The sequence below is a fragment of the Ollibium composti genome, assembly GCF_004801285.1.
GTDB lineage: Bacteria > Pseudomonadota > Alphaproteobacteria > Rhizobiales > Rhizobiaceae > Mesorhizobium > Mesorhizobium composti.
The window spans coordinates 170,646-225,521 of the sequence record NZ_SSNY01000007.1 but is presented as its reverse complement, the minus strand read 5'-3'; the positions used below and the strand labels follow the sequence as shown (position 1 = coordinate 225,521).

The following is a 54,876-nucleotide window of genomic DNA, read 5'->3' as shown; positions in this document are numbered from 1 at the left end:
CAGGGTCGGCGACCGCCGCTACCTCCTGCTCCTGTGCGCCTTCGTCGGCCTCGTCGGCACCGTCTTCATGCCGCTGTTCGCGCAGAACTGGCACCTGATGGCGACGCTGCTGTTCGTCTGGGGCGGCGTCGTCGCGGCGATGTACACGGTGGGGCTCGCCCATCTAGGCTCGCAGCTTTCGGGCCACGAGCTCGCCTCGGCCAACGCCGCCTTCGTGCTGTGCTACGGGGTCGGCATGGTGCTCGGCCCGCAGGCCATCGGCATCGGCATGGACATCGCCGGGCCTTCCGGTTTCGGCTGGTCGCTGGCGCTGTTCTTCGGCGCCTATATGGTGCTGGCGATCGGGCGGCTGGCGCTGCGCAAGCGCAAGACTTGATCCGCAGGCTTGCGTTGCGGCCAAAATCCTGTATACGCAGCCGCAATCTGCCGGTCCCGACTGGGGGCTGAACGGAGGGCCGAGGGCCGTTTTCCCTGAAAACAAAGCTTTCGTCGTGGAGCCACAAGGCTTCCGCCTCCCGTGTCTCCGCTCTCGACCGTCTCGTCATGCTCCTTTCTTCTCCTGAGGCGGCCACAGGCCCTCGAAGGATCAGAGAAGTTGCAGAGGCTTTAGCCGCCGGGAACCGGGAGAGAAACGAAGAAAGGCAAAAGAACTATGGCTCTTTACGAACATGTGTTCCTTGCCCGGCAGGATCTGTCGCAGCAGCAGGTCGATGAGCTCGTTGAACGTTTCAAGGGCATCGTCACCGCTGGCGGCGGCTCGGTCGGCCGGGTCGAGAACTGGGGACTGAAGTCCCTCACCTACCGGATCAAGAAGAACCGGAAGGCCTACTACACGCTGATGGACCTGACCTGCCCGCCGGCGGCGCTTGCCGAGCTGGAGCGTCAGCAGGGCATCTCCGAAGACGTGCTGCGCTTCATGAGCATCAAGGTCGACAAGCACGAGGACGGCGTTTCGGCGATGATGCAGAAGCGCGAGGAGCGCTCGGATCGAGGCGACCGCGGTTTCGGCGATCGCGGTCCGCGCTCGTTCGGCGACCGTGACAGAGGCGACCGCGGGGGCGACCGTGGCGGTGATCGCGGCGACCGTGGTCCGCGTCCGGCGCGCAGCTTTGAAGGGAGCGCAGAATAATGGTCGACATCAACCAGATCCCGACCCGGCGTCCGTTCCATCGCCGCCGCAAGACCTGCCCGTTCTCCGGCGCCAACGCGCCGCGCATCGACTACAAGGACGTGCGTCTGCTGCAGCGCTACATTTCCGAACGCGGCAAGATCGTGCCCTCGCGCATCACCGCCGTCAGCCAGAAGAAGCAGCGTGAACTCGCCCAGGCGATCAAGCGCGCCCGCTTCCTCGGCCTGCTGCCCTACGTGGTTCGCTAAATAACGACGCGGGCGGTTCGCCGCCCGCTCTCCTTTCCGGGTTCGGCCCGGTCAGGCGCATGAAAATCCGAGTTGGGACGGTTTGCCGTCCCTAACTGCCCGAACGGGCAGGACAGCGACCCCGGCGAAACCGCCGCTTCAGCTTCCTGTCCTTGAGATTCTGATTCAACCGCTTGCGGTTCTGAAAGGACAAGATCATGGAAGTCATTCTTCTCGAACGCATTTCCCGCCTCGGCCAGATGGGTGAGACCGTCAAGGTCAAGGACGGCTTCGCCCGCAACTTCCTGCTGCCGAAGGGCAAGGCGCTGCGCGCCAACGAAGCCAACAAGAAGAAGTTCGAAGGCCAGCGCGCGCAGCTTGAGGCCCGCAACCTGGAGCGCAAGAGCGAGGCCCAGACTGTCGCCGACCAGCTCGACGGCAAGAGCTTCATCATCGTGCGCTCGGCCGGCGAGACCGGCCAGCTCTACGGTTCGGTTTCGACCCGCGACATCGCCGACATCCTGACCGCCGACGGCTTCAGCGTCGCCCGCAACCAGGTCGAGCTGAACCACCCGATCAAGACCATCGGCCTGACCAACGTGGCGATCGCGCTGCATCCGGAGGTCGAGGTGACGGTGACGCTCAACATCGCCCGTTCCGCCGACGAGGCCGAGCGCCAGGCGCAGGGCGAAACGCTGACCACCGCCGAAGCCATCTACGGCGACGACATCAACGACGCCGCCCGGCCGGAGAACTTCTTCGACCCGAACGCCGAGTTCGAGGGCGGCGAAGAGGAATAAGGCCGTAGGGGATAAGGGAATAGGGCGATAGGGGAATATGTATTCCCTATTCCCATACTCCCCTATTCCCCCATTCCCTTCTGTTCACATGTGAACATCTGGACCAAGAACCGGGCCTTCGTGCCCGGTTTTTTTGTGATCATGGAACTTTTCAAGCCCTGAGGTTTTGAGGCAGGATTGTGGCAGCGGGGCTGTCACATTGCCTTTTCTCGCGAGGGCGCGGTCATGAACCTGTTTTTGCAACGTATCGTCGAGCGCACCGTGCGCATCGGCAACCTTTCGATCACCGGCCCGAGCGGCACCACCCGGCACTTCGGCGACGGCGACGGTGAGAAGGTCCATCTCGTCATCCATACGCATCAGGCAGAGCGGGCGATCATGCTGCATCCCTCGCTGGCGCTGCCGGAGATGTACATGGAACAGCAGATCGATTTCGCCGAAGGCGACGTGCTGTCCTTCCTGCACCTGATCTATCGCAACATCGGCATTTCCTGGATCGATTCGGGCTGGGGGAAGCTGCTCAATACGATGCGCCTCAAGGCGCGGCCGCTGCAGCAGTGGAACACCGAACGGCGCTCGAAGCGCAATGTCGAGCGCCACTACGACCTGTCGGGCGAGCTCTACAAACTGTTCCTCGACGACGATATGCAGTACTCCTGCGCCTATTACGAGCGTCCCGACATGACGCTGGAAGAGGCGCAACTCGCCAAGAAGCGCCACATCGCCGCCAAGCTGAAGATCAAGCCGGGCCAGACGGTGCTCGATATCGGTTCCGGCTGGGGCGGGCTCGGGCTCTACATCGCCCGCACCTTCGAGACCGACGTGCTCGGCGTCACGCTGTCCACCGAACAGCACCAGGTTTCGACCGACCGCGCCCATGCTGAAGGTCTCGAAAGCAGCGTGCATTTCGAACTGCGCGATTATCGCGACCTGACCGAGCGTTTCGACCGCATCGTCTCGGTCGGCATGTTCGAGCATGTCGGCGTCAACCACTACAAGACCTACTTCGACAAGTGCGCCCAGTTGCTCAAGCCCGACGGCGTGATGCTGCTGCACACGATCGGCCGGGTCGGGCCGCCGACCACGACCAACGCCTTCATCCGCAAGCACATCTTCCCCGGCGGCTACATTCCCGCGCTGTCGGAAGTGATGCCGCATATCGAGCGCTCGGGCCTGATGGTGACGGACGTCGAGATACTCAGGCTCCACTATGCCGAGACGCTGAAGGCCTGGCGCGAGCGCTTCATGGCGAAGCGCGAGCAGGTGAAGGCGATCTACGACGAACGCTTCTGCCGCATGTGGGAGTTCTATCTCGCCGGCTCCGAGGCCTCGTTCCGCTGGCAGGACCTGGTGAATTTCCAGATCCAGCTCACCCGCCGCAACGACGTGCTGCCGATGACGCGCGACTATATCGGCAAGTGCGAGAAGGCCATCGCCCTGCACGAGATGGGCCACAGCACGGTCGAGCCCGCCGCGACACCGCCCGAAAAGGCGGCACCCGCGGCGAAGGCCGGCGCCAAGGCATCGGGAAAGCCCCGCCGCCGCAAGGTGACCGGCAAGGACTGAGGCCCGCGCTCGGCGCCGCAGCGGCGGCCCCGCATGGACACTTGCCTTTACCTGCCGGGAGACGAATAAGGGACCGTCATACCGGCAGGGTTTCATGGCCTATCTTCTCTACATCGCGGCGGCGGTTGCCGAAATCGCCGGCTGCTTCTCGTTCTGGGCATGGTGGCGGCTGGGCAAATCGGCCGCCTGGCTGGTGCCGGGAACGCTGTCGCTGCTGGCCTTCGCCTGGCTGCTGGCGCTGACGCCGGCGGACGCCGCCGGCCGCTCCTATGCGACCTATGGCGGCATCTACATCGCCGCCTCGCTGGCCTGGCTGTGGCTGGCCGAAGGCGTGCGGCCGGACCGCTGGGACGTGATCGGCGCCGCCGTCTGCATTGCCGGAGCCTCGATCATCCTTCTGGCGCCACGCGGAGCCTGACCCGTGGAACTGCCGGCACTGCTCAGGCAAGGCGTGGACGCGATGCTGGAGGGCACGCCGCTTACCGCGCTGAGGACTGCCGGCAAGGCGCTGTCGGACCGTTACCGCGCGGAAGTGCGCGACGGACGCCTGCACATGGCGGACGACCTCGCCGTGAAAGCCTATCTGGCGCAACGGTTGCCGGCGACCTACGCCGCCGTGCGCGCGGCGATCGAGGCGCTGGAAACCGCCCGCCCGGATTTTTCGCCACAAACCCTGCTCGATGTCGGCGCCGGTCCCGGAACCATGCTATGGGCCGCCGCCGATGCGTGGCCGGCGCTCGGCCATGCCGTGCTACTGGAAGCCAGCGCCCCGGTGCGGACGGCAGGCCAATCGCTTGCCGCCGCCCTGCCCGTCCGCTGCGACTGGCTTTCCGGCGACGCGACGCTTTTTCCGACCGGCATCCAGCCGGCGGACCTCGTCGCAATCGCCTATGTGCTCGACGAACTGCCGCCGCCCGCCCTGCCGAAACTGGTCGAGCGGTTGTGGGCGCTGACCGCCGACACGCTGCTCATCGTCGAACCCGGCACGCCGGCCGGCTGGCGGCGCATGCTGGAATCGCGCGCGCAGCTGATCGCCGCCGGCGCGCATATCCTGGCGCCCTGCCCTCACCACGAGCCCTGCCCGCTCGCCGCACCCGACTGGTGCCATTTCTCGCGTCGCGTGGCGCGCTCGCGCCTGCATCGGCTCGCCAAGGACGCGGACGTTCCGTGGGAGGACGAGAAGTTCATCTATCTCGCCGCATCGCGCCAACCCGCCCCTGAGCACGGTTCGCGCGTGCTGGCACCGCCGAAAACCGGCTCCGGCAAGGTGACGCTGAAACTGTGCCAACCGGACGGCAACGCCACCGAGCGGCTGTTCACCAAGCGCGACGGCGCTGCCTTTAAGACGGCCCGGCGCGCCGATTGGGGCGACGCGCTGTAGAACAGCGACGCCGCTCCACGATCAATGGCGGCGGGTGTATTCGTAGCGCACGAACAGCCAGCTCTTGCCCGTTCCGTCGGCCATCAGGACATGCTGTTCCTTCAGCGCGTGGTCCGCGTCCGGGCTGGAGATCGCCATGTCGGAAACCATGAAACGGCCTTCGACCTCCGGCCCGAAGCCGACAAAACCCTGCGGGGTGAAGTGGACGTCGATCCTGCCGTGCTCAGCAGGACCGAAACTCGCTGCCGGCATGATGCTGACCGGAAAGCGGGTATCCATCGACACGTATTTCCAGCGGCCCTCGACGCGGTCGAAATCGAGATAATCCAGCCGCGTGAAGGCCGGCGTCTGCGAGCCCGGCCCCGGATGCATCGTCTCCTGCAGGATGGAGCCGATCATCTTGCGCTCGGCGACGATGCCGCGGCTGACGATCGGCTGGGCGCCCGGCGCCGGCCAGATGCTGGCGACCACGTCCCAGGTGCCCGTCTGTTTCTCCAACGATTGCCGTTCTGGCCCCGCTTCCGACATGCGTTGCGCGGCGGTCGGCTCGGCGGCCCGGACGGGCACCAAGCCGAACGCGGCGAGCATAGCGATAGAGACAAAGGCGGCGATGCTATTCCTGTTCATATGAGGGCTCCCGGTTGAAGCCCCGCCCGACCGTAACTTGGAAGCCGCGATCCGGGTGGTCAACCCACCGCATATGTTCTTGATATGTTCCTTAAAATCGCTAGGATTGCCAAAAATTCGAGTCAACAGGAATCCGGCTACGGGAATTCAGTCCTGTGGACGGCGCGGGCATCCTGTGGATCACGGGAAAGTTCGTCGGTTGAATCGGCGGTGATGCACCCAGGTCAGCGCGCAACGGCCATTGTTCTGATACCGACAGGCGGGATCGAATCGGGGATATCATGGCGGAAGCGGCAAGAAAGTTCGGCACGGTGGCGGCGGAGACGCCGCTCTATCGCGAGGCGCCGAACAACATCGAGGCCGAGCAGGCGCTGCTCGGCGCTATGCTGGTCAACAACGACGCCTTCTACCGCGTCTCTGACTTCCTCAAGGCGAGCCATTTCTACGAGCCGCTGCACAGAAAAATCTTCGAGGTTTCGGCCGAGCTGATCCGCATGGGCAAGATGGCCAATCCGGTGACGATCAAGACCTTCCTGCCGGCCGACGAGAAGGTCGGCGACATGACGGTGGCGCAGTATCTCGCCCGCCTTGCCGCCGAGGCCGTCACCGTCATCAACGCCGCCGACTACGGCCGCGCCATCTACGACCTCGCCACGCGGCGCGCGCTGATCACCGTCGGCGAGGACATGGTCAACATCGCCTACGACGCGCCGGTCGATATGGCGCCGCGCGAGCAGATCGAGGACGCCGAGCGGCGGCTGTTCGAACTGGCCGAGACAGGCCGCTACGACGGCGGCTTCGAGAGCTTCACCGATGCCGTCAAGACCGCCGTCGACATGGCCAACGCCGCCTATATGCGCGACGGCCACCTGTCGGGCATCGCCACCGGCCTGCGCGACCTCGACGCGCGCATGGGCGGCCTGCAGCCGTCCGACCTGATCGTGCTCGCCGGCCGTCCAGGCATGGGCAAGACCTCGCTCGCCACCAACATCGCCTTCAACATCGCCGAGGCCTATGTGCCCGCCCAGCAGGCGGACGGCACCTTCAAGGCGGCGAACGGCGGCGTCGTCGGCTTCTTCTCGCTGGAAATGTCGTCGGAGCAGCTTGCCACCCGCATCATCTCCGAACAGACGGAAATCCCCTCCTCCAAGATCAGGCGCGGCGAGATCTCCGAGCACGACTTCGAGAAGCTGGTGGCCTGCTCGCAGACCATGCAGAAGCTGCCGCTCTACATCGACCAGACCGGCGGCATCTCGATCGCCCAGCTGGCGGCGCGCGCCCGGCGACTGAAGCGCCAGCGCGGGCTCGACGTCATCGTCATCGACTATATCCAGCTGATGACCGGCTCGTCCAAGCGCGCGAGCGAGAATCGCGTGCAGGAAATCACCGAGATCACCACCGGCCTGAAGGCGCTGGCCAAGGAGCTGTCGACGCCGATCATAGCGTTGTCGCAGCTGTCGCGTCAGGTGGAAAGCCGCGACGACAAGCGCCCGCAGCTCTCGGACCTGCGCGAATCGGGCTCCATCGAGCAGGACGCCGATGTGGTGATCTTCGTCTACCGCGAGGAATATTACCTGAAGAACAAGGAGCCCAAGCTCGGCACCGAAGAGCACATCAAGTGGGAAACCGACATGAACGAGGCGCGCGGCAAGGCCGAGGTCATCGTCGCCAAGCAGCGTCACGGCCCGACGGGCACGGTCGGCCTCGCTTTCCAAGGCGAGTTCACCCGCTTCTCCGATCTCGCCGACGACAGCCACCTGCCGGAGCGGTTCGAGTAGTCCGTTGGCCAAGTCCCGTACCCAGTTCATCTGCCAGGCCTGCGGCAACGTCTCCTCGCGCTGGGCAGGCAAGTGCGAGGCCTGCGGCGAGTGGAACACGCTGGTCGAGGAAGGCACGGCCGGCGGCATAGGCTCCGGTCCGGGGGCGCTGAAAAGTTCGCGCAAGGCCCGCGCCGTGGCACTCACCTCGCTCGACGGCGACATCGAGGACGCGCCGCGCATCGCGTCGGGCATCGGCGAGCTCGACCGGGCCACCGGCGGCGGTTTCGTGCGCGGTTCGGCGCTGCTGGTCGGCGGCGACCCTGGCATCGGCAAATCGACCCTGCTCACCCAGGCGGCGGCGGCGCTGGCCCGTCAGGGCCACCGCATCGTCTACGTTTCGGGCGAAGAGGCCGTCGCCCAGATCAGGCTGCGCGCGCAGAGATTGGGCGCTGCCGCGTCTCCGGTCGAACTGGCGGCCGAGACCAATGTCGAGGACATATTGGCCACTATCGGCGAGGGCCGGCGCCCGGACCTCGTCATCCTCGATTCGATCCAGACGCTGTGGACCGACCTCGCCGATTCGGCGCCGGGCACCGTCACGCAGGTGCGCGCCGCGGCCCAGGCGATGATCCGCTATGCCAAATCGACAGGTGCTGCCGTCGTTCTGGTCGGGCACGTCACCAAGGAAGGCCAGATCGCCGGCCCGCGCGTGGTCGAGCACATGGTCGACGGCGTGCTCTATTTCGAGGGCGAAGGCGGCCACCACTACCGCATCCTGCGCACAGTGAAGAACCGATTCGGGCCGACCGACGAGATCGGCGTCTTCGAGATGTCCGACAAGGGCCTGCGCGAGGTGGCCAATCCCTCGGAACTGTTCCTCGGCGAGCGCCACGCCAAGGCGCCCGGTGCGGCCGTCTTCGCCGGCATGGAAGGCACGCGGCCGGTGCTGGTGGAAATACAGGCGCTCGTCGCCCCCTCCCCGCTCGGCACGCCGCGCCGGGCCGTGGTCGGCTGGGACAGCGCGCGGCTGGCGATGATCCTCGCCGTGCTGGAGGCCCATTGCGGCGTGCGGTTTTCCCAGCACGACGTCTACCTGAACGTCGCCGGCGGCTACCGCATCTCCGAGCCGGCGGCGGACCTGGCAGTAGCGGCGGCGCTGGTGTCGTCGCTCACCGGGCTTGCCCTGCCCGCCGATTGCGTCTATTTCGGCGAAATCAGCCTTTCGGGCGCCGTGAGGCCGGTTGCGCATGCGCAGCAGAGGCTCAAGGAGGCCGAAAAGCTGGGTTTTGGAAGCGCGGTCCTGCCCGTGGGAAGTGCCAAGGGCGGCGAGGAAATAGCCGGGGGAATAGGGGCCGGCGCTTTTCGACCGACCGAGCTTGCCGATCTTGTGGCGCGCATCGCCGGCTCCCGCCGCAGCCGCGACACCGGTGACGACTGACGGCTCATGGAGTTGGGAACACATGCCGATTACGCTGCTTGACGGAATCCTCGTCGGCTTCACCCTTGTCTCGGCGATGCTTGCGATGGTGCGCGGCCTGTCGCGCGAGGTCCTTTCCATCGCCTCGTGGGCGGCGGCCGCTGCGGCGGCGTTCTTCTTCTACAAGCCCGTCATCCCCTATGTGCAGCCCTATATCGACAACGAGAAGATCGCGATGGCGGCGGCTGCCGGCATCGTCTTCGTCATCGCGCTGATCGTGGTGACCGTCATCACCATGAAGATCGCCGACTGGATCATCGATTCCAGGGTCGGCGCGCTCGACCGCACGCTGGGCTTCCTCTACGGCGCGGCGCGCGGCATCCTGGTCGTCGCCGTGGCGCTGATGTTCTTCAACTGGCTGGCCGGCGACAAGGTGCCCGGCTGGATCGCCAACGCCAAATCCCGGCCGCTGCTGGAATCCATCGGCAACCGGATCGAGGCCCTGCTGCCGGAAGACCCGGAAAACGCTATCCTGAAGAAGCTGCGCCCCAACGAACCCGCCACGCCGGGCGCCGATACGGCCAGCCCGCCCGCGGCAGCACCTGCCGACCAGGGCAACGCCCCGGCCGACGGACCGGACGACAGCGCACCCGCCGACGCACCGCCGGCAAACAATTGATCCGTCCGGTCGTGCGGTGTAGCATGCGTTGCTTTCCGGCCGTCATGAGCCTATATCGCGGCTTTAGCGGATGAGAGGCTTCCGGCCCATGGCAGACGCAGGCGACGTGCCTTCCGACGACGGACTTTCGGCCGAGGCGGACGATCACTTCCACGACGAATGCGGCGTGTTCGGCATCTTCGGTCGGCAGGACGCGGCGGCCATCGTCACGCTGGGCCTGCACGCCCTCCAACATCGTGGCCAGGAAGCGGCAGGCATCGTCTCCTATGACGGCGCGCAATTCCACGTCGAGCGGCATGTCGGCCTGATCGGCGACACCTTCACCAAGCAGTCGGTGCTCGACCGGCTGCCCGGCAACCGCGCCATCGGTCATACGCGCTACGCCACCACCGGCGGCGCCGGCCTGCGCAACATCCAGCCCTTCTTCGCCGAGCTCGCCGACGGCGGCTTCGCCGTCGCCCATAACGGCAACCTCACCAACGCCATGACCGTGCAGCGCACGCTGCAGAAGCAGGGCGCGATCTTCTCCTCCACCTCCGACACCGAGACGCTCCTGCATCTCGTCGCCATGTCGAAGGAGCGCGACCTCAACGCCCGCTTCATCGACGCGGTGCGGCAGGTCGAGGGCGCCTTCTCGCTGGTGGCGTTGTCGTCGAAGAAGATGATCGGCTGCCGCGACCCGCTGGGCATCCGGCCGCTGGTGCTGGGCGACCTCGACGGCGCCTGGATCCTCGCCTCCGAAACCTGCGCGCTCGACATCATCGGCGCCCGCTTCGTGCGCGACATCAAGCCGGGCGAGATGGTCGTCATCACCTCGAAGGGCATCGAAAGCCTGTTCCCGTTCGAGCCGCAGAAGACGCGCTTCTGCATCTTCGAATATGTCTATTTCGCCCGGCCGGATTCCAGCGTGGAGGGCCGCAACGTCTATGACGTGAGGAAGCGTATCGGGGCGGAGCTGGCACGGGAGAATCCCGTCGAGGCCGATGTCGTCGTGCCGGTGCCGGATTCCGGCACGCCGGCGGCAATAGGCTTTTCGCAGGAAGCGGGCTTGCCCTTTGAGCTCGGCATCATCCGCAACCATTATGTCGGGCGCACCTTCATTTCGCCCGGCGATTCCATCCGCCATATGGGCGTGAAGCTGAAGCACAACGCCAACCGCAGGATGATCGAGGGCAAGCGCGTGGTGCTGGTGGATGATTCCATCGTGCGCGGCACGACCAGCCAGAAGATCGTGCAGATGGTGCGCGATGCCGGTGCGAAGGAAGTGCACATGCGCATCGCCTCGCCGCCGACCCGCGCATCCTGCTTCTACGGCGTCGACACGCCGGAGAAATCCAAGCTCCTGGCCTCCCGCATGTCGGTCGAGGAGATGGCGGAATTCATCCGCGTCGATTCGCTGGGCTTCCTCACCATCGACGGGCTATACCGCGCCGTCGGCGAGGCCGCCCGCAACGATGAAGTCCCGCAATTCTGCGATGCCTGCTTCACCGGCCAATATCCCACGCGCCTCGCCGATTTCGAGCATTCCGACAATGTGCGCACGCTGTCGCTGCTGGCGGTGGGTGGATCGTGACTCCGGTGCGTCCTTCGAGGCTCGCGGAGCCTGTCCTTAGGCTTGCCGAAGGCAAGACCCGGGGGCTCGCACCTCAGGATGAGGGAGGTTGTGCCACGCCCCTCCCCAAAAGAGGTTAGCGCCAAACGTTCCTCATCCTGAGGTGCGAGCGAAGCGAGCCTCGAAGGACGCACCCCACATCAAAACAGCGTTTGCGGATATCATGCCCGACCCAATCCCCGATCTCACCGGCCGTCTCGCCGTCGTCACCGGCGCCTCGCGCGGCATCGGCTACTTCATCGCCAGGCACATGGCGGCGGCCGGCGCGCATGTGATCGCGGTGGCGCGCACCGTCGGCGGGCTCGAGGAACTGGACGACGAGATCAAGGCCGAGCATGCCCGCACCGGCAAGGGCGAAGCGACGCTGGTGCCGCTCGACCTTGCCGATATGGAGGGCATCGACCGGCTGGGCGGCGCCATCCACGAGCGCTGGGGCAAGCTCGACATCCTCGTGGCGAATGCCGGCGTGCTCGGCACCATCTCGCCGCTCGGCCATATCGAGGCGAAGACCTTCGAGAAGGTGATGGCGATCAACGTCACCTCGACATGGCGGCTGATCCGCTCGGTCGACCCGCTGTTGCGCCTGTCCGATGCCGGGCGCGCCATCATCCTGTCGTCCAACGCCGCGCATTCGGCGCGCGCCTTCTGGGGTCCCTACGCGGCCTCCAAGGCAGCGGTGGAGACGATGATGCGCTCCTGGGCGGACGAGACGAAAAATTACCCGCTGCGCGTCAACGCCGCCGATCCGGGCGCCACCCGCACCGCCATGCGGGCGCAGGCGGTGCCCGGCGAAGATCCCGAGACGCTGCCGCACCCCTCCGAGATCGCCGCCCGCATCGTGCCGATGGCGAGCCCGGAACTGACGCGCACCGGCCAGACCTATCAGGCCAAGCACGATCGCTGGGTGTCGTACCAGCAGCCGGCCTGACATCGGGCCGTCAAACCTCCGTACTATCCAACGGCGATCGGGAATAATTCCGGTCCGTGCCGCGTTTCCGTTAAGCGGTCATCCAACCAGCGGAGGAAATCCATGCGCAGATTGCTTGTCGCCACCACCCTCATCCTCGCCGCGACCGGCGGCGCCGCCGTTGCGCAGGACGCGACGATGAGTTTCTTCGTCACCAGCGCAGGCTCCGGCAAGGGCGCCGACCTCGGCGGCCTGCAAGGCGCGGACGCCCATTGCGCCTCGCTGGCCGAAGCCGCCGGCGTCAAGGGCAAGACGTGGCACGCCTATCTTTCCACCAGCGACACCGACGCGAAGGACCGCATCGGCAAGGGGCCGTGGTTCAACGCCAAGGGCGAGAAGATCGCCGACGACGTCGCTTCGCTGCATTCGGACGCCAACAAGCTGACCAAGCAGACGGCGCTCAACGAAAAGGGCGAGGTCATCAACGGTCGCGGCGACACGCCGAACCGCCACGATATCCTGACCGGCTCCAAGCCCGACGGCACCCGCATCGCCGACCAGACCTGCGGCGACTGGACCATGAGCGGCGCCGAAGGGGCAGCGATGATGGGCCATTCGGATCGCACCGGCCTGGACGATTCGGCGGCCGCGAAATCGTGGAACTCGTCGCACGCCTCGCGCGGCGGCTGCAGCCAGGAGGCGCTGAAAGGCACCGGCGGCGACGGCCTGTTCTACTGTTTCGCGGCGGAGTGAGCACAGGCCCGGCCGGGACCTTCCAATGCCCTTTATTCAAGGCGATGGCGTGCCGAGCCCTCGCCTTGAGGGAGGCGTCCTGCGCGGTCGCTTCCAGGCGGGTCGGCACCGCTGCCCAATGCCGCGCTTCCGCCGCCTCGCGAGAATTGCTAGAGTCCGCGCGACTCTCCCATCCAACCGTGAGGAATCCCCATGTCATCCACCATTGCGCTGGTCTGGTACCTGGTCGTTGCCGGCCCACAGGGCGGCATGGTCGTGCTGCCCTCGACCTTCGACACGCGCGACCAGTGCACCTCGGCAATCACCGAATACCAGAAGCAGCCGGTGCCCGCCGGCTGGTCGGTGTCCTGCATTCCGAGCGCCTCGCCCTATGCCGACGACATGAGCGAAGACGGCGGCGCGCAGGTCACGCCGCAGGAATAAGGTCGCCTTGTCTGAGCCGAGCTTCACCGTCGCGCGGCGACGGAAAGCTCCGGCCTGGAGGCGAGCGTCTGGAAAACGACGCAGTATCGCTCGGTCAACTTGAGGAGCGTATCGACGCGCTCCTGCGTTTCGTCCGTGTCAAGGTGAAAGACCAGGCGAATGGACCGGAAGCCGACGGGCGCGTCCTTCGCCACGCCCAGCGTGCCGCGAAAGTCGAGATCACCTTCGGCCTCCACCTCGGCTGAACCGAGGCGAAATTCCAGCGCCGTCGCCACTGCCTTCAGCGTCACGCCCGCACAGGCCACCAACGCCTCCAGCAGCATGTCGCCGGAGCAGAGCTCCAGGCCCGTACCGCCGGTCGCCGGATGCAGTCCGGCGACAGCGAGCGCCCTGCCCGTTTCCACCTTGCAAGAGATAGACTTGTCGTCGATCGATCCTTTCGCCCGCAGCGTGATCAGCGCGCGGGAAGCGTCCTCGCGATAGGCGTCTTTCAAAGGCGCCTGCATCGCTTTCAAGCCAGCGACATCCATGTTTGCGGCTCCCGTTTCGGCCGCTTCATTGTACTCGCCCGCCACGGCAGTCGGCAACGGGCCGACATCACGCATTTTCCTGGAGCGCTGCGCCGCTCCTGTCACCAGGCTGGCAAGAGCCGTCCGATATGGTCGAAGAAGACGGAGGCGGTGATGGTGGATGACCTGAATGCAGAGGCTGGACGCGCGCTGGGCATCATGCTGGTCAGCGCGTCGGCGGCCGTCTTCGGCCTTGCCGGCGTCCTGACGAAATCAATCCATGCCGATCCGCTGGTCATCACCTGCTGGCGCGGGCTGGTCGGCGGCGTGCTGATCGGCCTCTACGTCGCATGGCGCCGGTGGCGAGAGCGGACGCCCGAGCCGTTACGGCTCGGCTGGCGCGGCTGGCTGATGGCGGCGGTCGGAGCGGCCGCCAGCATCGCCTTCATCGCTGCCTTCAAGAATACCTATGTGGCGAACGTCGCCATCATCTATGCCACGGCCCCCTTCATCGCGGGCCTGCTCGGCTGGCTCATCCTCGGCGAGCGGGCGCGGATGAAAACGCTGCTGGCGGCGGTGCTTTCGCTGTCGGGCGTCGGGTTGATCGTCTCCGCCGGCCTCGGCAGCGGCCGGCCGCTCGGCGACGGCCTCGCCCTTTTGATGACCTTCGGCAGCGCGCTCTACATGGTCATGATCCGCAAGTTCCGCGACACGCCGGTGGTGTGGGCGGGCGCGGTTTCGGGGCTGCTGCTGTTCGCGCTCGGATGGTTCGTGGCCGAACCGCTTGCCGTCTCGGTGCGCGACGCATGGCTGCTGGCTGCCTTCGGCGCCTCCTTCGCCGTTGCCTCAGTGCTGTGGACGGAAGGCGCGCGCCTGCTGCCGGCGGCGGAAGCCGGCCTGCTCGGCTCAGCTGAGGTGCCGTTCGCCATCCTGTTCGGCTGGCTGTTCCTGGCGGAACTGCCGCCGGCGGCAAGTTTCGTCGGCGGTGGCGTCGTCCTGCTCGCGGTCTTCGCCCATGCCGGCCACGACTGGCGTGCGGCACGGCGGCGGGCGGTTGCCTGAAATTTTTTTTTACGGCTTCGTGGAACCGTCGCCGCGCCCGCGCATTATTGGGGCGACGGGTCATCCCCAAGTCCCCCCAAACCCCCTCGACCCGTCTCCCTCCACAAGCCGGCCCTAAAAGCCGGCTTTTTCTTTTGGGCGAAGGCCGCAGTCTTTACATCTTGTCGATGACGGAGCTTTCGCCGCCGGTCGGCGTCTGGTCGGCGCTGGCGGATGCCATGACGGCGGCGACGATCGCCCCAGGATCGTCGACAACCAGCGGCTTCACCCGCTGGGCGGTGTGGATGAAGCCTTCTCCCGCCATGTGGTCGATCAGCGCCAGCATCGGGTTCCAGAATCCCTTGACGTTGGCGAAGACGATCGGCTTGCGATGATGGCCGAGCTGAGCCCAGGTCATGATCTCGACGATCTCCTCGACGGTGCCGATACCGCCCGGCAACGCCACAAAGGCGTCGGATTCCTCGAACATCCTGTGCTTGCGCTCGTGCATGTTGTCGGTGATGACGAGCTGGTTGAGGCGTTGCAGGGCCGCCTCGGTGGCTTCCTTGGTGACCAGGAAGCGCGGGATGATGCCCATGACGGTGCCGCCGGCCTTGAGCGTCCCATCGGCAACGGCGCCCATGATGCCCTTGGTGCCGCCGCCATAGACCAGCCTGAGGCCGGCGCGGGCGATGGAGCGTCCGAGCAGGTGGCCGGCTTCGAGATAGGCTTCGTCGCGGCCCGGAGACGAGCCGCAGTAAACGCAGACGGATCGAATCGTGTTCATGGCGAAGATTGGTGATGGGACGCGGGAGCGCGGTCAAGGCCAGACTTGGCTTTTTCTTGTCGCCCCTGAAAAAACGGGCTAGGGATTCGGGTAATTAGGGGGCTCAAGAACAACATGGCAATCAACCCTTTGAAGGCTTTCCTGTTCGCCGGCGGCGGCGTCGCCGCGGTGGCCGGGACGGCCTACGTGTCGGGTGCGCTCGACCCGCTTTTCCAGAGCGTTCCGCCGGCGCAGATCGCGGCGCTGGAGCCGGCCGACACGGCGAAGGCTCCCGGAACGACCGACCGGCTTCCGGCCAAGGGGACCGACGCGGCCGCGACACCCGCGCCCGAAGCGCAGCCCCCGGCGCCGGCAGGCAACCCCGCCGCCGCCACGGCGCCGGCCGAGCAAGGCGTCGTGCCGAGTTTCGACGTCGTGCGCGTCGAGGGGAATGGGTCGGTGGTGATCGCCGGCAATGCCGCGCCGAAAGCCAGGGTGGAGGCGCTGAACGGCGATACGGTGCTCGGTTCGGCCGAGGCCGGGGCGGACGGCGCCTTCGCCATCGTGCTCGATACGCCGCTGAAGCCTGGCGACTACCAGATCACCCTGCGGTCCACCACGCCGGACAACGTCACCGCCACGTCGCAGCAGACGGCGGTCGTCTCGATCCCGCAGAAGCCGGACGGGCAGGTCCTGGCGATGGTCGAGGAGCCCGGCAAGCCCTCCGAGCTCCTGAGCATGCCCGCACCCGCAAAGCAACCGGAAGCGCCGGCGGAGGCGGCCTCCCAGCCGACCGGCGCCGCCGCCAAGCCCGAAGCCAAGCCGGCGACCGAAGCCGAGGCCAAAGCTGCGGAGGCGGCGCCTGCCGGATCCAAGCCTGCCGAAGCAGCCTCGGCGCCTGCCGCGGCCGAGGCGACGCCCGCCCCGGCGCAACCTGCCTCCCCTGCCGCTCCGGCAGCCGGGGCGAAAGTCGTGGTCGAGGCCGTGGAGATCGACGGCGGCAAGGTCTTCGTCGCCGGCATCGCCGATGCCGGCCGCAAGGTGCGCGCCTACGCCAACGAGATCCTGCTGGGCGACGCCGTCACCTCGCCCGATGGCCATTTCCTGGTCGAGGCCAGCCGCGACCTGCCCGTCGGCACCTATAATGTGCGCGTCGACGCGCTCGACGCCGACGGCGCCAAGGTGGTGGCCCGCGCCACGGTGCCGTTCGAGCGCGAACCGGGCGAGGCCATCGCAGCCGTCGCGCCTGCCGAGCAGCCGGTACAGCCGGGAGCCGCCCCTGCGGGCGAGAGCAAGCCGGCCGAAGTGGCCGCAGCCACGCCGTCCGCGGACGCCGTTCCCGAAACGGTCGCGCCGAAGCTCGAGCACGCCGACAGCGCCGTCATCATCCGCCGGCACGACACGCTCTGGCGCATCTCGCGCCGCGTCTACGGCCACGGCATCCGCTATTCCACCATCTATCTCGCCAACCAGGACCAGATCAGCGATCCCGACAGGATCTGGCCCGGACAGGTGTTCAAGCTGCCGGAGAAATCGCGTGAGGGCGAAGCCGCCGACCTGACCGTGCTGGGCGACCAGATGACGACGGCGCCGGCAAAAACGGAATAGGTTTTCTTCCTTCCGCCTCTTGCGCAAAATCATTCCATCGTTTATCGGCGATGAACGATGGAAACTCTCCTGGAAGACGATGACTGCAACGCGTCCGCGTCCAGACGGCTTGCCGAAGGGCTGGCGGCGCTGGCGCATCCCACCCGCATCGAGATCGTGCGGCATCTGGCCGGCCAGCCGGCCTGCTGCTGCCGCGACGTGGTGGACCGGCTCGACCTTGCGCAGTCGACCGTCTCGCAGCACCTGAAGGTGCTGGTGGAAGCCGGGCTGGTGCGCTTTTCCCCCGACCGCCAGCGCTCGCGCTACGAACTCGACCGGGCGGCCCTGAAAGACCTTTCGTCTTCGCTCGCCCGGCTAACCGAAGACTGCTGCGCCGGCTGCTGACCGGCCTGAACGAACCACAAGGCAGACCCCAGTGGCAGACAAGACCGTTTCCGCCGAATCCGGCACGCTGAAGACGCTGCGCAATCTTTGGCCCTACATGTATCCGTCAGACCGGCCGGACCTGCGCTGGCGCGTCACCTGGGCGACGCTGCTTTTGATCGTCGCCAAGCTGGTGCTGGTCGCGGGCCCCTATTTCTTCAAATGGGCGACCGACGCGCTGGCCGGCACCGGCAAATACAATCCGCCGCTGCCCGCTTTCCTCACCGGCGCCATCGCGCTGGTCATCGCATACAATTTCATGCGGCTGACCCAGGTCGGCTTCAACCAGCTTCGTGACGCGCTGTTCGCTCGCGTCGGCCAGCATGCGGTGCGCCAGCTGGCCCGCCGCACCTTCATACACATGCATCAGCTTTCGCTGCGCTTCCATCTCGAGCGCCGCACCGGCGGCCTGTCGCGCATCATCGAGCGCGGCACCAAGGGCATCGAGACGATCGTGCGCTTCATCATGCTCAGCACCGCGCCGACTGTGCTGGAGTTCGCCCTGACAGCCGCCATCTTCGCCTTCACCTACGGCTGGAAATACGTGGCCGTCGTCGCCGTCACGGTCGTCATCTATGTGTGGTTCACCGTCAAGGCGAGCGACTGGCGCATCGGCATCCGCCGCGACATGAACGAGAGCGACACCGACGCCAACACCAAGGCGATCGATTCGCTGCTCAATTTCGAGACGGTGAAATATTTCGGCAACGAGGCGATGGAAGCCGAGCGCTTCGACCGCTCCATGGCGCGCTACGAGATCGCCGCCACCCGCATCTGGACCTCGCTCGGCTGGCTGAACTTCGGACAGGGGCTGATCTTCGGCGTCGGCACCGCCACCGTCATGTGCATGTCGGCGTGGGAGGTGATGCACGGCAGCCAGACCGTCGGCGACTTCGTCTTCGTCAACGCCATGCTGATCCAGCTTTCCGTACCGTTGAACTTCATCGGCTCCATCTACCGCGAAATCCGCCAGGGCCTGACCGACATCGAGCAGTTGTTCGACCTGCTCGACGCGCGCCAGGAAGTGACCGACAGGCTGGATGCGAAGCCCCTCGCGGTCGGCGTCGGCAGCGTCGCGTTCCGCGACGTGCATTTCGCCTACGACCCGAACCGGCCGATCCTGAAGGGCATTTCCTTCGACGTGCCGGCGGGCAAGACGGTCGCCATCGTCGGCCCGTCGGGCGCGGGCAAGTCGACCATCTCACGGCTGCTGTTCCGCTTCTACGACGTGCAGTCGGGCGCCGTTCTGGTCGACGGGCAGGACGTGCGCGACGTCACGCAGGAGAGCCTGCGCGCCGCCATCGGCATGGTGCCGCAGGACACGGTGCTGTTCAACGACACGATCGCCTACAACATCCGCTACGGCCGGCCGGGCGCCAGCGAGGAGGAGGTGAAGCGGGCGGCGGAACTGGCGCAGATCGGCCCCTTCATCGAGCATCTGCCAGACGGTTACCGCGCCCTGGTCGGCGAGCGCGGGCTGAAGCTTTCCGGCGGCGAGAAGCAGCGCGTCGCCATCGCCCGCACCATCCTGAAGGCGCCGCCGATCCTCATCCTCGACGAGGCGACCTCGGCGCTGGACACGCACACCGAGCAGGAAATCCAGGCAGCCCTCGACCTGGTCAGCCGCGACCGCACCACCATCGTCATCGCCCACCGGCTCTCCACCGTCATCTCCGCCGACGAGATCATCGTGCTCAAGGACGGGGTCATCGCCGAACGCGGAACTCATGCCGCGTTGCTCAGGGAACACGGGCTCTATGCCTCCATGTGGGATCGCCAGCGCGAAGCCACGGAAGCCGAGGAGCGGCTGCGCATCGCGCGCGAAAGCGACAAGGAAGGCATTATCGTGCGCCGGCGCACGGCCGAGGTGAACTGAGGCGGTGTTGCATAGCCTCCGTTTGCCGTATGGTGCGCCGCGCATCGCGAATGACGGAGGATCACCCGCATGTTCTACGCCATCCTCGCCTACCATGCCGAAGGCGTCGTCGAATCCTGGACGCCGGACGAGGACGCAGCCCTGATGGACGACCTGCTCAAGGTGCACGACCGGCTGGTCAGGGAAGGCCGCATGGGACCGGCCGCGCGGCTCGGACCGACGGTGGACGCCCGCACGTTGCGCGGCCCCGGCGCGGGAACCGTGCTCGACGGGCCGTTCGCCGAAACCAAGGAACAGTTGCTCGGCCTCTACGTAGTGGATTGCGCCGACGACGAGGCGGCGGCCGAGATGGCGCGGCAACTGCGCGGCGCCAACCCCACCGCCGTCTACGAAATCCGGCCGATCGCGCTCTACATCCCCGGCGCGCCGCTTTCCCCCTGACTCCCTGCCCGATTGTCGCGTTGCGGCGGGCAGGCGTTTCCGATAGACAGGCCGCACCCTGAAACGGAGCCGCCCCCAGCCCGATGTCTCTTGTCGACACGATCAAGAACACGCTCGTTCCGATCCACCGCGAGGGCTATCCCTTCATCGCCGGCTTCGCCGTGGTGACGCTGGTCCTCGGCTATTTTTCCTCGATCCTGTTCTGGATCGGCCTCATACTGACCGCCTGGTGCATCTATTTCTTCCGCGATCCCGAGCGGGTGACGCCGGTGGACGACCGGCTGGTCGTCAGCCCGGCCGACGGCATCGTTTCGGCGGTGGGGCCTGCCGTGCCGCCGCGCGAACTCGGCCTCGGCAGTGCCGAGATGACGCGCATCTCGGTGTTCATGAACGTGTTCTCCTGCCATGTGAACCGCGCGCCGGTGCGCGGCCGCGTCAGCCGCATCGAGCATAGGCCCGGCGCCTTCCTCAATGCCGAACTCGACAAGGCGAGCACCGAGAACGAGCGCAACGGCCTGGTCATCGACAGCCCCAACGGCACGGTTGTGGCAGTGCAGATCGCCGGGCTGGTGGCGCGCCGCATCGTCTGCTGGGCCGAGACAGGCGGCGCGCTGGCCATCGGCGAGCGCTTCGGCCTGATCCGCTTCGGCTCGCGCGTCGACGTCTACCTGCCGGCGGGTGCAGCACCGCGCGTCGCCATCGGCCAGACGGCCGTCGGTGGCGAGACCGTCATCGCCGAATTCGGCGGCGCCGAGGGCGCGCCGCTGGTGCGCGTTTCCTGAGCCCGCCGATGGACAAGCCGTTCAAGCGCTTCGAGCCGCACGGCCAGGGTGGGCCGCGCATCCGCGAGATTCCGCTCAGGCTGATGTTCCCCAATCTGGTGACGGTGCTGGCGATCTGCGCCGGCCTGTCCGGCATCCGCTTCGGCTTCGAGGGCCGCTTCGAGACGGCGACGGTAATGGTGCTGCTCGCCGCCTTCCTCGACGGCATCGACGGACGCTTGGCGCGGCTGCTCAAGGCCACCTCCAAGTTCGGCGCGCAGATGGATTCGCTCGCCGACATCGTCAATTTCGGGGTGGCGCCGGCGCTGGTGCTCTACGCCTACCTGCTCGACCGCGCCGGCTCGCCCGGCTGGATCGCAGCACTCCTGTTCGCCATCGCCTGCGGCATGCGGCTCGCCCGCTTCAACGTGCTGGACGAGCAGAAGGACCGGCCGGCCTGGCAGAACGAATATTTCGTCGGCGTGCCGGCGCCGGCGGGCGCCGTGCTGGTCATGCTGCCGCTCTACCTCTCCTTCCTCGGCCTGGAGCCGACGCGGCCGATCGCCTTCGCAGCCACCGCGTTTACCGTGCTGGTCGCCTTCCTTTTGGTCAGCCGGCTGCCGGTCTATTCGGGCAAGAGCCTGAAGATCCCGGGCGACCGGGTGCTGCTGGTCATCCTCGCGGTCGCGCTCTACATCCTGCTTCTGGTCAGCTATCCGTGGTACACGCTCACCGCCTCGGTGGTCGCCTACCTCATCTTCCTGCCGTTCAGCGTGCTCGCCTATTCCCGCCGCGCCAAGAAGGAGGGCGAGGCCATCCTGCCGCCCGACGTCGACGAAGGCTCGCGCGACTAGCTTCAGGCCGCCTCGCCGAGGCCGAGCCGGCTGATCGCCAGCCCGCGTGCGGCCACATAATCGGTCTTGCCGGAGCCGAGGACTGGAATCTCGTCCACCTTGACGATATCGCCCGGCACCATCAGCTCGGCCGCGCCATGCGCCTTGCCGAACTTGCGCAATTCCTCCGGATCGGCACTGCGCGCGGTCGTCACCAGTACGATGCGCTCGCCGCGCCGCTTGTCCGGCACCGAGACGACGGCATGCCGCTCCTCCGGCCACAGCGCCTGCACCAGCATCTCGACCGCGCCCAGCGACACCATCTCGCCGGCGATCTTGGCGAAGCGCCTGGCGCGGCCGCGAATGGTGAGGAAGCCGTCGCGGTCGACGGAGACGATATCGCCGGTGTCATGCCAGCCGTCCGTCAGCGGCTGCAATTCGCCCGGCCGGTCGCCGCTCATATAGCCCATCATCATATTCGGGCCGGCAAGCCAGAGGCGCCCGCCCTCGGCGATGCCCTCGACCGGCTCCAGCCGCATGCGCATGCCCGGCAGCAGGCGACCGACCGTACCGTCGCGGCCGTGTATGGCGGTGTTGACGGCGACGACGGGGGCGGCTTCCGTCAGGCCGAACCCTTCGATGATCTCGGCGCCGAAGCGCTCGCGCCAGACCTTTCGCGTTTCCGGCTTCACCGCCTCGGCACCGGCGACGACGAAGCGCAGGCTGGAGAAGTCGCCTTCCCCGGCCGTGCGCGCATAGTTGGCGAGGAAGGTGTCGGTGCCGAACATGATGGTCGGCTTCACCTTGCGGGCGATCTCGGGGATCAGCTTGTAGTGCAGCGGCGAGGGATAGAGGAACAGCTTTACGCCCGTCACCAGCGGCAGGATGGTGCCGCCGGTCAGGCCGAAGGAATGGAAAGCGGGCAACACGTTGAGCAGCGCATCGGCCGGCGAAATGGAAATGCGTGCCTCGGCCTGCATGGCGTTGGCAAGCAGGCTGCGGTGCGACAGTACCACCGCCTTCGGCGAGCCTTCCGAGCCGGAGGTGAACAGGATGACCGCCGGCTTGCCCGCATCCTGCCGCTGCAAGGGCCGGCGCCACAGAAGCGCGGCGGACAGCTTTTCCAACGTGCCGACACCGGCGCGCAGGTCTTCCAGCCAGAGGAACTCGGCGCCGCCGGCTTCGATCGCTTTGACGATATCGCCGAGATCGGCCTTCTCGATGAAGGCGCGCGAGGAAACCACCTTGCGGATCACGGCGGTGCGGACCGCCGCCGTGACGCTCGCCGGCCCCGCCGTGTAATTGACCATCGCCGCCACGCGGCCTGCCGACCACAGGCCGAGCAGCGAGAGCACGAGGCCATTGGTGTTGGGCAGGAGCACGCCGACCGCCTCGCCGGGCGCCGTCGCCTTCTCGAAGCGCGAACCCAGAACGCGCGCGCTGGTGAACAGCCTGCGATAGCTCAACGCGCCCGAAACGACGTCTTCCACGATCGGGTGCGAAGGACCGACACGGTCCGCGGCATCGCGCATCGCCAGGAACAGCCCGCGGTCGAGGTCGGCGGCGGCAAGGCGCGCCTCGGCCAGGCGGTCGAACACGGCGTTGCTGGTGCTTGCCGAACCGTCGCCGTTCAGCGCCACCAGTTCGTCCACCGTCTTCGCTTCCAGCACGCTGATCGAAAGGCGCGGGAACCAGCGGCGACGCAGGCCCTTCGCCGGGTTCAGGGCGAAGGGCAGCGCATTCGCGCCGCCGACGAAGATCGGCACGATGCGGGCCTCCGCCTGCATGGCGATGCGGGTGACGGCGCGGTAGAGCCGGAACGACTTGACGTCCGGCTCGACGGCTTCGGGCATATAGACGGCGAGCCGCCCCCTGCCCTTCAGGACACGCACAAGCCGGCGGCTGACGAAGACGTGCTCGGCGTTGAAGGCGATGGTGCGAGCGAGTTCGCGCCACGGCTCCAGCCAGGTCGAGGCGGCCGATTTCTCGTCGAGGATATGCAAGGTGTCGTGCGGCAGCAGCGACAGCATCAGGGCGGGATCGATGCGCGAACGGTGCGTGACGATATAGATCACCGGCGCCGATGCATCGCGCGCAAGTGCCATGCGCCGGTCGCCGACGCGCCAGGCGAGCTTGAGCGGAACATAGAGAATCGCCTGCGGCAAGGTGATTCCGAGCCGGATCTTCTCGATCACCCCGATCAGCAGCCAGGCAAAAGCCAGACCGGCAAGCAGCGATGCCGTCAGGATCATGCCGCTTCACTCCCAACCGTCGTTGCATGCGGCTCTTGCCGGCCGCCTCGGAAGCGAGAGCCTAGACGATGTGGAGGCAACGTCAATGCGTCGTGCCGGACGTTGTGCCGGAGGCCGACCCGCGCGACGCGCCCGCCAGTGCGGTCAGCATCGGCCAGGAATAGATGGCGAGCGCCGCCCAGATCAGGGCGAAAGCGATGGCCTGGGTCATGCCGAACGGCTCATGGAAGATCAGCACGGCGATGAGGAACACCATGGTCGGCGCGATGTATTGCATGATGCCGATGGTGGACAGCCTGAGCAGCTTGGCGCCGAAGGCGAACATCAGCAGCGGCACCGCCGTGATCGGGCCGCAGCACAGGAGCAGCGCGGTATCCTGCCAGGCGCCCGTGGCGAAATGGCCCTGCCCCGTCGCGGCGAGATAGAGGATATAGCCGAGCGCCGGGATCGACAGGATCAGCACTTCGAGCAGGAAGCCCTGGCTCGGACCGATGGGCAGTGTCTTGCGGAAGAAGCCGTAGGCGGCGAAGGAGAAAGCCAGCGCCAGCGACACCCAGGGCAGCGTGCCGCTGTCGATCGTCAGCACGACCACGGCGACCGTCGCCAGCCCGACGGCAACGACCTGCAGCCGGCTCAGCCGCTCGCCGAGGAAGATGGCGCCGACCGAGACGCTGACGAGCGGATTGATGTAGTAGCCGAGCGCGGTCTCGACGGTGCGGTCCACCGCGATCGCCCAGACGTAAATGCTCCAGTTGATGGTGATCAGCGCCGCCGTCAGGGCCGCCATGCCCAGCATGCGCGGCGACCTGAGCGCCGCCTTGAAATCGGCCGTCCGGCCGAGCCAGACCAGCACGGCGGCGGCGATCGGCACCGACCAGATGATGCGGTGGGCGACCACTTCCGCCAGCGGCAGATGGGCCACCGCCTTCATGAAGAAGGGCAGCAGGCCCCATAGGAAATAGGCCGCGAGGGCCAGCACGAAGCCCCGGCGGGCGCCGTTGTCGGTGTCTGCGGAAAATGCCTGTGCGGTCATGGCCCAACCCTATGGCCCAGAGCCGGCACCGATACCATCGCAAATTTCTGATGGCTCAATGGATTTTTGGCGATGGGTGAGATTCCTCTCCCCGTTTGCGGCAGGGCAATCGCATAGGCGCGTTACCCCCTCTCCGTCGCGCCCTACGGGCGCGCCACCTCTCCCCCCGTTTCGGTGGAGAGGATACGCCGGCTGCAACCTTGGTGCCCATCCTCTCCCCTCACGAAGTGGGGGAGAGGTGGCTTGCGAAGCAAGACGGAGAGGGGGAGCGCCATATGCGATAGCCCATGCCATCTGCAATGTTGGCACCGCCCCTCACCCTTACCCTCTCCCCGTGAACGGGGAGAGGGGGACGCCCGCGCCGCGCTTCTCTCTGCGAAAAATCTTCCCGAAATCTATCCCCGTCCTTTTCGTCCGCTCCATACTCCTCGTCATCTCCTGTGCGGGAACGCGGGTCGCGAACCGGGCGCTTGTGGCAGGGGACGGTGCCGGGCTGGTCGTCTGCGGTAGGCGGCTGGGTGACGAGCCCCCAAGTCCGGGCCTCGACCGAGCCAGCGGGCCGCCCGAAAGGCGGCAGCGACCCTCGGGGAGGCAAGACACCGGCGGGCGCGGGATGCCGCGCCATTACTTAACTTAGCAGGCACGGCCCCCGCGCCCGCTTCCCGACCTCAGCCCACCGAGGTCAGTTCTTTGACAATGGCCAGACGGATGAAAATCCGGGCGTGGCAACGAAGAAGTGCGCCGCCTTCCCCCTCCCCCTTGAGGGGGTCCGAAGGACGCCGCCCGCAGGGCGGTGGGAGGGGTCGTTGACCATAGAGCGAGGGCTTCATAGCGTCGGAACAGTTGAGGCGACCCCTCCCGACCCGCTACGCGGGCCACCCTCCCCTCAAGGGGGAGGGGAATGCCGACGCCACGGCCCTACTCCGCCGCCACCAGCCCGGCCATCTCGCGATTCTTCATCAGCTTGTAGACGATGGAATCCATCAGCGCCTGGAACGAAGCGTCGATGATGTTGTCGGAGACGCCGACCGTCCACCAGCGCGCGCCGGTGCCGTCGTGCGATTCGATCAGCACGCGGGTGATCGCCTCGGTGCCGCCGTTGAGGATACGCACCTTATAGTCGGCGAGCTCGAGGTCGGCGATCTCGGCCTGATAGCGGCCGAGGTCCTTGCGCAAGGCGACGTCCAGCGCATTGACCGGGCCATGGCCTTCCGCCACCGACATCCTTTCCTCGCCGTCGACCAGCAGCTTCACGATGGCTTCCGAGACGGTTTTCACATGCCCGTTGGCGTCGAAGCGGCGCTCGACCATGCAGCGGAAGGAGGTGACGGCGAAGAATTCCGGGATGCCCGACAGCATCTTGCGCGCCAGCAGTTCGAAGGAGGCGTCGGCGCCTTCATAGGCGTAGCCTTCAGCCTCGCGCTCCTTGACGACGGCGACCAGCGCGTCCAGCCGATGGTCATCCTTCGGCACGTCGATGCCGCGCCGCTTCAGTTCGGCGAGGAAATTGGCCTTACCGCCCTGGTCCGACACCATGACGCGGCGGCGGTTGCCGACCGTCTCGGGCGGCACATGCTCGTAAGTCGCCGGATCCTTGGCCAGCGCCGAGGCATGGATGCCCGCCTTGGTGGCGAAGGCCGAGACCCCGACATAGGGCGCCTGCGGCTCCGGCGCGCGGTTGAGCAGTTCGTCGAAGGCGCGGGAAAGGCGCGATATGCCGGCAAGCTGCTCGGCCGAAATGCCGAGCTCGAAGCGCTCGGCATAAGCGGGTTTCAGCATCAGCGTCGGAATGAGCGTGATAAGGTTGGCGTTGCCGCAGCGCTCGCCGATGCCGTTCAGCGTACCCTGAATCTGGCGCACGCCGGCCTCGGCCGCAGCCAGCGAATTGGCGACCGCCTGGCCGGTGTCGTCATGAGCGTGGATGCCAAGATTCTCGCCCGGAATGCCGGCGGCGATCACCTTGCCGACGATGGCGCGGATCTCGGCGGGCTGCGTGCCGCCGTTGGTGTCGCACAGCACCACCCAACGCGCTCCGGCCTCAAAGGCTGCCCTGGCGCAGGCCAGCGCATAGGCGGGGTTAGCCTTGAAGCCGTCGAAGAAGTGCTCGCAATCGACCATCGGCTCCTTGCCCGCCGCGCGGGCCGCCTCGACGGAAGCGCGGATGGCATCGAGGTTCTCTTCCTCCGTGCAGCCCAGCGCCACGCGCACATGGTAGTCCCAGCTCTTGGCGACGTAGCAGACGGCATCCGACCTCGCCTGCATCAGGGCGGCGATGCCCGGATCGTTGGAGGCCGAGACGCCGACGCGCTTGGTCATCCCGAAGGCGACGAACTTCGCCGCCCGCGTCCGCTTCTCAGAAAAGAAGGCCGTGTCCGTCGGGTTGGCGCCCGGATAGCCGCCCTCGACATAGTCCATGCCGAAGTCGTCCAGCAGCCGGGCGATTGCAGCCTTGTCCTCGACGGAAAAGTCGATGCCCGGCGTCTGCTGGCCGTCGCGCAAGGTGGTGTCGAACAGGTAGAGGCGTTCTTTCATGGTCGTTGCGCCGGGCTGAGAGCCAAAGTCATTTCTTCCCCGCGAACATGTCCGTGGCGTAGATCAGCCGGTCGAGGATGCCCGGCTCGGTGAAGGCATGGCCGGCGCCTTCGACGAGGAAGAACTCCGCCTTCGGCCACGCCTTGTGCAGGGCCCAGGCGTATTTCATCGGGCACGGCATGTCGTAGCGGCCGTGCACGATGACGCCCGGGATGTCCTTCAGCCTGCCGGCATCGCGCAACAGCTGGCCTTCCTCGAACCAGCCGCCATGGACGAAATAATGGTTCTCGATGCGGGCGAAGGCCAGCGCATAGTCCGCCTCGGCGAAGTGGTCGCTGGTTTCGGGCTCCGGCAGCAGCGTGATGGTCTGGCCTTCCCAGCTCGACCAGGCGATGGCGGCCTCGCTCTGCTTCTGCCGGTCGCTGCCGGTCAGGATCCTGCGGTAGGCGGCCATCATGTCGCCGCGCTCGGCTTCCGGGATAGGCGCCTGGAAGCGTTCGAACTTGTCCGGGAACATTTCGGACACGCCGAACTGGTAGTACCATTCGAGCTCGGCCCGCGTCAGCGTGTAGATGCCGCGCACGACCAGTTCGCTGACCCGCTCGGGATGCGTCTCGGCATAAGCGAGCGCCAGAGTGGAGCCCCACGAACCGCCGAAGACCAGCCATTTGTCGAAGCCGCACAGTTCGCGCAGCCGCTCCATGTCGGCGACCAGATGCCAGGTGGTGTTGGCATCAAGCGAGGCGTAGGGGGTGGATCTGCCGCAGCCGCGCTGGTCGAACAGGACCACGTCGTAAAGCTTCGGATCGAACTGGCGCCGCTGCTTGGGCGAAACCCCGCCGCCCGGCCCGCCGTGCAGGAACACCGCCGGCTTGGCGCCTTTCGTTCCGACGCGCTCCCAGTAGATGGTGTGGCCGTCGCCGACGTCGAGCATGCCGGTCTCGAACGGCTCGATCTCCGGGTAGAGGGTGCGCAAGGTCATTTCGATGCTTCTTTCTTTGGCGGCCAGGTTTCGGTGTCGTGGTCGGGATGCTGGTAGGAGACGAGGTCGGCGAGATAGGGCGCTTCACCGAGATCGGCCATGGTCTCCTCCTGCGGAAGGCTGCCAATGGCATCGACATAGGGAAGCTTCGCTTCCGTGCCCCACTGGATCGACGGCACGATCTCCTCGGGGTGGTCGAAGGCGCCGATGGCGAGTGCGGTGCCGTCCGGCGCGGTGAAGGCGAGCGGCGTGCCGCATTTGTTGCAGAAGCCGCGCTTCACATGGTTGGACGAGCGGAAGGTGCTCATGCGGCCGCGCGTCCATTCCAGCCGCGCGCCGCGCACCGAGACCAGCGGCGCGTAGAAGGCGCCGAACGCCTTCTGGCACATGCGGCAATGGCAGACCGAGGCATCGCCCAGCGCGCCCTCGACGCGGAAGCGGACCGCGCCGCACTGGCAGCCGCCGGAATAGGTTGGCCTGTTGTCGAGGCTCATCGCATCTCACTCTGGATTATGACAGACGGCCTCGATGTTGTTGCCGTCGGGGTCGAAGACGAAGGCGCCGTAGTAGTTGGGATGGTAATGCGCGCGAATACCGGGCTTGCCGTTGTCGCGGCCGCCCGCAGCAACCGCCGCCTCGTAGAAGGCGTCGACTTCAGCGCGCGTATCGGCGGTGAAGGCGTAATGCCGGCCGGGACCAGCTTCGCCAGACTCGTGCAGCCAGAACTGCGGCCGGTCGTAGCCGTAGCCGCCGACCTTGACGCCGCCGGTGTATTCCTCCGGCACCATCATCACCAGCGAGGCGCCGAGCGGGCCAAGTGCTGCGTCGTAGAACCTTTTGGCGGCATCGAAATCCTTCACCGCAATGCCCGTATGGTCGATCATCGCTTTACCTCCCATGTCGTGATGCGCTCACCCGTCGCCGGGTCCTTGCCGTCCTTCAGCTGGATGCCTTTCGCCAGCAATTCGTCGCGGATGCGGTCGGCTTCGGCCCAGTCCTTCGCCGCGATCACCGCCAGACGGCGGGCGATCGCCTCGGCGACGGCCTTCTCGTCGACCTCGGCCGCTCCGGTTTCAAAGCCGAGGAAAGCGAGCGCCGCCTTGACCGCCGACGCGGCGGCGCCACCGGCCTCACCCGCCAGTAGCGTCAGCGCCTGGAAGGCGGTGTAGGTGGCGAGGTCGTCGGACAGGGCTTCGAGGACGGCAGCGGGAACGGCGGCCTCGCGGTCATCCGCCAGGTCGGCAGCCCGCTTCCATTTGCGCAGCGTGTTCTCGGCCTCCTCCAGCTTGCGCACGGAAAAGTCGATCGGCTCGCGATAGTGCGTCATCAGCATGGCGAGCCGGAGCACCTCGCCCGGCCACTTGCGACCGCCGAACGTGTCGGTCTCCAGCAATTCGTGGATGGAATAGAAGTTGCCCAGGCTCTTGGACATCTTCTGGCCTTCCACCTGCAGGAAGCCGTTGTGCATCCAGACATTCGCCATCGCGTGCGTGCCGTGGGCGCAACGCGACTGGGCGATCTCGTTCTCGTGGTGCGGGAAGATCAGGTCGAGCCCGCCGCCGTGGATGTCGAACACCTCGCCGAGATAGGCCGACGACATGGCCGAGCATTCGATGTGCCAGCCAGGACGCCCCCTGCCCCACGGCGACTCCCAGCCGGGCTCCTCCGGCGAGGACAGCTTCCACAGGACGAAATCCTGCGGGTTCTTCTTGCGCGCGTCCACCGCGATGCGCGCGCCGGCCTGCTGCTCGTCCAGCGGCCGCTTGGAAAGCTGGCCGTAGTCCGGCATGGAGGCCGTGTCGAACAGCACTTCGCCATTCGATTCATAGGCATGGCCGCGCTCGATGAGAGATTGAATCAGGCCGATCATGTCGGTCTTGCCGTCGGCACGGGGCTGGACGAACTCGGTGGCGCGCGGCTCGACCGTCGGCGGCAGGCAGCCGAGGGTGGCGACATCCTTGTGGAACTGGCCGGCGGTCTTTTCGGTGACGCGGCGGATCGCCTCGTTCAACGTGAGGGTGCCGGCGCCGATCTCGGTGCCGAAATCGCGCAAGGCGCGGGCGTTGATCTTGTCATCCACGTCGGTGATATTGCGCACATAGGTGACATGATCGGCGCCATAGAGGTGGCGCAGCAGGCGGTAAAGCACGTCGAAGACGATGACGGGCCGCGCATTGCCGATATGGGCGAAGTCGTAGACCGTCGGCCCGCAGACATACATGCGCACGTTTTCGGTATCGATGGGGACGAAGTCCTCCTTCGCGCGGGTCAGGGTGTTGTAAAGGCGTAGTCCCTTGAAACCGGACATAAAGCTCCCTCGGCCTGCTGGCCGGGGCGTTTGTCCTGTCAATCAAGATGAGGCGAAAACGTCCGGACCAGCGCGTGCGCTAGCCAATAATCGAAATGCCGCAAATGGCGAAAGACGTTTCCATGCGCGCGCTTTATCGCCTTGGCCGCCGTTGCCGTCAAGTCCGAGTCGCGAAAGGCGAGCCGCCGAAACAAATTGTTAAGCATCCCGCCACGGTGTCGGAGCATTTAGGTCCTACATTGCAAGAACTGTCACGATTTGGGCGAAATCGCCCATCATGTGCAACGCCCAAGGGGGAAGCTTCCCCTGGGGACACAAGGGACAGAGCAAATGAAACGCAGCAAGAAGGACGTTCGCGCCAAGCAACCGGCGCTCGCCAATCAATACAGGGCCATCGGGCCTGCGGCGGTAGCCGCCGCACTTCTTCATGTGACCAGGAAGAAGAAGACCGAGCAGAAATTCATCGCGCCGCGCGCGGCCTGAGACTTCGGCCTCCGATCGTAACTGGTCAAGGCAAGACGACGCCGCCTAGAACCCGTTTCGAAATTCGCTCAGGCGAGCCATATGGCGGTGGTTTCGAGAACCGTAGCGGAGCGGACATTGGGTCCGTGAGCAACGGAAGCGCAGAAAACGCCGTCAGATGACCGCCGGAGTAGAATTTCCAAAAGGGTTCTCAGAACAGCGTCATCTGGTCGTCCGAGGCGCCGGGGTTCCGGCGCTTCGCTTTTTCAGGCTCCGCCGCCGCAGCAGGCGCGACATGGCGCTCCTGGATCGACGGTTCGCTGTTGGCCACCTTGTTCACCGCCTCCGAAACCGGGATTGCCTCGAAGAATCCCGGATCGGCGGGCCGCAGGAGGTCCGCTACGTCACGCGGCTCCTGGTTGCGGCAATCCAGCCAGCGCGCAAAATCTTGCGGCCCGATCACCACCGGCATGCGCTCATGGATGCCGGCGAGGTCAGCATTGGCGTTCGTCGTCAGGATGGCGCCGGTATCCATCTCGGAGCCGCCGGGCTCGGCATAGGTTTCGACCAGCGCCGCGAAGGCGACGAGCCCACCCTGTCGCGGACGCACCCAGTAGGGCTGGCCCTTGCGGCCATTCGGCTGCTTCTTCCACTCGTAGAAGCCGGAAGCCGGCACCAGGGCGCGGCGGTGGCGCATGGCGGCCTTGAAGGAGGCCTTGCCGGCCGCCTCCTCCGAGCGCGCATTGAACAGCAGCGGGAAATCGCGCGTGTCCTTCACCCAGGCCGGGATCAGGCCCCAGCGCACCAGCATGGCCATGCGATCCGGCAGGTTGGAACCCGGCTCGCGTGGGCCGGCAGACAGGACCGCTAGGATCGGCTGGGTCGGCGCGATGTTGTACCGCGCCGGAAAATCCTCGATCTCGCCAAGCCCGAGAAACGCCGCCGTCTGGTCCGGCGTCGCGGTCAGCGCGAAGCGTCCGCACATGATTTCGCCTCTGAATTCGTAGTCGCCACAAGGTGGCGATGGAAGTGCGCCAGTGCAACCGCTAAAGATCGGTCACGGGCGCCGGTCCACAGGCCGCTGCCTCCAGAAGGTTTTGGGCAGATGGCTGGCATGACAGGTTTGCGCAAGGAGATTCCGGCCGTTTCGGTCGCCGTCGTGCGCGGCGCCACGGTGCTGCTGGTCAAGCGCGCCCTGCCGCCCTCACAAGGGCTCTATGCCTTTCCGGGCGGCAAGGTGGAGCTAGGCGAAACGCTGGAAGAAGCGGCGCGGCGCGAACTTATCGAGGAAACGACGCTCGCGGCGCGAAATTTCCGGCCGCTGGAGACGATCTTCATCGCAGGCGCTGCGGAAGGCCATCCGGTGGACTATCGGCTCACCGTCTTCGGCGCCGACCATGCCGGCGGCGAACCGCAGGCCAGCGACGACGCCGAAACCGCCGCCTTCTACACGCTGGCCGAAATGGCGGCACTGCCGCTGGCCGATTCGGTCTTTACCATCGCAACCGAATTGCTGGCGCACGGCGAAAAAGCCGGAGACTAACGCCGCGGCCCGCCTTGCAGCCGACAAATTGTTTCGCCACAAAGGCTTAATCATGCGCGCCTCGCCCCTTCTCTGCGTCTGCCTTGCCGCCGCCCTGTGCAGCTCGGCGGTGCGCGCCGAGGCCGTCGAGGCGCCGTTCGAGCCCGGCCTGATGCGGCTGGCGGAAATCCTCGGCTCGCTGCATTTCCTGCGTAACCTGTGCGGCGAAAAGGGCGACCAGTGGCGCATCGAGATGGAGAAGCTGCTGGAGTCGGAAAACCCCGACCCGGACCGCCGCGCTCGCTTCATCGCCTCCTTCAATCGCGGCTACCGTTCCTTCGGCTCCAGCTACAGCCGGTGTACCGCTTCCGCAACGGAAGCCATCAATCGCTACATGAAGGAGGGCGAGGCCCTGTCGCGCGACATCGCTTCGCGCTATGGCAATTAAGGGTTATGGCAATTAAGGGGCCGTTAACTTTTCCGGCAAAGGCGGCGTGCAGTCGCGCCATCCTGTGCTAGAGTCTTAACGGGACATTAAAGGGACGACTCAAGTTTGATCCGCATTTGAAGGATCGCTGCTTGAAACGGGTGGTAGTTGCGTATGGAACACAGTGTCAGCGATATCGATGCCCTGGTCAGGGAGGAAAAGCGCCTGACCGCAGTTGAAAGCCATAACGAGGCCTGGGCCGAGGGGCTTTCGGCCGGCATCGAGCCCGAGATCATTGCCGAAGCGGCACTGGAAACGGCGTTCGGCGAGATTCTGCGCACCAACGGCGAGACGGCGGCCCTTGCCCTGCTCGACCGGATGCGTGAAAAGGTGATTGCCGGCGCGTTCGGCCCCGAGCAGTTGCGGCACTGAACGGCAACCGGCTCGCGGCCCGACCGCGAGAAGGCGGTGGCGTTCGGGCTTTCGCCCGGCACATGGAGATGCGGGCAGTGCGTGCTTTTCCGTCAGACAACCGGCGCGGCCTTGCCGTTCGCTTCTGGCTGGCCATGTCCCTGAGCGCGATGGCCCCGCTCGTCCTCTGCACCGGCCCGGCGTTTGCCCTTTCCGAAATCCAGCGGGAGGAACTGCCCGCGCCCAATCAGCCGCCCGCCGGCGAGGACGCGTCGCAGCCGGAAATGACGGTGCCGATGCCCGATCCCGTCGAAGCGCCGCCCGCCACCGGCAGCGAACCTGCCTCGCCCGAGGACGGACAGGCGCCCGAACAGGTCGAACCGGCCAAGCCGGACGACGGCAAAACCGAAAATCCGCGCCCCGAGGCCGCCCAGCCGTTGCCGGAAGTCCATTACGACCTGCAGTCGCTTCCCGAACCGGTGCGGCGCATGCACAGCCTTCTGGTCGAGGCCTGCAAGAGCGGCGATATCGAGAAACTCAGGCCGCTGATCGGCACGGGCGAGACGGCGACCCAGCTTTCGCTGACAGAAATCGACGGCGACGCGATCGCCTTCCTGAAGGGACTGTCCGGCGATTCGGAAGGGCAGGAAATCCTCGCCATCATGGAAGAGGTGCTGAATGCCGGCTACGTACATCTCGATGCCGGAACGCCGCAGGACCTCTATGTCTGGCCCTATTTCTTCGCCATGCCGCTGGACAAGCTGGACGCGCGCCAGCGGGTCGAGCTGTTCAAGATCGTCACCGCCGGTGACTACGACGACATGAAGCAGTTCGGCGCCTACATCTTCTACCGGCTGGGCATCACGCCCCAGGGCCACTGGGCCTTCTTCGTGGCGGGGGATTGACGCCGCCGCCGTCAGGCAGCGGCCACCGCCTCGGAAAACTCCACCGCCCTGCCCTGCGAAGGCGTGACGATCTCGCCCTCCCACATGACGCGCCGACCCCGGATGACGGTGCCGACCGGCCAGCCCGTAACGGTGCGACCGTCATGCGGCGTCCAGCCGGCTTTCGAGCCTTGTTGCGCATTGGTGATGGTGCCGCGCCGCCGCAAATCCACGATGGTGAAATCGGCGTCGTAGCCGGCGGCAATGCGACCCTTGCGAGCCATGCCGAAGATGCGCTGCGGACCGTGGCTGGTGAGATCGACGAAACGCTCGATGGTGAGTCGGCCGGCGTTCACATGGTCGAGCATCACCGGCACCAGGGTTTGCACGCCGGTCATGCCGGACGGCGAGGACGGATAGGGCTTCTGCTTTTCTTCCAGCGTGTGCGGCGCGTGGTCGGAGCCGAGCACATCGACGATGCCCTGCGCGATACCGTGCCAGACGCCGTCGCGATGGCGCTCGGCGCGCACCGGCGGGTTCATCTGCAGCAGCGTGCCCAGCCGCGCATAGTCCTCTGCCGTGAAGGTCAGGTGATGCGGCGTTGCCTCGCAGGTGGCGACATCCTTGTGCCGTTCGAGGAAAGCGATCTCCTCAGCGGTGGAGATGTGCAGCACATGGATACGCGCTCGGGTCTGTCGGGCGATGCGCACCAGCCGCTCCGTGCAGGTGAGCGCCGCGATCTCGTCGCGCCAGACCGGATGCGAGGACGGATCGCCGGCGATGCGCTCGCCCAGCCGCTCGCGCAGGCGGAACTCGTCCTCTGAGTGGAAGGCGGCGCGGCGGCGCGTGTTGCGCAGGATCGAGGCGACGCCCTCGTCGTCCTCGACCAGAAGATCGCCGGTGGAGGAGCCCATGAAGACTTTTATCCCGGCCGCACCCGGCAGGCGTTCCAGTTCGCCGACATCAGAGGCGTTCTCGCGCGTGCCGCCGACCCAGAAGGCGAAATCGCAGTGCATGCGCCCGGTGCTGCGCCGCACCTTGTCGGCGAGCGCGGCCTCGCTGGTGGTCAGCGGATTGGTGTTGGGCATTTCGAAGACGGCGGTGACGCCGCCCAAAACGGCCGCGCGCGAACCCGTTTCCAGATCTTCCTTGTGTTCCAGTCCCGGCTCGCGGAAATGCACCTGGCTATCGACAACGCCCGGCAGCACATGCAGGCCGGTGCAGTCGACCGTCTCTCCGGCGGATGCCCGGCCAAGGTCGCCGATCGCGGCAATGCGACCACCCTTGACGCCGACATCGCGGACGCCCTTGCCGTCCTGATTGACCACCGTGCCGCCTGTCAGGATCAAGTCGAACGTGGCTGCCATGGCGGGTCTGCTCTCTTGCGGGGACAATGCCAGCGGCTTACGTAATGGCCGACCGTTTTGCAAGTTTGGACCCCGCTTCCGCCATGCCGTCTGCCCTGCTCAAGGACCGTACAGTCATTCTCGTCTCCGGCCCGGACGCCGAGCATTTTTTGCAGAACATCCTCACCACGGACCTCGATGGACTGGCGCCCGGCGAGGCGCGGCCCGGTGCGCTGCTGACGCCGCAGGGCAAGATCCTGTTCGACTTCCTGATCTCGCATGCCGGCGACAACACCTTCCGGCTCGACTGCCGCGCCGATGTCGCCGACGATTTCATCCGCCGACTGATGCTCTACCGGCTGCGCGCCAAGGCCGATATTTCCAAGCAGGAACAGGTGTTTGTCTCCGTCGAATGGGACGATGATTCAAGCGCTTCACAATCCGATTCAATATCCGTGATCGACGGCCGTTTCGCCGACGGGAGCGTCAGGCGGCGCTACGGCCAACAGGCCGGCGACGGCGACATCGGAGCATGGCACGCGCTGCGCATCGCCTCCGGCGTCGCCGAGAGCGGAAGCGATTACCAGCTTGGCGACGCTTTCCCCCACGACATCCTGCTCGACCAGGCAGGCGGCATCGGCTTCCAGAAAGGCTGCTATGTCGGCCAGGAGGTCGTCTCACGCATGCAGCATCGCGGCACGGCACGGCGGCGTGTGCTGCTGGTTTTGGCCGACGGCCCCCTCCCGCTTCCCTGCACCGAACTGACGGTGGACGGGCGCGGCGTCGGCACACTCGGCTCCAGTGCCGGCCGCAACGGCCTCGCCATCGCCCGCATCGACCGGGTGAAGGCAGCGATGGACGAGCGCAAGGAAATCCTTGCCGGTGATGTTGCCGTCTCCCTGTCGATCCCGGATTGGGCAACCTTCCGCTTCCCCGAACAGGCCGGCGCGGAGGAGGCCTGATGGCGGCCGACCGCGCCGGCGCGCCGCCGCGCGCGTGGCAGCGCATGCTGTCGGGCCGCCGGCTCGACCTGCTCGATCCCTCGCCGCTCGACATCGAGATTTCCGACATCGCCCATGGCCTTGCGCGAGTGGCGCGCTGGAACGGCCAGACCGGCGGCGAGCATGCGTTTTCGGTGGCCCAGCATTCGCTGCTGGTCGAGGCGATCTACGGCCAACTGGTGCCGGAAGCGACGCCTGTCCAGCGGCTGACCGCGCTGCTTCACGATGCGCCCGAATACGTCATCGGCGACATGATCTCCCCGTTCAAGGCGGTGATGGGCGGCAGCTACAAGGAGTGCGAGCACCGCCTGCAACGCGCCATCCATTTGCGCTTCTCGCTGCCCGGCGAAACGCCGGCCGGGCTAAAAAAGGACATCAAGCGCGCCGACCAGATCGCCGCCTATTTCGAGGCGACGCGGCTCGCCGGCTTCTCCACGGCTGAGGCGACGCAGTTCTTCGGCCGGCCGCGCGGCTTTTCCGCCGACCGGCTGGACCTTGCGCCGCGCCCGGTCACGTGGGCGCAGGGCGCCTTCATGGAGCGCTTCGCGGCAATCGATATGCTGAGAGGCGCCTGATCAGCGTCCCTGCCGCTCCAGCCGGTCGAGAAACCATTGGGTCAGCCGCACCCACACCTCGTCCTTCTCGCCGGTGTCCTCGCAGCCATGATCGAGGTTGGGATTGTCGTTGACCTCGATGACGAAGATGCCGTCCTTCGTCTCCTTGAGGTCGACGCCATAGAGCCCGTCGCCGATGCAGCGAGCCGCCTTGACAGCGGTCTCGACCACATGTGGCGGCGTCTCCTTCAGCGTAAAGGTCTTGATGCCGCCCTGGTCCGGCTTACCGCTCGCCTTGTGATGGACGATCTGCCAGTGCTTCTTGGCCATCAAATAGTGGATGGCGAACAGCGGCTGGCCGCCGAGAACGCCGATGCGCCAGTCATAGTCGGTCGGGATGAACTTCTGCGCGATCAAGAGGTCGGACTCCTCCATCCATTCGCTCGCGAGCGTCTTCAGTTCCGCGAAGGTCGAGCATTTCTTGACGCCGCGCGAGAAGGACGAATCCGGGATCTTGAGCACCAGCGGAAAACCCAGCGTCTCGGCCGCCAGTTCGAAATCGGCGGGGCCGGCAATCATCACCGTCGGCGGCACCGGCACCTTGTTGGCCGTCATCAGTTCGTTCAGGTAGACCTTGTTGGTGCAGCGGATCATCGACAGAGGGTCGTCGATCACCGGCATACCCTCCTGCTGGGCACGCCGGGCGAAGCGATAGGTATGGTTGGAGATCGTCGTCGTCTCGCGGATGAACAGCGCGTCGTAATTGGCGAGGCGGGCGAGGTCCTTCTTGGTGATCGGCTCGACCTCGACGCCCATCTTCTCGGCGATCCGCGCCCAGTGGCGCAGCGAGGCGATCTCGGACGGCGGCAGTTCCTCGTGGGGATCGACCAGCGTGGCGAAGGTGTAGCGGGCCGGCGTGCGCGCCTTCGAATCACGCCATTCGCGGGCCGTGTAGACATCCATCGCGTCGAGAAAGCGCTTCTTGTCTTCCTCGCTCATGCGGCCGAGCGGACAAAAACCGATCTTGCGGATCGATGCCCATTCGCCGCTGTCGAGGATGGAAACCTCCAATGCCGGCGCCCTGAACCAGTCGAACAGGAGCTTGGCGAAGCGATCCCACGCCTTTGAAGGACCGATGCCGAAAAAGACGTGCGCCTTGGCAGGAAAGGACCCGCCAAGGTCCTTGCGGCACTTGTTCAGCGCCAGTTCCAGTTCCGGCAGCGCGTGCTCGTAGAGCTTGCGCTCGGACAGGTCGATCATCGTCTCGACGGTGGGGATGACGCGATGGCCGCGTGACGAGGCCAGCAGCGAAGCGTAGTAGCCGCGACTCTGGTAGGCGTAGCTGTTCGACAGGTTGATGACTTTGGGGCGCTGGCCGCGAAACAGCGCCGGATGGGCGAGGTAATCGCGGTTGGTGATGACCTTGTGCGGCGTCGCCGCCTGGTCGAGATGGTTCTGCCTGCCGGTAAGGACGACCCAGGTCATGGCTCACGTTTCCCGAGGATGATGGCGGCGCGCAGTCCGTCGCGGCCGAACTGCGCCATGGCCATGAAGATGGCGTGGGGAACCGGTATGTTGGCGGCGTCGAGCGTGGTTTCCTGCCGCTCGTCCTCCACCCACGGATCGTGGATCAGGATGTGATCGCCGTCGTCGCCGATGGCGAGCACCCAATGCGGCACCTTCTTGCCGAACATCAGGAAGCCGCTGATGAGCACCAGCACCAGCTTACCCGCGCCGATTGCCGCGCGGATGTCGTCCAGCGCGAAAGCACGGGTATTGACGGGAATGCCGTAACCCTCGGCGCGGCGGCGGAAATCGACCTGCGCCAGTTCCATCACCCGCCGCTTCTCGGCGCTGCGCACCGATTGCAGGAACAGCGCACCGTAGAACGAAACGTAGATTTCGGCGGCCAGCCCGCTTTCATGGCCGGCGACGGCCAGCCCGAACGGTTCGCAGCCGCCGGGGCCGGACATCATGAAGACGGTGGTCGCCTCGCGCCACAGGCGGATTTCCATCACCGGATCGGGCACGAAGGCGCGGTCGAAATGCGCCATCGCCATCATCAGGCAGCAGGGGCCGCAGGTGAAATCGCAGGTCTGCTCGTAGAACGGCACCGTGGTGGTGACCGGCACGCCGCCGCGCAACGTCTTTTCGTAGCGCAGTGCGCTCGCGCCGTCCTCGTAGTAGTCCGCCTCGCGGCCGATGCGGCGATAGCCGGCCTTTTCGTAGACCTGGATGGCGCGCGCGTTGTCCTCGCGCACCTCCAGCCTGAGCAGCATGCGCTCGTGCCGGAAAGCCACCTCCTCGGCAGCGTCCAGCAGCAGACGCCCGACGCCCTGCCCTCCGAACCCCGGTGCGGCGGCAATCGAATAGAGGCGCGCGACGCCGGACCCGGCACGCAGGAGAACGATGGCATAGCCGGCAATGCTGCCGTCAGCCTCCGCGACCAGCGCCTCGGCGGTCTCGCGCTCGATCAGCGTGCGGAAGGACCGGCGGGAGATACGGTCGCCGGGAAAAACGGCATTCTCGATGGCGGCGAGGGCGTCGACGTCAGATGCGCGGGCCTTGCGAATCTCGACAGGCATGAAGGCACTAAAACCCTCGGAGGCGATTGCTGGGAAAGGCTTGCCGACTCAGGAAGCAAGGCGAAAAACCCTGCGAAGTTCGCGCTATCGCGCTTGAAATCGGGCTGAATTGTGGCGCCCTCTCCGACCCTCAACTGCCATCCCGAAATCGACGGCCTTCACGAGATCATGCCCGCGATGAGCTGCTCGTAGGCCCGTTTGGCCACCTCGCTCAGACGGTTGTCCGGAAGCGAGCCGACGACCGCGCAGCCGTAGCCCTTGTCGAGCCAATAGACCGCGCGAGGCCCCTCGCCGGACTGCGCGTAGATGCCCTTGCCATGCGCTGCCGGCTCTGTCGTGACGAACAGCGAGATGCGGTTTCCTTCCGCATCCTCGTAGAGCAGCATGGCGGCACGGTGCCCACCCGCCGGCAGCAACCGACCGCCGACAAGCTGGAAGCCGTCGTCGCTCAGGTTGGGCGCGACCAGCTTCATACCGATGCGGTTGGACAGCCAGGTTTCCATATGATCCAGGTCGCTGGCGGGGACCTCGACGGCATGGCGCTTCTCGGCGGCATAGACGACATGGGCCGCGATCGCCTCCTCGGCCAGCTGATCCTGCGCGCTGTCGTCATGTGACCCGCCTCCCAGCGAAGCGGCGACGTAGCCGCCGGCTCCGCCAACGGCCAAAAGCAGGGCGGCAGCCGCGGCCAACCACCAGCGCGGGCGCCGGCGCTCTACCACCACGGGCTTTTCACCGAGCGCGGCGCGCGTCAACCGCGCCGGGACCGGCTCGTCGAGAACGCCCGCGAAAGCGGAACGCAATGCCTCGGCATCGCCGGCATAGCGGGTGCGTCTGGCCTGCATGTCCGGGTTGGCGGCCAGCCAGGCTTCGTAGCCGGCGCGATCCTCGCCCGGCAGTTCGCCGTCGAGCGCCATGTGGATATCCCGCTCGGTGAAATCGCGCCCACTCATGATTCGACGATCCTGATGGCGCGGCGACGGGATGAATCGTCCAGCAATCCGCGCAGTTCCTCTCGACCGCGGGCGATGCGCGACATCAGCGTTCCGGCCGGCACGCCAAGGATGTTGGCGGCCTCGGCATAGGAAAAGCCTTCGATCGAGACCAGCACCAGCGCCGCGCGGCGATCAGGCCCGATGGCCTGCAAGGCGTCGAAGATCTCGCGCGAGGCGGCGTTGCCGAACTGCTCGGCGGGCGCGGCAAGCGCCTCGTCGGCATCGAGCGGCAGCATCGCCGTCTCGCCGCGCCGGCTCACCTTGCGCATCCGGTCGATAAACAGATGATGCATGATCGTGAACAGCCACCTTCGGGGGCTTTCTCCGCTTTGCCAATTGTCCAGCCGGGTGAGCGCGCGTTCGAGGCAATCCTGGACGAGATCGTCAGCACCGTCGCGGTCGCGCAGCAAAGCGCGCGCATAGCGCCTGAGGCGCGGTATCTCGCTGACGATCGCTGCCTTCCTGTCGTCCATCGCTGCCGTTTACGCCCGCGCCTGCCCGCCGCCCGCTGCTACCGCCGATTGAACGCCGGTTCGTCGCCCGTCGCAAGATGCGGCCTTAGCTGCATCCCGCGCGAGAAGACAACGAACGCTGCGGCGCATTTATTCCCGGCTCATCAGGTGGCTGGTTCTCCGCTGCGGCGCGCCGCACTGGTCAACAGCTTCTGATAGAACAGGCCGATGCCGATCAGCACCGCGCCCAGGCCGATGAAGGAGAGCGCCCGCAGCACGCCTTCCAGTTCCGACATATCGAACAGGAAGACCTTCAGCACCGCCGCCGCGATCAGCGCCGCCGAGGCGATGCGCAGCACCTGCGAGCCGAGCCGGACGCCGATGGCCAGCACGACGACGCCGAGCAGCAGCCAGAGCGCGGAGTAGCTGTAAGTTTCCACCTGACCTAGCCCGCTCCACAGGCCGATATATTCGCCCTTGAAGAAGCGGCGCACCGACAGCGTCGCATAGACGAAGGCGAGCAGGGCCGCCGTCAGCGCCAGCATGGCCGAATACCATTTCGGCCGCTTGTCGCGAACGTAGAGAGCGAGCAGCCCCGCCGCGATCGCCGGCAGCAGATAGGCCAGGAACAGAAGGTTGAAGACTGGGATGGAGCCGGTCGATTCGTCGGTGAACAATGGGTTGAGCCAGAGGAAATGGCTGCCGGCGATGGAGGCCACCGACAGGACGCCGATGGCGAGCGAACCGTAGCGCAGCACCGAACTCGGCGAGCGCATGTCGATCGAAACGAGGATCGCGGCGAAGCCCAGCGTAATCAGCGTATAAATCGCCTGTTCGGCCAGCGTCAGTGCGCCGTCGTCGATAACGCCGCCGTGCATGGCGTGGCGAACCAGCATGGCAAGCAGCAGAAGCGCGAAAAGGGCCGCCGCCGCTTCCATGGCAAGCCGAGGGCGACCGGCCGTCGTGCGCGCAAGCTGCCAGGCGGAGGCGGCGAAGGCGAGCGCTGGAATGCCGTAGCCCGGCAGCAGCCAGTTGAAGACGGGCGTGCGCGACAGCGCGTCGGCGCCGACGATGGTCGGGTCGAAGGCGACGCGCGCCAGAACGGCCACCGCCGCACCGACCGAAAGCCAGCCGAGCACCGGCCAGGAGCGCTTGCGCGTCGCAACGGCCGGCACGACGACGGCGGCGGCCGCGAGCACGGTCGTCAGGCCCGAGCCGAAGGCCATGTGCAGGAAAAGCAGCGCGGCGAGACCGGCGCCGATCAAGGCGAGGCAAACGGCGCTGCCGCCCGCCAACGGCGGCTGCTCGGCCCGTGCGATCCATTCGCTGCCGGCGACGAAGACGATGACCAGCAGCGCGGCGATGGCCGCGTAGAAGTAGTCATGATCGATGTTGCCATAGGTGACCCAGAGCGTCAGCACGACGACCAAAGGCACGGCGACGGCCCAACCAGCCCATGTCGCGGCCCAGGCCGGAACGGCCGCCGCCAGACGCCGGGCGCTCCAGAGCCCCGCCGCAAGGAAGAGGACGCAGAGAACAGCGCCGAGGCGCAGCATAATTCCGCCGTCGATCACCGCACCGTCGAACAGCGGTTCCATGCCCTGCCCGGGAATGAAGAAATCGCCGCCGAAGTCCGGGTAGAAAGCGACGAACGGCACGACGCCGAGAAACACCAGAACCGCCGTCGCGCCCGCCGCATGGACCAGCGCCAGCGCCGGCTGCCGATAGAGCGCGACCGCGAGCATGGCGGCGATCAGCAGCACTCCGGTCCACATTGCCGGCGTTCCGGCCAGAGCAGGCGCATAAAACAGTGCCAGCACCGAAAGACCGATGAACAGGCCGGGCGCAGTGGACGGCAGGTCGAAGCCGCCCTGCCCCGTTTGCGCGCGTCCCAGCCAGGCGAAGGCCAGGACCGCCAGCGTGACGAGGCCAGCGAAGGTCAGGATGCGATAATCGGGATCCGGCGCCTGCCCGACATAGAGCAGCGTCCACAGGCCGATGCCGACGAAGGCGGCCGTCATCAGGAAGGTCCACGCTCTGATGCGCGCGACGAAGCCGGCGGCCGCCAGAACGATCGCCAGATAGCCGAACAGCGCCCAATCGTTGCGCGATTGCGTATCGATGAGCAGCGGCGTCGCCAGCGCGCCGAGCAGGCCGATGCCGGCCAGCGCCTGGCCGTGCACCAGCGCCAGCGCGATGGTACCGATGGCCACGGCTCCAAGCAGGAGGAAGGCGGCGGTCGGGCCGATGAAGCCATAGACGGCGTGCGCGGCATAGATCGTGCCGAACAGGACGAAGGCGCCGGCCGCCGTCAGGATTGCCGGAATGTAGGCGCTTGCCGCGCCCTCAACCGGCATTTTGAAGCCGGTACGGCGGATGAATTCGCCGCCGCCGACCAGCACGAGGCCCAGCACCGCCGCCATGGCAAGCCGAACCTCAGGGCCGAAGACGCCCGCCTCGATGGTGTAGCGCACCAGGAACAGGCCGCCGAGAGCCAGCGCCAAGCCACCTACCCAGACGGCCCAGCGGGTGCCCAGCGCGGTTTCGATGTCGCGTGCCTTCGGCGTCGGAGCAGCCGATTGGGCAGGTGTCTCCTGCCGCTCGGTTTCGGCTTGCGCCGGCGGAGTCGTCTCGGTCGAAACGGCCGTCGCCATGGCGGGAACCTTGGCCCATGGACCGGGAACCGGCGCGCCGGCCTGCTCGGCCACGGCTGCATCGGCTACCTCATGCAAAGTTTCCGGCTCGGCATCGGGCTGTGCCGAGGCCAGTTCAGTCTCTTTCGTCTTGGCGGATGCCGTGGCAGCGCCGGTCGCGGGCACGCCCGACAGGACCAGCCCGCGCAAGGCGGCCAGCTCGCGCTCGACCCGGTCGAGCCGCTTGCGTTGCCGCGACAGGATGACGAACAGCGCGACGATGACGGCGAGGCCGATCAGGCTATCCAGTATGGTGGTCATGGCAGTTCCCTCAAACCGTCATCGAATGGTGCGTATCGGCGAGAAAATCGCCCTGGTCACGCAGCACTTTCCCCGGATGCGGCGCCGTCGGCCGATTTGGGCGCGGCATGATGGCGGATAAGCGCGGCCAGAAAGCCGGCGCGCGCGCCCGGCTCCTCGATGCCGCGCGGCTCATAGACATGGCGATGCAGGAAAAAGCCCGTCAGACGGAAGGCTTCCGCCACCGCGACCGGATCACCGCGCAGGCCGGCGCCACGGCGCAGGAAGGCCGGCAGCGCCAGCATCCTGTCATGCCACGGCGCGCCCGCCTCACGCGACACGGCGCGGCCCGATTTCGGCGAGACGTAGACCAAATCGCTGCTCGTCCCAGTCGCCGCACACTGCGTCAGGTCGAGGCCGTAGCCGAGTTCGTCCAGCACCAGAAGCTCGAAGCGCGCCACCAGCTCGCCGGCCGCATCGGGATCGTCGAGATGGCCGAGCATGACGCCCAGAGTCTCGTAAACCGCGTCGTGCGGATCGCGTTCGGGCAAAAGGCGCAGATGCGCTGCGAGAAGCTGGATGCCGTAGACGGCGATTGCGCTGTCCATCAGGCGCGCGGCGTTCATCTCCAGCGCCTCGGCCTGGAACAGGCCGAGATGCTCGTCGAGCCGGGCGCGCCACACCAGATCGACGCGGTTGCCAGGTTGCAGCACCGGCTGGAGTTTGCGCGAGCGGCCGCCGCGCACCAGCCCCATGTGGCGTCCGTGCGCGCGCGTCATCACCTCGAGAATGGCGCTGGTTTCGCCATGCCTGCGGGTGCCCAGGATGATTCCCTCGTCGCGCCACTCCATGGTCGGAACTTCGACGGCTTCGGCGGCGAAATCAAGGTCTGCCAGAGCAACGGCGTTCTGACGAACGCAGCCGGCTGCTCCAGCTGTTTTCCAGCCGCATTTGTGCGGACGCCAGACGATTCCGTCGGCTGCAAAATGCTTTAATGCGGGAACTCCAGGCCCATCTCGCGGTAGCGCTCGGGATCGTCGCCCCAGTTCTCGCGGACCTTGACGAACAGGAACAGGTGCACCTTCTGTTCGAGGATAGCGCCGATCTCCTTGCGCGAGGCCTCGCCGATGGCGCGGATCGTCTCGCCCTTGTGGCCGAGCACGATCTTTTTCTGGCTGTCGCGCTCGACATAGATGACCTGCTCGATGCGCACCGAACCGTCCTTCTTCTCCTCCCACTTCTCCGTCTCGACATGGGAGGAATAGGGAAGCTCCTGATGCAGGCGCAGATAAAGCTTCTCGCGCGTGATCTCAGCGGCGAGCTGGCGCATCGGCAGGTCAGAGATTTGATCTTCCGGATAATACCAAGGCCCTGCCGGCAGCGCCTCGGCGAGATAGTCGAGCAGGTCCTTGCAGCCGGACCCAGTCAGCGCCGACACCATGAAGGTTCGCTCGAAGGCGACGCGCTCGTTGGCCGCCTGCGTCAGGACCAGCAGCGCCTCCGGCTTCACCCGGTCGACCTTGTTCAGCACCAGCACCTTCGGCTGGCGCACGTCGGCCAGCCTGTCGAGGATGGCGTCGGCGTCGCCCTTGATGCCGCGTTCGGCGTCGATCAGCACCAGCACCATATCGGCGTCCTTGGCGCCGCCCCAGGCCGTCGTCACCATCGCGGTATCGAGGCGCCGGCGCGGCTTGAAGATGCCGGGCGTATCGACGAAGACGATCTGCGCCGCGCCATGGGTGGCGATGCCCCGCACCAGCGCGCGCGTCGTCTGCACCTTGTGGGTGACGATCGACACCTTGGTGCCGACGAGTTGGTTGACCAGCGTCGACTTGCCGGCATTGGGCGCGCCGATCAGGGCGACGAAGCCGGAACGGGTCGAAGGCTGGGCGGCGGCTTCCTCGGCAGCGGTCATCGAGAGGTTCCTTCCGCGCTCCATACGCCTTCGCGCACCAGAAGCGCCGCTGCGGCGGCCTCCTCGGCCGCCCTGCGGGAACCGCCCGTGCCGGTCGAGGGCTCAAAGCCGGCGACCCGGACCGACACGGTGAAGACCGGCTGATGGTCCGGTCCTTCGCGCCTGTCGATAACGTATTCGGGACGGGCGTCGCTCGTCCTGGCGATCCATTCCTGCAATTCGGATTTCGGGTTCGGCGGCTTGGCGACGACCGTGTCGATGCGCGGCTCCCAGCAGCGCAGGATGAAGCGCCGCGCGGCATCCAGTCCGCCGTCGATGTAAATGGCGGCGATCAGCGCCTCGACCGCATCGGCCAGGTAGTTGCCGCCAGAGCCGCGCGAACGGGCCTTGAGTGCTGCGTCGGCGCGGATCTCGTGCTCCAGGTCCAGCTCAAGCCCGACCTCCGAGCAGGTCCGTGCATCGACCAGGGCATTGAAGCGCGGGGCGATCTCGCCCTCCCGGGCATCGGGAAACCGGGCGAAGAGCATGTCGGCGACGACGAGGCCGAGCACGCGATCGCCCAGGAATTCGAGGCGTTCGTTGTTGGCCTTGGCCTTGGCGGCGCTGGAATGGGTAAGCGCGGTTTCCAGCAGGCGCACATCCTGGAACGCGTAGCCCGTCTTGTCGGCTATCGCTCTCGCCAGTGCCTCGCCGATCGGCCGGTTCAGCGCCATCACCTGACGAAGTGGAACAGGCGCGAGGCGCGCATGTCGGACGGCCATTTCCAGATCTCCAGCGGGCTGGCGCCGTCGGCTATCGAGAAGAAGATGATGTTGGCGCGGCCGACAAGGTTCTCGGCCGGCACGAAACCGACGGTGAAGCGGCTGTCGCTCGAATTGTCGCGGTTATCGCCCATCATGAAATAATGGCCCGGTGGCACGTCGAATTCACGCGTGTTGTCGCCGATGGAATTGGGCGACAGGTCGAGCGTGTCGTAGCTCACGCCGTCGGGCAGCGTCTCGCGGTAGACGTCGACCGGGCGGTTGACCTCGGTGATGTCGGGATTGTCGATCTGGCCGACCTTCTCGCGTGGCACACCGACGCCGTTGATGAACAGCTGGCCGTCCTTCATCTGGATGCGGTCGCCCGGCAGGCCGACGACGCGCTTGATGTAGTCGATCGACGGATTGGGCGGGAACTTGAAGACGACCACGTCGCCGCGCTTCGGCTCCGCGCCCCAGATGCGACCGGAAAACAGGTTCGGGCCGAAGGGCAGCGAATAGCGCGAATAGCCGTAGGCCCATTTGGTGACGAACAGATAGTCGCCTTCCAGCAGCGTCGGTCGCATCGAACCGGATGGGATGGAGAAAGGCTGGAAGAACAGCGAGCGGATGACCAGCGCCAGGAGCAAAGCCTGGACGATGACGGAAACCGTCTCGCCAAGGCCTCCGGATTTCTTCTCGGACTTGTCCGCCGCGCTCATGTCGTCCTCTTTCATGGTCTGGCTCTATAAGGGCTCGGCGCGCGGCCGGCAACGTTCAATGAGACGGGCATGGTCCTATCACTGTGGCGCTTGTGCGGCCGGCAGGGCCTCGATGATCACAAAGGCTTGAGCAAGCGGATAGTCGTCGGTCATGGTGAGATGAATCGCCGCCTTGTGGCCCTTAGGCAGCAGGCGGGCCAACCGGGTCACGGCACCGCCGGAAAGCTCGATCGTCGGCCTGCCGCCGGGCTCGTTGACCACGCCCATGTCCCGCCAGAACACGCCATCGGCGATGCCGCAGCCCAGCGCTTTGGCGCAGGCCTCCTTGGCGGCGAAGCGCTTGGCATAGGTGGCGGCGCGATGCGCCCGCCCTTCGGCGCGCGCCTGCTCGGTTTCGGTGAAAATGCGCTGGACGAAGCGCTCTCCGTGCCGCTCGAGCGATTTCTCGATGCGACGAATGTCGATTAGATCGGAGCCGATGCCGACGATCATCGTGCTGCGCTGCCGACGTCGTGGGTGCCGGTCTGGCGCAGGCGCGTCTTTTCGGCGAGGCGGCGGCGCCTCTGCTCACGGAACGCCGCCATGCCCCAGCGGGTCAGGGCATAAAACAGCAGGCCGAAGACCAAGCCTAGCAAGATCGCGCCGATGGTCAGCGGTTTCAGCACCGGGACCCAGAGCTGGGCAAAGCTCAAGTTGTGCATCATGGCGCTGAGACGGGCCGGCGGACCATGCGTGACGTGGTGGTGCAGGATAAGCTTGCCCGTTTCCCAGGACGCGCCCCACAGAAGCGGCACGGTCAGCGGGTTGCCGCCGACAGCCGCCCCCAGCAGGGCGGCCACGAGATTTCCGGCGATCAGCCAGCAGACCGCTGCGGCGATGAGGAAATGCAGGCCGAGCGGGAAGAAAGAGGCAAACACGCCGGCCGCGACGCCGGCCGCGACCGCATGAGGCGTGGCGTTCAGCCGCAGGATACGCTTGGAGAAATATTGCAGCGAGCGCGAAAAGGAGCGGCGCGGCCACAGCCACAGCCGAACCCGCTCGCCAAGAGATTCCGTTTTCCTACGCCTGAACAGCATCCGCCCGACCGCCCTTCTCACCTCATATGTTGCGGCTACCCGGTTTAACCGCCGGTATGGCCGCCAGTTCCGGCGGCAGGGCGTCAGCCGGATAGGCTGGAACCTCATATTCGGCGAGCGCGATCAGCGGCACGCCGACATCGGTCTTGCCGGCGGAACGGTCGATGATGCAGGCCGCCGCCACTACCTCGGCGCCAAGCCCGCGCAGGCATTCGATCGTCTCGCGGATCGACAGGCCGGTGGTGACGATATCCTCGACGATGACGACGCGCGCGCCCTTCTCCATGTCGAAGCGGCGTAGCCTGAACACGCCCTGCTCACGCTCGACCCAGATCGCCGGCACGCCGAGGTGGCGTGACGTCTCGTAGGCCGGGATCAGGCCGCCGATGGCTGGACCGACCACATAGTCGATACGGCCGGACACTTCCGCGCGGATTTTTTCGGCAAGCGCCTTGCAGAGCCTTTCCGTCTTGTCGGCATGCATGAAGACGCGCGCCTTCTGCAGGAAGACGGGACTGCGGAGGCCGGAAGTGAGAATGAAATGCCCCTCCAGCACGGCACCGGCGGAGCGGAAGACGGCCAGCACATCCTCCGTGCTCATTGCGCTGCCGTTTCCCGTCTGGCCGTTGTGCATCGTTGCGTCCTTGTCCTAACCGTTCACGCGCTTGGCGTCGCTGACGCTGGAGTTTTCCTTGAGCTGCGACAGAAGCCGATTGAGGTGCTTCAGGTCCCACACTTCGAGGTCGAGCAGCATCTCGGTGAAATCCGGCGCGGTGCGGATCATCGACAGCGTATGGATGTTGGCGTCGTTGGATGCAACCACCTGGGCGATATCGGCAAGCGAACCCGGCGCATTGATGGCGGTAACGGAGACACGGGCGGGAAAACGCTCCTTATTGTTCTCGTCGATGTCCCAGCGCACATCGATCCAGCGTTCCGGCTGGTCGTCGAAGGCGGTCAGCGACGGCGACTGGATCGGATAGACGGTGATGCCCGAGCCCGGCTGCATGATGCCGACGATGCGGTCGCCCGGCACCGCGCCCTCCGGCGCGAAACGCACCGGCAGGTCGCCCCGCACGCCGCGGATGGGAACGGCCGAATCCTCCGGCCGCTTGGTCTTGTCGCGCCGCGAGCGGCCGGGAATCTGGAACAGCATGCCGGCGGCGTTGCGGATGCGCGACCAGCCTTCTTCGCGCTGCTGCTTGGGTGCGACGGTGACGCGCTCGTCCTTGTAGTCTGGGAACACTGCCTTCAGGACGTCCGAGGAAGCGATCTCGCCGCGGCCCACGGCGGTCAGCACATCCTCGATGTCCTTGCGCGCCAGCCGGTGCAGCACCGGTTTCAGGCTCTCCTTCGAAAAACGCTTGCCGCCGCGCTCGAAGGCGCGCTCCAGGATGCGGGTGCCGAGCCCGGAATACTGCTTGCGGATGGCGTTCTTGGTGGCGCGGCGGATGGCCGAACGGGCCTTGCCGGTGACCACCACAGATTCCCACGCGGCCGGCGGCACCTGCGCCTTGGAGCGGATGATCTCGACCTCGTCGCCGTTCTTCAGTTCCGTCATCAGCGGCATGATGCGGCCGTTGACCTTGGCGCCGACGCAGGAATCGCCGACATCGGTGTGCACCGCATAGGCGAAGTCGATCGGCGTGGCGCCACGCGGCAGCGCGATCAGCATGCCCTTCGGCGTGAAGCAGAACACCTGGTCCTGGAACAGTTCCAGCTTGGTGTTTTCGAGAAAGTCCTCGGGATTGTCGCCCTCTGACAGTTGTTCGATGGTGCGCCGCAACCAGGCATAGGCGTTGGTGTCCTTGGAGATCGTCGGAGCGACGCCGTTGGTCTTGCCGTTGCCTTCCTTCGAGCCGAAATCCTTGTAGACCGAATGGGCGGCGACGCCGTATTCGGCGATCTTGTTCATCTCATGGGTACGGATCTGCAGTTCGACGCGCTGGCGCGACGGCCCCACGATGGTGGTGTGGATGGAGCGGTAGTCGTTCTGCTTGGGCGTCGAGATGTAGTCCTTGAAGCGGCCCGGCACCATCGACCAGGTGGTGTGGATGGCACCCAGCGCGCGATAGCAGTCCTCGACGGTGTCGACGACGACACGAAAGCCGAAGATGTCGGAAAGCTGCTCGAAGGAGAGCGCCTTGGCCTCCATCTTGCGGAACACCGACCAAGCCTTTTTCTGGCGGCTGGTGACGGTAGCGTGGATGGTATATTTCTCGAACAGCGCCGACAGCGATTTCTCGATCTCCGCCAGCACGCCCTTGTTGCGCTGGAATATCTCGGCCAGCCGCTCGGTCACCGTGCGATAGGCTTCCGGATTGACGTAGCGGAAGGCGATGTCTTCCAGTTCCTCGCGCATGCCCTGCATGCCCATGCGCCCGGCGAGCGGCGCATAGATGTCCATCGTCTCCTCGGCGATGCGCAGCCGCTTCGCTTCCGGCATATGGTCGAGGGTGCGCATGTTGTGCAGGCGGTCGGCGAGCTTGACCAGAAGCACGCGCACGTCCTCGGAGATGGCGAGCAGCAGCTTACGCAGGTTCTCCGCCTGCTCGGCCTTCTTGGAGACCAGGTCGAGCTTCTTGAGCTTGGTCAGCCCCTCGACCAGCTTGCCCATTTCGGGACCGAACAGTTCGTCGATCTCGGCACGGGTGGCGGTGGTGTCCTCGATGGTGTCGTGCAGAAGCGCCGTGGCGATGGTCGCCTCGTCCATATGCATGTCGGTGAGGATGGCGGCGACTTCCAGCGGGTGCGAGAAATAGGGATCGCCCGAGGCGCGCTTCTGATGGCCATGCTTCTGCATGGCATAGACATAGGCCTTGTTGAGCAGCGCCTCGTTGACGTCAGACTTGTAGCGCTGGACGCGCTCGACAAGCTCGTACTGACGCATCATGGGCGGTTTCTCGCGGAGCAGAAATAGAACATGCGCCGCAAGACGTTACGGCGCATGTCATAAATAGCTATGAACGACGCGGCACGAAAGTGCCGCAACCATCCAAGATCAGAAGTCGTCGCTCTTTTCCGGCGGCACGAGGCCTTCGATACCGGCCAGGAGATCTTCTTCCGACATGCGGTCGAAGGCGATGTTCTCTTCCGGCTCGTCGACATCGGTGGCGGTTGCCGCGGTCTGGTCGGCGATCGCCTCGCTTTCGGGCGCTTCCGGCTCGTCCACCTCGACATGCTTCTGCAGCGAGTGGATCAGGTCTTCCTTGAGGTCGTCGGGCGAAAGCGTCTCGTCGGCGATCTCGCGCAGCGCCACGACCGGGTTCTTGTCGTTGTCGCGGCCGACGGTGATCGGCGCGCCCTGGCTGATCTGGCGGGCGCGGTGGCCGGCGAGCAGAACCAGCTCAAAGCGGTTGTCGACCTTGTCGATGCAGTCTTCAACGGTTACGCGGGCCATTCAATGCCCCTTTCATGCGTTGGATGTAACGGAAAGTTGGCGCGCTCCATAGCGCGGATGCCGCAGAAAAACAAGCTTTACGAGCCCTGCGCCGACGGGTAGCGGAAAGGCCGCGATCACAATCGCTTGCGCGGCATTGTGGCGGCTTGGATTGCCATGATCATGGCATTATTTCAAAACTAGATTGTTTCGTAGCCAATCCAGCCGCGCCGCCACACGGAACCCGCGCGGCGACCAAATATTTATCGTACTGCCTATTTCGACAAAGGATATTTTCCATGTTCGATCCCCGCGAGAAGATCGCCCTGTTCATCGACGGCGCCAATCTCTACGCAACGTCCCGCTCGCTCGGCTTCGACATCGACTACCGCAAGTTGCTGGCGAGTTTCCAGAAGCGCGGCTATCTGCTGCGCGCGTACTATTACACCGCGCTGGTCGAGGATCAGGAATACTCTTCCATCCGCCCGCTCATCGACTGGCTCGACTACAACGGCTTCAAGGTCGTCACCAAGCCAGCCAAGGAATTCACCGACTCCACCGGCCGGCGCAAGATCAAGGGCAACATGGACATCGAGCTGACGGTGGACGCACTCGAGCTCGCCGACGTGGTCGACCACTACGTCATCTTCTCCGGCGACGGCGATTTCCGCACGCTGGTCGAGGCCCTGCAACGGCGCGGCCGCAAGGTTTCCATCGTCTCGACCATGGCCTCGCAGCCGCCGATGATCTCGGACGACCTGCGCCGACAGGCCGATCATTTCATCGACCTGACGACGTTGAAGGCGGAAATCGGCCGCGATCCCTCCGAACGACCGGTCCGCAAGCCGGAACCGGCCGAGCCGCCGGAAGACGAGGACGACGACTACTGAGGCCATGGCGATGGCCTCTCCCGAACCGGGCCGCGACTGCCCTCTCTGCCCGCGTCTGCACGATTTTATCGCCGGCTGGCGGCTGCGCGAGCCGGCATGGCACAACGCGCCGGTGCCGGCCTTCCTGCCGCCGGAGGGCGAGGATGCCGTGCAATTGCTGATTGTCGGGTTGGCGCCCGGCCTGCGCGGCGCCAATCGTACAGGTCGCCCCTTCACCGGCGACTATGCCGGCGACCTGCTCTACTCGACGCTGAACCGCTTCGGTTTCGCGCGCGGAAAATTCGAGGCGCGGCCCGACGACAGCCTGCGACTGACCGGCACGGCCATCGTCAATGCGGTGCGCTGCGTGCCGCCGGAAAACAAGCCGACCGGCGGCGAGATCGCCACCTGCCGGCAATTCCTCATCCCGACCATCGAGCGGTTCGCCAACCTGCGGGCCATTCTGACGCTTGGAACGATCGCGCACCAATCCACGGTACGGGCCCTGGGCGGCCGCGTGGCAGCGGTGCCCTTCAAGCACGGCGGACGCCACGAAGTCGGCGGCGTGGCGCTGTTCTCCAGTTACCACTGCTCGCGCTACAACACCAATACAGGCGTGCTGACGGAAGAAATGTTCGTCAATGTATTCAGCGGGATACGAACGTTTCTCGACGGCACGCAGTCCTGACGACGATCAATCGGCATCGCCTTGGGGCATGCGCGGCTGAGGGTCCCGAGATGGAGCCAGTTCAAGGAGCGCCGCGCGCAAGGCCTCATAGCCCTTGTCTCCCAGCTTGCCGCGATATTCGGCTTCCAGGGCCTGATTGAACCGGTGGACCGTATCGGTGACGGCCTTGGCCGCGTCGGTCGGAAGAACGAGCTTGGCGCGCCTGTCGGCGGGGTCCGGGATGCGGCGCACGTAGCCCATACGCTCAAGCTCGTCGACCATCTCGCCCATCGCCGGCTTGCCGATCCCCGCCCGCTCGGCCAGCAGGCTGGCGCGGGTGCCGGCGGCATCGATGTTGGCGAAGACCGCCCCGTACTTCGGCTTGATGCGCTCGTGCCCGGCTTCCCTCAAAGCCCCGACGAGGGATCGCGCCGAAGCCTGGTAGGCATGGAGAAGCAGGGACTGGGTGTAGGGAAGTTCCACATTGCACCTAATTCGTCCTCCATATAGTATGTCAACCATACTATATGGAGAAAAGCGATGTCGTCAGTCCAGCATGCAGCCGGCCAGATCGCCGCCATGTTCGTCGAAACATGGAACCGTCACGACGCGAAGGCCTTTTCGTCCATTTTCGCTCCTGACGCGGATTTCACCAATGTCTTCGGCATGAAGGCCAGTGGTCGCGCAGAAGTCGAGCGGTTCCATGCCCCTCTCTTTGCAACGATGTTCCGCGACAGCCGGCTGAACATAGAAGATGTATCGAGCAGGCAGATCCGCGCCGACGTCGGAATGGTCGATCTGCGCTGGTCGATGAGCGGGGCGCGCGACCCGAAGGGCAATGCGTGGCCTGACCGCAGCGGCCTGATTAGCCTGGTTATCGCCGCGCGCGAGGGCAAATGGCTGATTGAAAGCATGCATAACATGGAACTGAACGACCCGGCTTCGGCCGAGGCACAGCAGGAACTGCAACGGGCGACCACGGCCTGAGTTCTTGACGGCTTCCTGCTCTTCGAGCGGACCGGGTCTTCACCCCCGTTCCTTCAAGAGCCGGCCCTTCTCGCGATTCCAGTCGCGCTGCTTTTCGCTTTCGCGCTTGTCGTGCAGTTTCTTGCCGCGCGCGACGGCGAGCAGGAGCTTGGCGCGGCCGCGGTCGTTGAAATAGATCTTCAGAGGCACCAGCGTCATGCCCTCGCGCTCGACGCCCTGTGCAAGGCGAGCCAGCTCGCGCTTCGACACCAGGAGTTTGCGGCGACGGCGCGGCTCGTGGTTGAAGCGGTTCGCCTGCAGGTA

General features: G+C 66.0%; 59 protein-coding genes (2 of these 59 running past the window's edge). 31 read left to right on the top strand and 28 right to left on the bottom strand.

Features of this window, described 5'->3' with window-relative positions; all coding sequences use genetic code 11:
* The 7 genes from E6C48_RS13810 to E6C48_RS13780 all read left to right on the top strand — a co-directional run.
* On the top strand, window positions 1-376 hold the end of the coding sequence (locus E6C48_RS13810; protein WP_136358129.1) for an MFS transporter. Its footprint begins 809 nt before the window's first position; 376 of the gene's 1,185 nt are visible here — the last part of the coding sequence; the start codon falls outside the window, past its left edge; it ends in the stop codon at window positions 374-376.
* 276 nt (window positions 377-652) lie between these two features.
* Window positions 653-1,129: a 30S ribosomal protein S6 gene (gene rpsF, locus E6C48_RS13805; protein ID WP_136358127.1), complete on the top strand. Its 477-nt coding sequence runs from the start codon at window positions 653-655 to the stop codon at window positions 1,127-1,129.
* A complete protein-coding gene (gene rpsR / locus E6C48_RS13800; RefSeq protein ID WP_056108312.1) occupies window positions 1,129-1,377 on the top strand; it encodes a 30S ribosomal protein S18 in 249 nt (82 codons plus the stop codon). The genes rpsF and rpsR overlap by 1 nt, the downstream gene beginning before the upstream one ends.
* 197 nt (window positions 1,378-1,574) lie before the next feature.
* A complete protein-coding gene (gene rplI / locus E6C48_RS13795) occupies window positions 1,575-2,156 on the top strand; it encodes a 50S ribosomal protein L9 (RefSeq protein ID WP_136358125.1) in 582 nt (193 codons plus the stop codon).
* Window positions 2,157-2,381: 225 nt separating this feature from the next.
* Window positions 2,382-3,722: an SAM-dependent methyltransferase gene (locus E6C48_RS13790; protein WP_136358123.1), complete on the top strand. Its 1,341-nt coding sequence runs from the start codon at window positions 2,382-2,384 to the stop codon at window positions 3,720-3,722.
* A 94-nt stretch (window positions 3,723-3,816) separates the two neighbouring features.
* The gene (locus E6C48_RS13785; RefSeq protein WP_136358121.1) at window positions 3,817-4,140 is read left to right on the top strand and encodes a YnfA family protein; all 324 of its coding nucleotides are present in this window, start codon (window positions 3,817-3,819) and stop codon (window positions 4,138-4,140) included.
* 3 nt (window positions 4,141-4,143) lie between these two features.
* Window positions 4,144-5,103, top strand: a complete 960-nt coding sequence (locus tag E6C48_RS13780) for a small ribosomal subunit Rsm22 family protein (protein WP_136358119.1) — start codon at window positions 4,144-4,146, stop codon at window positions 5,101-5,103.
* A 21-nt stretch (window positions 5,104-5,124) separates the two neighbouring features.
* Here E6C48_RS13780 and E6C48_RS13775 read toward each other — a convergent pair whose 3' ends face one another.
* Entirely contained in the window at window positions 5,125-5,730 is a 606-nt protein-coding gene (locus E6C48_RS13775) for a DUF1579 family protein (protein WP_136358117.1), read from the bottom strand.
* A 281-nt stretch (window positions 5,731-6,011) separates the two neighbouring features.
* Here E6C48_RS13775 and E6C48_RS13770 point away from each other — a divergent pair, with 281 nt between their 5' ends.
* From E6C48_RS13770 to E6C48_RS13740, 7 genes are all read left to right on the top strand, one after another.
* Entirely contained in the window at window positions 6,012-7,508 is a 1,497-nt protein-coding gene (locus E6C48_RS13770; RefSeq protein ID WP_136358115.1) for a replicative DNA helicase, read from the top strand.
* Between the two features lie 4 nt (window positions 7,509-7,512).
* Window positions 7,513-8,928 carry a DNA repair protein RadA gene (gene radA, locus E6C48_RS13765; RefSeq protein WP_136358113.1) on the top strand — a complete coding sequence of 472 codons (1,416 nt, stop codon included), beginning with the start codon at window positions 7,513-7,515 and terminating at the stop codon, window positions 8,926-8,928.
* A 22-nt stretch (window positions 8,929-8,950) separates the two neighbouring features.
* A complete protein-coding gene (locus tag E6C48_RS13760; protein ID WP_136358111.1) occupies window positions 8,951-9,586 on the top strand; it encodes a CvpA family protein in 636 nt (211 codons plus the stop codon).
* Between the two features lie 88 nt (window positions 9,587-9,674).
* Window positions 9,675-11,159: an amidophosphoribosyltransferase gene (gene purF, locus E6C48_RS13755; protein WP_136358109.1), complete on the top strand. Its 1,485-nt coding sequence runs from the start codon at window positions 9,675-9,677 to the stop codon at window positions 11,157-11,159.
* A 202-nt stretch (window positions 11,160-11,361) separates the two neighbouring features.
* Entirely contained in the window at window positions 11,362-12,126 is a 765-nt protein-coding gene (locus E6C48_RS13750) for an SDR family NAD(P)-dependent oxidoreductase (RefSeq protein WP_136358107.1), read from the top strand.
* 102 nt (window positions 12,127-12,228) lie between these two features.
* Entirely contained in the window at window positions 12,229-12,858 is a 630-nt protein-coding gene (locus tag E6C48_RS13745; RefSeq protein WP_136358105.1) for a hypothetical protein, read from the top strand.
* 192 nt (window positions 12,859-13,050) lie between these two features.
* The gene (locus E6C48_RS13740) at window positions 13,051-13,281 is read left to right on the top strand and encodes a hypothetical protein (RefSeq protein ID WP_136358103.1); all 231 of its coding nucleotides are present in this window, start codon (window positions 13,051-13,053) and stop codon (window positions 13,279-13,281) included.
* A gap of 23 nt (window positions 13,282-13,304) precedes the next feature.
* On the opposite strand, the gene E6C48_RS13735 is transcribed toward E6C48_RS13740, so the two are convergent.
* Window positions 13,305-13,811 carry an OsmC family protein gene (locus tag E6C48_RS13735; RefSeq protein ID WP_136358101.1) on the bottom strand — a complete coding sequence of 169 codons (507 nt, stop codon included), beginning with the start codon at window positions 13,809-13,811 and terminating at the stop codon, window positions 13,305-13,307.
* Window positions 13,812-13,964: 153 nt separating this feature from the next.
* Here E6C48_RS13735 and E6C48_RS13730 point away from each other — a divergent pair, with 153 nt between their 5' ends.
* Entirely contained in the window at window positions 13,965-14,852 is an 888-nt protein-coding gene (locus E6C48_RS13730) for a DMT family transporter (protein ID WP_136358099.1), read from the top strand.
* Window positions 14,853-15,006: 154 nt separating this feature from the next.
* Here the strand turns inward: E6C48_RS13730 and E6C48_RS13725 are convergent, their stop codons facing one another.
* The gene (locus tag E6C48_RS13725) at window positions 15,007-15,618 is read right to left on the bottom strand and encodes an LOG family protein (RefSeq protein ID WP_136358097.1); all 612 of its coding nucleotides are present in this window, start codon (window positions 15,616-15,618) and stop codon (window positions 15,007-15,009) included.
* A 114-nt stretch (window positions 15,619-15,732) separates the two neighbouring features.
* On the opposite strand from E6C48_RS13725, the gene E6C48_RS13720 reads away from it, so the two are divergent.
* The 6 genes from E6C48_RS13720 (at window position 15,733) to pssA (ending at window position 21,560) form a co-directional block, all read left to right on the top strand.
* Window positions 15,733-17,205 carry a LysM peptidoglycan-binding domain-containing protein gene (locus tag E6C48_RS13720; protein WP_136358095.1) on the top strand — a complete coding sequence of 491 codons (1,473 nt, stop codon included), beginning with the start codon at window positions 15,733-15,735 and terminating at the stop codon, window positions 17,203-17,205.
* A gap of 57 nt (window positions 17,206-17,262) precedes the next feature.
* Entirely contained in the window at window positions 17,263-17,589 is a 327-nt protein-coding gene (locus E6C48_RS13715) for an ArsR/SmtB family transcription factor (RefSeq protein WP_136358093.1), read from the top strand.
* Between the two features lie 31 nt (window positions 17,590-17,620).
* The gene (locus E6C48_RS13710; protein ID WP_136358091.1) at window positions 17,621-19,504 is read left to right on the top strand and encodes an ABCB family ABC transporter ATP-binding protein/permease; all 1,884 of its coding nucleotides are present in this window, start codon (window positions 17,621-17,623) and stop codon (window positions 19,502-19,504) included.
* 69 nt (window positions 19,505-19,573) lie between these two features.
* Entirely contained in the window at window positions 19,574-19,945 is a 372-nt protein-coding gene (locus tag E6C48_RS13705; protein ID WP_136358089.1) for a YciI family protein, read from the top strand.
* An 83-nt stretch (window positions 19,946-20,028) separates the two neighbouring features.
* Window positions 20,029-20,727 carry a phosphatidylserine decarboxylase gene (locus tag E6C48_RS13700; RefSeq protein WP_136358087.1) on the top strand — a complete coding sequence of 233 codons (699 nt, stop codon included), beginning with the start codon at window positions 20,029-20,031 and terminating at the stop codon, window positions 20,725-20,727.
* Between the two features lie 8 nt (window positions 20,728-20,735).
* A complete protein-coding gene (gene pssA, locus E6C48_RS13695) occupies window positions 20,736-21,560 on the top strand; it encodes a CDP-diacylglycerol--serine O-phosphatidyltransferase (RefSeq protein ID WP_136358085.1) in 825 nt (274 codons plus the stop codon).
* 2 nt (window positions 21,561-21,562) lie between these two features.
* Here pssA and E6C48_RS13690 read toward each other — a convergent pair whose 3' ends face one another.
* The 7 genes from E6C48_RS13690 to cysS form a co-directional block, all read right to left on the bottom strand.
* Window positions 21,563-23,791, bottom strand: coding sequence for an AMP-binding protein (locus E6C48_RS13690; RefSeq protein WP_136358083.1), 2,229 nt, complete (start codon window positions 23,789-23,791; stop codon window positions 21,563-21,565).
* Between the two features lie 82 nt (window positions 23,792-23,873).
* Window positions 23,874-24,824, bottom strand: coding sequence for an EamA family transporter RarD (gene rarD, locus E6C48_RS13685; RefSeq protein WP_136358081.1), 951 nt, complete (start codon window positions 24,822-24,824; stop codon window positions 23,874-23,876).
* A gap of 918 nt (window positions 24,825-25,742) precedes the next feature.
* A complete protein-coding gene (cimA, locus tag E6C48_RS13680; RefSeq protein WP_136358079.1) occupies window positions 25,743-27,356 on the bottom strand; it encodes a citramalate synthase in 1,614 nt (537 codons plus the stop codon).
* Window positions 27,357-27,384: 28 nt separating this feature from the next.
* Entirely contained in the window at window positions 27,385-28,338 is a 954-nt protein-coding gene (pip, locus tag E6C48_RS13675; protein ID WP_136358077.1) for a prolyl aminopeptidase, read from the bottom strand.
* Complete coding sequence (locus tag E6C48_RS13670; RefSeq protein WP_136358075.1) at window positions 28,335-28,832, bottom strand: GFA family protein; 498 nt, start codon at window positions 28,830-28,832, stop codon at window positions 28,335-28,337. The genes pip and E6C48_RS13670 overlap by 4 nt, the downstream gene beginning before the upstream one ends.
* A 6-nt stretch (window positions 28,833-28,838) precedes the next feature.
* Complete coding sequence (locus E6C48_RS13665) at window positions 28,839-29,222, bottom strand: VOC family protein (protein ID WP_136358073.1); 384 nt, start codon at window positions 29,220-29,222, stop codon at window positions 28,839-28,841.
* Window positions 29,219-30,646, bottom strand: a complete 1,428-nt coding sequence (gene cysS / locus E6C48_RS13660; protein WP_136358071.1) for a cysteine--tRNA ligase — start codon at window positions 30,644-30,646, stop codon at window positions 29,219-29,221. Before cysS ends, E6C48_RS13665 begins: the two co-directional genes overlap by 4 nt.
* Window positions 30,647-30,976: 330 nt before the next feature.
* Here cysS and E6C48_RS22575 point away from each other — a divergent pair, with 330 nt between their 5' ends.
* Window positions 30,977-31,129, top strand: coding sequence for a hypothetical protein (locus E6C48_RS22575; RefSeq protein ID WP_168734532.1), 153 nt, complete (start codon window positions 30,977-30,979; stop codon window positions 31,127-31,129).
* Window positions 31,130-31,319: 190 nt separating this feature from the next.
* Here E6C48_RS22575 and E6C48_RS13655 read toward each other — a convergent pair whose 3' ends face one another.
* Window positions 31,320-32,093, bottom strand: coding sequence for an SOS response-associated peptidase (locus E6C48_RS13655; RefSeq protein WP_136358069.1), 774 nt, complete (start codon window positions 32,091-32,093; stop codon window positions 31,320-31,322).
* Window positions 32,094-32,222: 129 nt separating this feature from the next.
* On the opposite strand from E6C48_RS13655, the gene E6C48_RS13650 reads away from it, so the two are divergent.
* From E6C48_RS13650 to E6C48_RS13635, 4 genes are all read left to right on the top strand, one after another.
* Window positions 32,223-32,651, top strand: coding sequence for an NUDIX hydrolase (locus E6C48_RS13650; protein WP_136358235.1), 429 nt, complete (start codon window positions 32,223-32,225; stop codon window positions 32,649-32,651).
* 49 nt (window positions 32,652-32,700) lie between these two features.
* Entirely contained in the window at window positions 32,701-33,078 is a 378-nt protein-coding gene (locus E6C48_RS13645) for a TIGR02301 family protein (RefSeq protein WP_168734537.1), read from the top strand.
* A gap of 153 nt (window positions 33,079-33,231) precedes the next feature.
* Window positions 33,232-33,489, top strand: coding sequence for a hypothetical protein (locus E6C48_RS13640; protein ID WP_136358065.1), 258 nt, complete (start codon window positions 33,232-33,234; stop codon window positions 33,487-33,489).
* A 68-nt stretch (window positions 33,490-33,557) separates the two neighbouring features.
* Window positions 33,558-34,373 (top strand): hypothetical protein, encoded by an 816-nt coding sequence (locus E6C48_RS13635; protein ID WP_168734531.1) that lies wholly within the window; start codon window positions 33,558-33,560, stop codon window positions 34,371-34,373.
* 11 nt (window positions 34,374-34,384) lie between these two features.
* On the opposite strand, the gene E6C48_RS13630 is transcribed toward E6C48_RS13635, so the two are convergent.
* The gene (locus E6C48_RS13630; protein WP_136358063.1) at window positions 34,385-35,719 is read right to left on the bottom strand and encodes a dihydroorotase; all 1,335 of its coding nucleotides are present in this window, start codon (window positions 35,717-35,719) and stop codon (window positions 34,385-34,387) included.
* 83 nt (window positions 35,720-35,802) lie between these two features.
* Here E6C48_RS13630 and ygfZ point away from each other — a divergent pair, with 83 nt between their 5' ends.
* Window positions 35,803-36,660 (top strand): CAF17-like 4Fe-4S cluster assembly/insertion protein YgfZ, encoded by an 858-nt coding sequence (ygfZ, locus tag E6C48_RS13625; protein ID WP_136358061.1) that lies wholly within the window; start codon window positions 35,803-35,805, stop codon window positions 36,658-36,660.
* Entirely contained in the window at window positions 36,660-37,274 is a 615-nt protein-coding gene (locus tag E6C48_RS13620) for an HD domain-containing protein (RefSeq protein WP_136358059.1), read from the top strand. Before ygfZ ends, E6C48_RS13620 begins: the two co-directional genes overlap by 1 nt.
* On the opposite strand, the gene E6C48_RS13615 is transcribed toward E6C48_RS13620, so the two are convergent.
* From E6C48_RS13615 to rpoZ, 14 genes are all read right to left on the bottom strand, one after another.
* Window positions 37,275-38,738 carry a RimK family protein gene (locus E6C48_RS13615; protein WP_136358057.1) on the bottom strand — a complete coding sequence of 488 codons (1,464 nt, stop codon included), beginning with the start codon at window positions 38,736-38,738 and terminating at the stop codon, window positions 37,275-37,277.
* Window positions 38,735-39,838: a GNAT family N-acetyltransferase/peptidase C39 family protein gene (locus tag E6C48_RS13610; protein ID WP_136358055.1), complete on the bottom strand. Its 1,104-nt coding sequence runs from the start codon at window positions 39,836-39,838 to the stop codon at window positions 38,735-38,737. Before E6C48_RS13610 ends, E6C48_RS13615 begins: the two co-directional genes overlap by 4 nt.
* A 158-nt stretch (window positions 39,839-39,996) precedes the next feature.
* Window positions 39,997-40,791 carry an anti-sigma factor family protein gene (locus tag E6C48_RS13605; protein ID WP_136358053.1) on the bottom strand — a complete coding sequence of 265 codons (795 nt, stop codon included), beginning with the start codon at window positions 40,789-40,791 and terminating at the stop codon, window positions 39,997-39,999.
* Complete coding sequence (locus E6C48_RS13600; protein ID WP_136358051.1) at window positions 40,788-41,306, bottom strand: sigma-70 family RNA polymerase sigma factor; 519 nt, start codon at window positions 41,304-41,306, stop codon at window positions 40,788-40,790. Before E6C48_RS13600 ends, E6C48_RS13605 begins: the two co-directional genes overlap by 4 nt.
* A gap of 143 nt (window positions 41,307-41,449) precedes the next feature.
* Window positions 41,450-44,239 carry a DUF2339 domain-containing protein gene (locus E6C48_RS13595; RefSeq protein WP_230978760.1) on the bottom strand — a complete coding sequence of 930 codons (2,790 nt, stop codon included), beginning with the start codon at window positions 44,237-44,239 and terminating at the stop codon, window positions 41,450-41,452.
* A gap of 56 nt (window positions 44,240-44,295) precedes the next feature.
* Entirely contained in the window at window positions 44,296-45,069 is a 774-nt protein-coding gene (recO, locus tag E6C48_RS13590) for a DNA repair protein RecO (RefSeq protein ID WP_136358049.1), read from the bottom strand.
* A gap of 140 nt (window positions 45,070-45,209) precedes the next feature.
* Complete coding sequence (era, locus tag E6C48_RS13585; protein ID WP_168734530.1) at window positions 45,210-46,157, bottom strand: GTPase Era; 948 nt, start codon at window positions 46,155-46,157, stop codon at window positions 45,210-45,212.
* Window positions 46,130-46,846, bottom strand: coding sequence for a ribonuclease III (gene rnc, locus E6C48_RS13580; protein WP_136358229.1), 717 nt, complete (start codon window positions 46,844-46,846; stop codon window positions 46,130-46,132). The genes era and rnc overlap by 28 nt, the downstream gene beginning before the upstream one ends.
* Entirely contained in the window at window positions 46,846-47,595 is a 750-nt protein-coding gene (gene lepB, locus E6C48_RS13575) for a signal peptidase I (protein ID WP_136358227.1), read from the bottom strand. Before lepB ends, rnc begins: the two co-directional genes overlap by 1 nt.
* 78 nt (window positions 47,596-47,673) lie before the next feature.
* Entirely contained in the window at window positions 47,674-48,087 is a 414-nt protein-coding gene (gene acpS, locus E6C48_RS13570) for a holo-ACP synthase (RefSeq protein WP_136358045.1), read from the bottom strand.
* Window positions 48,084-48,671, bottom strand: coding sequence for a DUF2062 domain-containing protein (locus tag E6C48_RS13565; RefSeq protein ID WP_136358043.1), 588 nt, complete (start codon window positions 48,669-48,671; stop codon window positions 48,084-48,086). Before E6C48_RS13565 ends, acpS begins: the two co-directional genes overlap by 4 nt.
* A gap of 22 nt (window positions 48,672-48,693) precedes the next feature.
* Complete coding sequence (gene pyrE / locus E6C48_RS13560) at window positions 48,694-49,272, bottom strand: orotate phosphoribosyltransferase (RefSeq protein ID WP_136358041.1); 579 nt, start codon at window positions 49,270-49,272, stop codon at window positions 48,694-48,696.
* A 48-nt stretch (window positions 49,273-49,320) separates the two neighbouring features.
* Window positions 49,321-51,564, bottom strand: coding sequence for a RelA/SpoT family protein (locus tag E6C48_RS13555; protein WP_136358039.1), 2,244 nt, complete (start codon window positions 51,562-51,564; stop codon window positions 49,321-49,323).
* Window positions 51,565-51,672: 108 nt separating this feature from the next.
* Complete coding sequence (rpoZ, locus tag E6C48_RS13550) at window positions 51,673-52,071, bottom strand: DNA-directed RNA polymerase subunit omega (RefSeq protein ID WP_136358037.1); 399 nt, start codon at window positions 52,069-52,071, stop codon at window positions 51,673-51,675.
* Between the two features lie 278 nt (window positions 52,072-52,349).
* On the opposite strand from rpoZ, the gene E6C48_RS13545 reads away from it, so the two are divergent.
* Window positions 52,350-52,940, top strand: coding sequence for a LabA-like NYN domain-containing protein (locus E6C48_RS13545; RefSeq protein WP_136358035.1), 591 nt, complete (start codon window positions 52,350-52,352; stop codon window positions 52,938-52,940).
* Window positions 52,941-52,944: 4 nt separating this feature from the next.
* Window positions 52,945-53,607 carry a uracil-DNA glycosylase gene (locus E6C48_RS13540; protein WP_136358033.1) on the top strand — a complete coding sequence of 221 codons (663 nt, stop codon included), beginning with the start codon at window positions 52,945-52,947 and terminating at the stop codon, window positions 53,605-53,607.
* Between the two features lie 6 nt (window positions 53,608-53,613).
* Here E6C48_RS13540 and E6C48_RS13535 read toward each other — a convergent pair whose 3' ends face one another.
* Complete coding sequence (locus tag E6C48_RS13535; protein WP_206086505.1) at window positions 53,614-54,069, bottom strand: MarR family winged helix-turn-helix transcriptional regulator; 456 nt, start codon at window positions 54,067-54,069, stop codon at window positions 53,614-53,616.
* Window positions 54,070-54,126: 57 nt separating this feature from the next.
* Between E6C48_RS13535 and E6C48_RS13530 the strand changes: the two genes are divergently transcribed.
* Window positions 54,127-54,573: an SgcJ/EcaC family oxidoreductase gene (locus E6C48_RS13530; RefSeq protein ID WP_136358029.1), complete on the top strand. Its 447-nt coding sequence runs from the start codon at window positions 54,127-54,129 to the stop codon at window positions 54,571-54,573.
* Window positions 54,574-54,612: 39 nt separating this feature from the next.
* On the opposite strand, the gene smpB is transcribed toward E6C48_RS13530, so the two are convergent.
* Window positions 54,613-54,876 carry the 3' portion of an SsrA-binding protein SmpB gene (smpB, locus tag E6C48_RS13525; protein WP_136358027.1) on the bottom strand. The gene runs 216 nt beyond the window's last position, so only the last 264 of its 480 coding nucleotides appear in the window; its start codon lies off the right edge, out of view; it ends in the stop codon at window positions 54,613-54,615.

Excerpts from the sequence above, each read along its gene's own strand:
- E6C48_RS13690 (WP_136358083.1), bottom strand. The coding sequence starts at position 23,791 with ATGATCCTGACGGCATCGCTGCTTGCCGGTCTGGCTTTTGCCTGGCTG.
- E6C48_RS13790 (WP_136358123.1), top strand. The coding sequence starts at position 2,382 with ATGAACCTGTTTTTGCAACGTATCGTCGAGCGCACCGTGCGCATCGGC.
- acpS (WP_136358045.1), bottom strand. The coding sequence starts at position 48,087 with ATGATCGTCGGCATCGGCTCCGATCTAATCGACATTCGTCGCATCGAG.
- rarD (WP_136358081.1), bottom strand. The coding sequence starts at position 24,824 with ATGACCGCACAGGCATTTTCCGCAGACACCGACAACGGCGCCCGCCGG.
- purF (WP_136358109.1), top strand. The coding sequence starts at position 9,675 with ATGGCAGACGCAGGCGACGTGCCTTCCGACGACGGACTTTCGGCCGAG.
- E6C48_RS13650 (WP_136358235.1), top strand. The coding sequence starts at position 32,223 with ATGACAGGTTTGCGCAAGGAGATTCCGGCCGTTTCGGTCGCCGTCGTG.
- E6C48_RS13620 (WP_136358059.1), top strand. The coding sequence starts at position 36,660 with ATGGCGGCCGACCGCGCCGGCGCGCCGCCGCGCGCGTGGCAGCGCATG.
- rnc (WP_136358229.1), bottom strand. The coding sequence starts at position 46,846 with ATGGCGCTGAACCGGCCGATCGGCGAGGCACTGGCGAGAGCGATAGCC.
- cimA (WP_136358079.1), bottom strand. The coding sequence starts at position 27,356 with ATGAAAGAACGCCTCTACCTGTTCGACACCACCTTGCGCGACGGCCAG.
- E6C48_RS13740 (WP_136358103.1), top strand. The coding sequence starts at position 13,051 with ATGTCATCCACCATTGCGCTGGTCTGGTACCTGGTCGTTGCCGGCCCA.
- rpsR (WP_056108312.1), top strand. The coding sequence starts at position 1,129 with ATGGTCGACATCAACCAGATCCCGACCCGGCGTCCGTTCCATCGCCGC.
- E6C48_RS13750 (WP_136358107.1), top strand. The coding sequence starts at position 11,362 with ATGCCCGACCCAATCCCCGATCTCACCGGCCGTCTCGCCGTCGTCACC.
- E6C48_RS13775 (WP_136358117.1), bottom strand. The coding sequence starts at position 5,730 with ATGAACAGGAATAGCATCGCCGCCTTTGTCTCTATCGCTATGCTCGCC.
- E6C48_RS13530 (WP_136358029.1), top strand. The coding sequence starts at position 54,127 with ATGTCGTCAGTCCAGCATGCAGCCGGCCAGATCGCCGCCATGTTCGTC.
- E6C48_RS13545 (WP_136358035.1), top strand. The coding sequence starts at position 52,350 with ATGTTCGATCCCCGCGAGAAGATCGCCCTGTTCATCGACGGCGCCAAT.
- rpoZ (WP_136358037.1), bottom strand. The coding sequence starts at position 52,071 with ATGGCCCGCGTAACCGTTGAAGACTGCATCGACAAGGTCGACAACCGC.
- E6C48_RS13745 (WP_136358105.1), top strand. The coding sequence starts at position 12,229 with ATGCGCAGATTGCTTGTCGCCACCACCCTCATCCTCGCCGCGACCGGC.
- E6C48_RS13715 (WP_136358093.1), top strand. The coding sequence starts at position 17,263 with ATGGAAACTCTCCTGGAAGACGATGACTGCAACGCGTCCGCGTCCAGA.
- E6C48_RS13655 (WP_136358069.1), bottom strand. The coding sequence starts at position 32,093 with ATGTGCGGACGCTTCGCGCTGACCGCGACGCCGGACCAGACGGCGGCG.
- rplI (WP_136358125.1), top strand. The coding sequence starts at position 1,575 with ATGGAAGTCATTCTTCTCGAACGCATTTCCCGCCTCGGCCAGATGGGT.
- E6C48_RS13720 (WP_136358095.1), top strand. The coding sequence starts at position 15,733 with ATGGCAATCAACCCTTTGAAGGCTTTCCTGTTCGCCGGCGGCGGCGTC.
- E6C48_RS13600 (WP_136358051.1), bottom strand. The coding sequence starts at position 41,306 with ATGGACGACAGGAAGGCAGCGATCGTCAGCGAGATACCGCGCCTCAGG.
- E6C48_RS13605 (WP_136358053.1), bottom strand. The coding sequence starts at position 40,791 with ATGAGTGGGCGCGATTTCACCGAGCGGGATATCCACATGGCGCTCGAC.
- E6C48_RS13725 (WP_136358097.1), bottom strand. The coding sequence starts at position 15,618 with ATGAACACGATTCGATCCGTCTGCGTTTACTGCGGCTCGTCTCCGGGC.
- E6C48_RS13760 (WP_136358111.1), top strand. The coding sequence starts at position 8,951 with ATGCCGATTACGCTGCTTGACGGAATCCTCGTCGGCTTCACCCTTGTC.
- cysS (WP_136358071.1), bottom strand. The coding sequence starts at position 30,646 with ATGTCCGGTTTCAAGGGACTACGCCTTTACAACACCCTGACCCGCGCG.
- E6C48_RS13730 (WP_136358099.1), top strand. The coding sequence starts at position 13,965 with ATGGTGGATGACCTGAATGCAGAGGCTGGACGCGCGCTGGGCATCATG.
- E6C48_RS13705 (WP_136358089.1), top strand. The coding sequence starts at position 19,574 with ATGTTCTACGCCATCCTCGCCTACCATGCCGAAGGCGTCGTCGAATCC.
- E6C48_RS13785 (WP_136358121.1), top strand. The coding sequence starts at position 3,817 with ATGGCCTATCTTCTCTACATCGCGGCGGCGGTTGCCGAAATCGCCGGC.
- pyrE (WP_136358041.1), bottom strand. The coding sequence starts at position 49,272 with ATGAGCACGGAGGATGTGCTGGCCGTCTTCCGCTCCGCCGGTGCCGTG.
- E6C48_RS13540 (WP_136358033.1), top strand. The coding sequence starts at position 52,945 with ATGGCGATGGCCTCTCCCGAACCGGGCCGCGACTGCCCTCTCTGCCCG.
- E6C48_RS13670 (WP_136358075.1), bottom strand. The coding sequence starts at position 28,832 with ATGAGCCTCGACAACAGGCCAACCTATTCCGGCGGCTGCCAGTGCGGC.
- E6C48_RS13770 (WP_136358115.1), top strand. The coding sequence starts at position 6,012 with ATGGCGGAAGCGGCAAGAAAGTTCGGCACGGTGGCGGCGGAGACGCCG.
- E6C48_RS13630 (WP_136358063.1), bottom strand. The coding sequence starts at position 35,719 with ATGGCAGCCACGTTCGACTTGATCCTGACAGGCGGCACGGTGGTCAAT.
- E6C48_RS13640 (WP_136358065.1), top strand. The coding sequence starts at position 33,232 with ATGGAACACAGTGTCAGCGATATCGATGCCCTGGTCAGGGAGGAAAAG.
- E6C48_RS22575 (WP_168734532.1), top strand. The coding sequence starts at position 30,977 with ATGAAACGCAGCAAGAAGGACGTTCGCGCCAAGCAACCGGCGCTCGCC.
- E6C48_RS13595 (WP_230978760.1), bottom strand. The coding sequence starts at position 44,239 with ATGACCACCATACTGGATAGCCTGATCGGCCTCGCCGTCATCGTCGCG.
- E6C48_RS13700 (WP_136358087.1), top strand. The coding sequence starts at position 20,029 with ATGTCTCTTGTCGACACGATCAAGAACACGCTCGTTCCGATCCACCGC.
- ygfZ (WP_136358061.1), top strand. The coding sequence starts at position 35,803 with ATGCCGTCTGCCCTGCTCAAGGACCGTACAGTCATTCTCGTCTCCGGC.
- pip (WP_136358077.1), bottom strand. The coding sequence starts at position 28,338 with ATGACCTTGCGCACCCTCTACCCGGAGATCGAGCCGTTCGAGACCGGC.
- E6C48_RS13665 (WP_136358073.1), bottom strand. The coding sequence starts at position 29,222 with ATGATCGACCATACGGGCATTGCGGTGAAGGATTTCGATGCCGCCAAA.
- recO (WP_136358049.1), bottom strand. The coding sequence starts at position 45,069 with ATGGAGTGGCGCGACGAGGGAATCATCCTGGGCACCCGCAGGCATGGC.
- E6C48_RS13615 (WP_136358057.1), bottom strand. The coding sequence starts at position 38,738 with ATGACCTGGGTCGTCCTTACCGGCAGGCAGAACCATCTCGACCAGGCG.
- E6C48_RS13565 (WP_136358043.1), bottom strand. The coding sequence starts at position 48,671 with ATGCTGTTCAGGCGTAGGAAAACGGAATCTCTTGGCGAGCGGGTTCGG.
- E6C48_RS13610 (WP_136358055.1), bottom strand. The coding sequence starts at position 39,838 with ATGCCTGTCGAGATTCGCAAGGCCCGCGCATCTGACGTCGACGCCCTC.
- rpsF (WP_136358127.1), top strand. The coding sequence starts at position 653 with ATGGCTCTTTACGAACATGTGTTCCTTGCCCGGCAGGATCTGTCGCAG.
- E6C48_RS13635 (WP_168734531.1), top strand. The coding sequence starts at position 33,558 with ATGCGGGCAGTGCGTGCTTTTCCGTCAGACAACCGGCGCGGCCTTGCC.
- era (WP_168734530.1), bottom strand. The coding sequence starts at position 46,157 with ATGGAGCGCGGAAGGAACCTCTCGATGACCGCTGCCGAGGAAGCCGCC.
- E6C48_RS13555 (WP_136358039.1), bottom strand. The coding sequence starts at position 51,564 with ATGATGCGTCAGTACGAGCTTGTCGAGCGCGTCCAGCGCTACAAGTCT.
- pssA (WP_136358085.1), top strand. The coding sequence starts at position 20,736 with ATGGACAAGCCGTTCAAGCGCTTCGAGCCGCACGGCCAGGGTGGGCCG.
- E6C48_RS13735 (WP_136358101.1), bottom strand. The coding sequence starts at position 13,811 with ATGGATGTCGCTGGCTTGAAAGCGATGCAGGCGCCTTTGAAAGACGCC.
- lepB (WP_136358227.1), bottom strand. The coding sequence starts at position 47,595 with ATGAGCGCGGCGGACAAGTCCGAGAAGAAATCCGGAGGCCTTGGCGAG.